This is a genomic window from Bradyrhizobium sp. KB893862 SZCCT0404, from assembly GCF_018130885.1.
GTDB lineage: Bacteria > Pseudomonadota > Alphaproteobacteria > Rhizobiales > Xanthobacteraceae > Bradyrhizobium > Bradyrhizobium stylosanthis.
Map to the genome: position 1 here is coordinate 329887 of NZ_JAFCLT010000009.1, position 55264 is coordinate 385150.

Annotated in this window: 55 protein-coding genes and 1 pseudogene; 35 read left to right on the forward strand and 21 right to left on the reverse strand. The window is 64.9% G+C overall.

Annotated features, from left to right (window positions below):
- Nucleotides 1-51: 51 nt before the first annotated feature.
- A complete protein-coding gene (locus JQ617_RS31360; RefSeq protein WP_212029678.1) occupies nt 52-2148 on the reverse strand; it encodes a 3-hydroxyacyl-CoA dehydrogenase NAD-binding domain-containing protein in 2097 nt (698 codons plus the stop codon).
- Nucleotides 2149-2278: 130 nt separating this feature from the next.
- Here JQ617_RS31360 and JQ617_RS31365 point away from each other — a divergent pair, with 130 nt between their 5' ends.
- The 9 genes from JQ617_RS31365 to JQ617_RS31405 all read left to right on the forward strand — a co-directional run bounded on the left by JQ617_RS31365 (nt 2279) and on the right by JQ617_RS31405 (nt 12186).
- Entirely contained in the window at nt 2279-3145 is an 867-nt protein-coding gene (locus tag JQ617_RS31365; protein ID WP_063686832.1) for an IclR family transcriptional regulator, read from the forward strand.
- A gap of 66 nt (nt 3146-3211) precedes the next feature.
- Nucleotides 3212-4009 (forward strand): ABC transporter ATP-binding protein, encoded by a 798-nt coding sequence (locus JQ617_RS31370; protein ID WP_063686831.1) that lies wholly within the window; start codon nt 3212-3214, stop codon nt 4007-4009.
- Nucleotides 4006-4719, forward strand: a complete 714-nt coding sequence (locus JQ617_RS31375) for an ABC transporter ATP-binding protein (RefSeq protein ID WP_063686830.1) — start codon at nt 4006-4008, stop codon at nt 4717-4719. The genes JQ617_RS31370 and JQ617_RS31375 overlap by 4 nt, the downstream gene beginning before the upstream one ends.
- Before the next feature lie 12 nt (nt 4720-4731).
- On the forward strand, nt 4732-5610 hold the full coding sequence (locus JQ617_RS31380) for a branched-chain amino acid ABC transporter permease (RefSeq protein ID WP_063686828.1): 879 nt from the start codon (nt 4732-4734) through the stop codon (nt 5608-5610).
- A 2-nt stretch (nt 5611-5612) separates the two neighbouring features.
- On the forward strand, nt 5613-6629 hold the full coding sequence (locus JQ617_RS31385) for a branched-chain amino acid ABC transporter permease (protein WP_212029679.1): 1017 nt from the start codon (nt 5613-5615) through the stop codon (nt 6627-6629).
- A gap of 30 nt (nt 6630-6659) precedes the next feature.
- Nucleotides 6660-7895: an ABC transporter substrate-binding protein gene (locus tag JQ617_RS31390; protein WP_145656555.1), complete on the forward strand. Its 1236-nt coding sequence runs from the start codon at nt 6660-6662 to the stop codon at nt 7893-7895.
- Between the two features lie 120 nt (nt 7896-8015).
- Entirely contained in the window at nt 8016-9242 is a 1227-nt protein-coding gene (locus JQ617_RS31395) for an ABC transporter substrate-binding protein (RefSeq protein ID WP_212029680.1), read from the forward strand.
- A 240-nt stretch (nt 9243-9482) separates the two neighbouring features.
- Nucleotides 9483-10712, forward strand: a complete 1230-nt coding sequence (locus JQ617_RS31400; protein ID WP_212029681.1) for an ABC transporter substrate-binding protein — start codon at nt 9483-9485, stop codon at nt 10710-10712.
- A gap of 190 nt (nt 10713-10902) precedes the next feature.
- Complete coding sequence (locus JQ617_RS31405; protein WP_212029682.1) at nt 10903-12186, forward strand: glycerate kinase type-2 family protein; 1284 nt, start codon at nt 10903-10905, stop codon at nt 12184-12186.
- A gap of 241 nt (nt 12187-12427) precedes the next feature.
- On the opposite strand, the gene JQ617_RS31410 is transcribed toward JQ617_RS31405, so the two are convergent.
- Nucleotides 12428-12973 carry a MarR family winged helix-turn-helix transcriptional regulator gene (locus tag JQ617_RS31410; protein ID WP_212029683.1) on the reverse strand — a complete coding sequence of 182 codons (546 nt, stop codon included), beginning with the start codon at nt 12971-12973 and terminating at the stop codon, nt 12428-12430.
- A 177-nt stretch (nt 12974-13150) separates the two neighbouring features.
- Between JQ617_RS31410 and JQ617_RS31415 the strand changes: the two genes are divergently transcribed.
- From JQ617_RS31415 to JQ617_RS31425, 3 genes are read left to right on the forward strand one after another with little or no spacing between them, the layout of a single operon-like run.
- Nucleotides 13151-14191: a branched-chain amino acid ABC transporter permease gene (locus JQ617_RS31415; RefSeq protein WP_186467147.1), complete on the forward strand. Its 1041-nt coding sequence runs from the start codon at nt 13151-13153 to the stop codon at nt 14189-14191.
- A 4-nt stretch (nt 14192-14195) separates the two neighbouring features.
- Nucleotides 14196-15965 (forward strand): branched-chain amino acid ABC transporter ATP-binding protein/permease, encoded by a 1770-nt coding sequence (locus JQ617_RS31420; protein ID WP_212029684.1) that lies wholly within the window; start codon nt 14196-14198, stop codon nt 15963-15965.
- Complete coding sequence (locus tag JQ617_RS31425) at nt 15962-16693, forward strand: ABC transporter ATP-binding protein (protein ID WP_063686812.1); 732 nt, start codon at nt 15962-15964, stop codon at nt 16691-16693. Before JQ617_RS31420 ends, JQ617_RS31425 begins: the two co-directional genes overlap by 4 nt.
- Nucleotides 16694-16741: 48 nt before the next feature.
- Here JQ617_RS31425 and JQ617_RS31430 read toward each other — a convergent pair whose 3' ends face one another.
- Nucleotides 16742-17209: a hypothetical protein gene (locus JQ617_RS31430; protein WP_212029685.1), complete on the reverse strand. Its 468-nt coding sequence runs from the start codon at nt 17207-17209 to the stop codon at nt 16742-16744.
- 24 nt (nt 17210-17233) lie between these two features.
- On the reverse strand, nt 17234-17740 hold the full coding sequence (locus JQ617_RS31435) for a Spy/CpxP family protein refolding chaperone (RefSeq protein WP_063687755.1): 507 nt from the start codon (nt 17738-17740) through the stop codon (nt 17234-17236).
- 131 nt (nt 17741-17871) lie between these two features.
- Between JQ617_RS31435 and JQ617_RS40105 the strand changes: the two are divergent.
- Nucleotides 17872-18028, forward strand: a pseudogene (locus tag JQ617_RS40105) (ABC transporter ATP-binding protein); the annotation flags it as partial.
- 44 nt (nt 18029-18072) lie between these two features.
- Here JQ617_RS40105 and JQ617_RS31445 read toward each other — a convergent pair.
- Nucleotides 18073-19623, reverse strand: coding sequence for a winged helix-turn-helix domain-containing tetratricopeptide repeat protein (locus JQ617_RS31445; protein ID WP_212029687.1), 1551 nt, complete (start codon nt 19621-19623; stop codon nt 18073-18075).
- Between the two features lie 163 nt (nt 19624-19786).
- Between JQ617_RS31445 and JQ617_RS31450 the strand changes: the two genes are divergently transcribed.
- Complete coding sequence (locus tag JQ617_RS31450) at nt 19787-20758, forward strand: Bug family tripartite tricarboxylate transporter substrate binding protein (RefSeq protein WP_212029688.1); 972 nt, start codon at nt 19787-19789, stop codon at nt 20756-20758.
- A 25-nt stretch (nt 20759-20783) separates the two neighbouring features.
- The gene (locus tag JQ617_RS31455; protein ID WP_212029689.1) at nt 20784-21800 is read left to right on the forward strand and encodes a methyltransferase; all 1017 of its coding nucleotides are present in this window, start codon (nt 20784-20786) and stop codon (nt 21798-21800) included.
- Between the two features lie 121 nt (nt 21801-21921).
- On the opposite strand, the gene JQ617_RS31460 is transcribed toward JQ617_RS31455, so the two are convergent.
- Nucleotides 21922-22545, reverse strand: coding sequence for a pyridoxamine 5'-phosphate oxidase family protein (locus JQ617_RS31460; protein WP_212029690.1), 624 nt, complete (start codon nt 22543-22545; stop codon nt 21922-21924).
- A 121-nt stretch (nt 22546-22666) separates the two neighbouring features.
- Here JQ617_RS31460 and JQ617_RS31465 point away from each other — a divergent pair, with 121 nt between their 5' ends.
- Complete coding sequence (locus tag JQ617_RS31465) at nt 22667-23551, forward strand: LysR family transcriptional regulator (RefSeq protein WP_212029691.1); 885 nt, start codon at nt 22667-22669, stop codon at nt 23549-23551.
- Nucleotides 23552-23704: 153 nt separating this feature from the next.
- On the opposite strand, the gene JQ617_RS31470 is transcribed toward JQ617_RS31465, so the two are convergent.
- The gene (locus tag JQ617_RS31470) at nt 23705-24124 is read right to left on the reverse strand and encodes a PaaI family thioesterase (protein WP_212029692.1); all 420 of its coding nucleotides are present in this window, start codon (nt 24122-24124) and stop codon (nt 23705-23707) included.
- Nucleotides 24125-24386: 262 nt separating this feature from the next.
- Nucleotides 24387-25556 (reverse strand): 4-hydroxybenzoate 3-monooxygenase, encoded by a 1170-nt coding sequence (gene pobA, locus JQ617_RS31475; protein ID WP_212029693.1) that lies wholly within the window; start codon nt 25554-25556, stop codon nt 24387-24389.
- 251 nt (nt 25557-25807) lie between these two features.
- Here pobA and JQ617_RS31480 point away from each other — a divergent pair, with 251 nt between their 5' ends.
- The 9 genes from JQ617_RS31480 to JQ617_RS31520 all read left to right on the forward strand — a co-directional run bounded on the left by JQ617_RS31480 (nt 25808) and on the right by JQ617_RS31520 (nt 34738).
- A complete protein-coding gene (locus JQ617_RS31480) occupies nt 25808-26824 on the forward strand; it encodes a TRAP transporter substrate-binding protein (protein WP_212029694.1) in 1017 nt (338 codons plus the stop codon).
- A 227-nt stretch (nt 26825-27051) separates the two neighbouring features.
- On the forward strand, nt 27052-27561 hold the full coding sequence (locus tag JQ617_RS31485) for a TRAP transporter small permease (protein ID WP_145658097.1): 510 nt from the start codon (nt 27052-27054) through the stop codon (nt 27559-27561).
- A 2-nt stretch (nt 27562-27563) separates the two neighbouring features.
- On the forward strand, nt 27564-28883 hold the full coding sequence (locus JQ617_RS31490) for a TRAP transporter large permease (protein ID WP_212029695.1): 1320 nt from the start codon (nt 27564-27566) through the stop codon (nt 28881-28883).
- Between the two features lie 10 nt (nt 28884-28893).
- Nucleotides 28894-29355, forward strand: a complete 462-nt coding sequence (locus JQ617_RS31495; protein ID WP_212029696.1) for a DUF3237 domain-containing protein — start codon at nt 28894-28896, stop codon at nt 29353-29355.
- A gap of 240 nt (nt 29356-29595) precedes the next feature.
- Entirely contained in the window at nt 29596-30405 is an 810-nt protein-coding gene (locus tag JQ617_RS31500) for a crotonase/enoyl-CoA hydratase family protein (RefSeq protein ID WP_212029697.1), read from the forward strand.
- The gene (locus JQ617_RS31505) at nt 30402-32285 is read left to right on the forward strand and encodes a feruloyl-CoA synthase (RefSeq protein WP_212029698.1); all 1884 of its coding nucleotides are present in this window, start codon (nt 30402-30404) and stop codon (nt 32283-32285) included. The genes JQ617_RS31500 and JQ617_RS31505 overlap by 4 nt, the downstream gene beginning before the upstream one ends.
- A gap of 25 nt (nt 32286-32310) precedes the next feature.
- On the forward strand, nt 32311-33072 hold the full coding sequence (locus JQ617_RS31510; RefSeq protein WP_212029699.1) for an SDR family NAD(P)-dependent oxidoreductase: 762 nt from the start codon (nt 32311-32313) through the stop codon (nt 33070-33072).
- Between the two features lie 13 nt (nt 33073-33085).
- Complete coding sequence (locus JQ617_RS31515; RefSeq protein WP_063686792.1) at nt 33086-33505, forward strand: acyl-CoA thioesterase; 420 nt, start codon at nt 33086-33088, stop codon at nt 33503-33505.
- A gap of 81 nt (nt 33506-33586) precedes the next feature.
- Nucleotides 33587-34738, forward strand: a complete 1152-nt coding sequence (locus JQ617_RS31520; protein ID WP_212029700.1) for an ABC transporter substrate-binding protein — start codon at nt 33587-33589, stop codon at nt 34736-34738.
- Between the two features lie 255 nt (nt 34739-34993).
- Here JQ617_RS31520 and JQ617_RS31525 read toward each other — a convergent pair whose 3' ends face one another.
- Together JQ617_RS31525 and JQ617_RS31530 are read right to left on the reverse strand one after the other, a co-directional pair.
- A complete protein-coding gene (locus JQ617_RS31525) occupies nt 34994-35722 on the reverse strand; it encodes a glutathione S-transferase family protein (protein WP_063686788.1) in 729 nt (242 codons plus the stop codon).
- 33 nt (nt 35723-35755) lie between these two features.
- Nucleotides 35756-36031, reverse strand: coding sequence for a hypothetical protein (locus JQ617_RS31530; protein WP_212029701.1), 276 nt, complete (start codon nt 36029-36031; stop codon nt 35756-35758).
- Nucleotides 36032-36143: 112 nt separating this feature from the next.
- Here JQ617_RS31530 and JQ617_RS31535 point away from each other — a divergent pair, with 112 nt between their 5' ends.
- The gene (locus JQ617_RS31535; protein ID WP_063686784.1) at nt 36144-36842 is read left to right on the forward strand and encodes a helix-turn-helix transcriptional regulator; all 699 of its coding nucleotides are present in this window, start codon (nt 36144-36146) and stop codon (nt 36840-36842) included.
- 17 nt (nt 36843-36859) lie between these two features.
- Nucleotides 36860-37183, forward strand: coding sequence for a YkgJ family cysteine cluster protein (locus JQ617_RS31540; protein ID WP_212029702.1), 324 nt, complete (start codon nt 36860-36862; stop codon nt 37181-37183).
- Here JQ617_RS31540 and JQ617_RS31545 read toward each other — a convergent pair.
- Together JQ617_RS31545 and JQ617_RS31550 are read right to left on the reverse strand one after the other, a co-directional pair.
- Nucleotides 37180-37578 carry a hypothetical protein gene (locus JQ617_RS31545; RefSeq protein ID WP_063686780.1) on the reverse strand — a complete coding sequence of 133 codons (399 nt, stop codon included), beginning with the start codon at nt 37576-37578 and terminating at the stop codon, nt 37180-37182. The genes JQ617_RS31540 and JQ617_RS31545 overlap by 4 nt on opposite strands.
- Before the next feature lie 327 nt (nt 37579-37905).
- Nucleotides 37906-38253 carry a DUF3307 domain-containing protein gene (locus JQ617_RS31550; RefSeq protein WP_212029762.1) on the reverse strand — a complete coding sequence of 116 codons (348 nt, stop codon included), beginning with the start codon at nt 38251-38253 and terminating at the stop codon, nt 37906-37908.
- Between the two features lie 404 nt (nt 38254-38657).
- Between JQ617_RS31550 and JQ617_RS31555 the strand changes: the two genes are divergently transcribed.
- The 4 genes from JQ617_RS31555 (at nt 38658) to JQ617_RS31570 (ending at nt 42689) form a co-directional block, all read left to right on the forward strand.
- Complete coding sequence (locus JQ617_RS31555) at nt 38658-40103, forward strand: TAXI family TRAP transporter solute-binding subunit (RefSeq protein WP_212029703.1); 1446 nt, start codon at nt 38658-38660, stop codon at nt 40101-40103.
- Between the two features lie 329 nt (nt 40104-40432).
- Nucleotides 40433-40651 carry a hypothetical protein gene (locus JQ617_RS31560; RefSeq protein ID WP_212029704.1) on the forward strand — a complete coding sequence of 73 codons (219 nt, stop codon included), beginning with the start codon at nt 40433-40435 and terminating at the stop codon, nt 40649-40651.
- A 130-nt stretch (nt 40652-40781) separates the two neighbouring features.
- The gene (locus tag JQ617_RS31565) at nt 40782-41891 is read left to right on the forward strand and encodes a cyclic nucleotide-gated ion channel (RefSeq protein WP_212029705.1); all 1110 of its coding nucleotides are present in this window, start codon (nt 40782-40784) and stop codon (nt 41889-41891) included.
- 12 nt (nt 41892-41903) lie between these two features.
- Nucleotides 41904-42689: an enoyl-CoA hydratase/isomerase family protein gene (locus tag JQ617_RS31570; RefSeq protein ID WP_212029706.1), complete on the forward strand. Its 786-nt coding sequence runs from the start codon at nt 41904-41906 to the stop codon at nt 42687-42689.
- On the opposite strand, the gene JQ617_RS31575 is transcribed toward JQ617_RS31570, so the two are convergent.
- Nucleotides 42690-43124, reverse strand: a complete 435-nt coding sequence (locus JQ617_RS31575) for a DUF6157 family protein (RefSeq protein ID WP_212029707.1) — start codon at nt 43122-43124, stop codon at nt 42690-42692.
- Between the two features lie 17 nt (nt 43125-43141).
- Entirely contained in the window at nt 43142-43786 is a 645-nt protein-coding gene (locus tag JQ617_RS31580) for a glutathione S-transferase family protein (RefSeq protein WP_212029708.1), read from the reverse strand.
- 84 nt (nt 43787-43870) lie between these two features.
- On the opposite strand from JQ617_RS31580, the gene JQ617_RS31585 reads away from it, so the two are divergent.
- Together JQ617_RS31585 and JQ617_RS31590 are read left to right on the forward strand one after the other, a co-directional pair.
- Nucleotides 43871-44851: a helix-turn-helix transcriptional regulator gene (locus tag JQ617_RS31585; RefSeq protein WP_212029709.1), complete on the forward strand. Its 981-nt coding sequence runs from the start codon at nt 43871-43873 to the stop codon at nt 44849-44851.
- A gap of 136 nt (nt 44852-44987) precedes the next feature.
- Nucleotides 44988-45230 (forward strand): hypothetical protein, encoded by a 243-nt coding sequence (locus tag JQ617_RS31590; RefSeq protein ID WP_063686766.1) that lies wholly within the window; start codon nt 44988-44990, stop codon nt 45228-45230.
- A 56-nt stretch (nt 45231-45286) separates the two neighbouring features.
- Here the strand turns inward: JQ617_RS31590 and JQ617_RS31595 are convergent, their stop codons facing one another.
- From JQ617_RS31595 to JQ617_RS31605, 3 genes are all read right to left on the reverse strand, one after another.
- Entirely contained in the window at nt 45287-46234 is a 948-nt protein-coding gene (locus tag JQ617_RS31595; RefSeq protein WP_212029710.1) for a fatty acid desaturase, read from the reverse strand.
- A 15-nt stretch (nt 46235-46249) separates the two neighbouring features.
- Nucleotides 46250-47269, reverse strand: a complete 1020-nt coding sequence (locus JQ617_RS31600; RefSeq protein WP_212029711.1) for an alpha/beta fold hydrolase — start codon at nt 47267-47269, stop codon at nt 46250-46252.
- Nucleotides 47270-47420: 151 nt separating this feature from the next.
- On the reverse strand, nt 47421-48224 hold the full coding sequence (locus JQ617_RS31605; RefSeq protein ID WP_212029712.1) for an MBL fold metallo-hydrolase: 804 nt from the start codon (nt 48222-48224) through the stop codon (nt 47421-47423).
- 196 nt (nt 48225-48420) lie between these two features.
- On the opposite strand from JQ617_RS31605, the gene JQ617_RS31610 reads away from it, so the two are divergent.
- Entirely contained in the window at nt 48421-49617 is a 1197-nt protein-coding gene (locus JQ617_RS31610; RefSeq protein ID WP_212029713.1) for an MFS transporter, read from the forward strand.
- A 21-nt stretch (nt 49618-49638) separates the two neighbouring features.
- Here the strand turns inward: JQ617_RS31610 and JQ617_RS31615 are convergent, their stop codons facing one another.
- Nucleotides 49639-50487 (reverse strand): outer membrane protein, encoded by an 849-nt coding sequence (locus JQ617_RS31615; RefSeq protein ID WP_212029714.1) that lies wholly within the window; start codon nt 50485-50487, stop codon nt 49639-49641.
- 283 nt (nt 50488-50770) lie between these two features.
- Between JQ617_RS31615 and JQ617_RS31620 the strand changes: the two genes are divergently transcribed.
- Nucleotides 50771-51721, forward strand: a complete 951-nt coding sequence (locus JQ617_RS31620; RefSeq protein WP_212029715.1) for an AraC family transcriptional regulator — start codon at nt 50771-50773, stop codon at nt 51719-51721.
- On the opposite strand, the gene JQ617_RS31625 is transcribed toward JQ617_RS31620, so the two are convergent.
- From JQ617_RS31625 to JQ617_RS31635, 3 genes are all read right to left on the reverse strand, one after another.
- Entirely contained in the window at nt 51718-52725 is a 1008-nt protein-coding gene (locus tag JQ617_RS31625; RefSeq protein ID WP_212029716.1) for a zinc-dependent alcohol dehydrogenase family protein, read from the reverse strand. The two genes, JQ617_RS31620 and JQ617_RS31625, sit on opposite strands and share 4 nt — an antisense overlap.
- Nucleotides 52726-52740: 15 nt before the next feature.
- Nucleotides 52741-54354 carry an acyl-CoA synthetase gene (locus JQ617_RS31630; RefSeq protein WP_212029717.1) on the reverse strand — a complete coding sequence of 538 codons (1614 nt, stop codon included), beginning with the start codon at nt 54352-54354 and terminating at the stop codon, nt 52741-52743.
- Between the two features lie 68 nt (nt 54355-54422).
- Nucleotides 54423-55190, reverse strand: a complete 768-nt coding sequence (locus tag JQ617_RS31635) for a FadR/GntR family transcriptional regulator (RefSeq protein WP_212029718.1) — start codon at nt 55188-55190, stop codon at nt 54423-54425.
- Between the last annotated feature and the right edge of the window lie 74 nt (nt 55191-55264).

Consider the following 55264-nt stretch of genomic DNA (forward strand, 5'->3'; position numbering starts at 1 on the left):
GATTCCGGGTTCGATGCTTACGCATCGCCCCGGAATGACGAGTGGAGACCATCAAGCCGCCTTCGACGCAGCCGCGAGCGAGGCGAACGTCTTGCCTTCCGCCGCAAGCTTCTTCAGCAGCGGGGCGGGCTCGAGGCTCGGGTCGTTGGTCTCCTTGGCGTAGAAGGCGAGGCGATCGGCGATGTGCTTGAGACCGACGGTGTCGGCCCAGAACATCGGGCCGCCACGATAGATCGGCCAGCCATAGCCGTAGAGCCAGACCACGTCGATGTCGGACGGACGCGCCGCGATGCCCTCTTCGAGGATCTTCGCTCCCTCGTTGATCATCGGGTACATCATGCGCTCGAGGATCTCCTCGTCGCTGACGACGCGCTTCTTGCGGCCGAGGCGCAACAGCGTCTCGTCGATCAGCTTCTCGACCTCGGGATCAGGCAGCGCCGCGCGGGAGCCGGGCTCGTACTTGTAGTAGCCCTTGCCGGTCTTCTGGCCGAAGCGGCCGGCTTCGCACAGCGCGTCCGCGATCTCCGACTTGATGCCGCGGTCCTTGCGCGAGCGCCAGCCGATGTCGAGGCCCGCGAGGTCGCCCATCGCGAACGGCCCCATCGGCATGCCGAATTTTGTCACGACGGCATCGACCTGCTGCGGCAGCGCGCCTTCGAACAGGAGCTTCTCCGACTGCTTGCCGCGCTGGGCGAGCATGCGGTTGCCGACGAAGCCGTCGCAGACGCCGACCACGGCCGGCACCTTCGCGATTTTGCGCGCAATCGTCACCGCGGTCACCAGCGCATCCGGCGCGGTCTTGTCGGCGCGCACGATCTCGCACAGCTTCATGACGTTGGCCGGCGAGAAGAAGTGCATGCCAAGCACGTCCTGCGGACGCTTGGTCGCCTTCGCGATCTCGTCGATGTTCAGATACGAGGTGTTGGAGGCGAGCACGGCACCCGGCTTGACGTATTGGTCGAGCTTGCCGAACACTTCCTGCTTCACCGCCATGGTCTCGAACACGGCCTCGATGACGAGATCGGCATCGCCGACGTTCTCGATGCCGACGACGCCGTTGATCAGCGCCATGCGCTTCGCCGGTGCATCCGCGGGAATGCCACCACGCGCGGCGGTCGCCTCCCAGTTCTTCTGCATGATGCCCATGCCGCGCTTGAGCTGCTCTTCGCCGGTTTCGATCAGGGTGACGGGAATGCCGGCATTGGCAAAGGACATCGCGATGCCGCCGCCCATGGTGCCGGCGCCGAGAATGGCAACACGGTTGACCGGACGCGACTTGGTGCCTTCAGGGACGCCCGCGATCTTGTTGGCCTCGCGCTCGGCGAAGAAGGCATAGCGCTGCGCCTTGGACTGGTCGCTGGCGACGAGCTTGAGGAAGCCCTCGCGCTCCTTCTTCAGACCTTCGTCGAACGGCAGGTCGATCGCGGCACCGACGGCATCGGCCGCCGCGAACGGGGCTTCCAGGCCGCGCGACTTCTTGGTCATGGCGGCGACCGCGTTGGTGAAGATCGAGCGGTCGGCCTTGGCGGCGGCGATCTTGGAATCGTCGTCGCGCAGGCGGCGCAGCGGGCGCTTCTCGGCGATCAGCTTGCGGACGAAGGCCTCGCCGCCGGAGGCCGGGCCCTCGACGATCTCCTCGATCAGGCCATTCTTGAGCGCTTCCGCGGCGCCGATCGGGTCACCACCGACGATCATCTTGACGGCGAGCTCGGGGCCGACCGCGCGCGGCAGGCGCTGGGTCCCGCCGGCACCGGGCAACAGGCCGAGCTTCACTTCGGGCAGGCCGAGCTTGGCTTCCTTCACCGCGACGCGGTAGTGGCATGCCAGCGCGACCTCGAGGCCACCACCGAGCGCCGTGCCGTGGATCGCGGCCACGATCGGCTTCGGCGAATTTTCCATCTCGGCCAGAACCTCGTTCAGGCCCGGCGGCTTCGGCGGCTTGCCGAATTCGGTGATGTCGGCCCCGGCGATGAAGGTGCGGCCGGCGCAGGTCAGCACGATGCCCTTGATGGCGGGATCAGCGATCGCGGCCTTGATGCATTCCAGGATGCCGCCGCGCACTGCGGCACTCAGCGCATTGACCGGAGGACTATTGACCGTGACGATCCCGACTTCGTCATGACGCTCAAGCTTGACCACTTCGCTCACGGTTTCCCTCCTTGGTGGGGATTTACTTTTGTTCGATTTCGCGGTGCGGAATTTAATTCCGCATCTTGACGGCAGGGTTATTTTGAAGCACGTGGCTTGTCAACGACTCCGCGCAAGAAGCAGATCAGGGATGAAGCGTACAGGAAAGAAGACTGCGACCGATCGGAATTTCGTCGTCGCGCTTTCCCGCGGACTGGACGTATTGCGCGCATTCCACCCCAATGACGGTCTGCTCGGCAATCAGGAGATTGCGGCCCGCACCAATCTGCCGAAGCCGACCGTGTCGCGGCTGACCTATACGCTGACCAAGCTCGGCTATCTGACGCCGGTTCCCCGTTTCGAGAAATACCAGCTCGCGCCCGCCGCGATGTCGCTCGGCTATGCCGCGCTGGCCAATCTCGGTGTTCGGCATTTGTCCGAGCCGTTTCGCGAAGAAGTCATGCGCGCGACCGGCGGCGCCGTCGCCGTCGGCGGCCGCGACCGTCACAGCATGATCTATTTCGGACAGAGCCGCGGCAGCGAGACGGTCGGCGTTCAACTTGACGTCGGCGCGCGCGTGCCGATTGCAACCAGTGCGATGGGCCGGGCCTATTTCTGGGCACTCGACGAGGACAATCGCACCGAATTGTCGCGCATCCTGCGCGAACATTACGGCAGCCGCTGGCCGAAGATGCGCGATGGCCTCGAACGTTCCGGCGAGACTGTCGCGAAGTACGGCTTTGCGATTTCCGTCGGCGATTGGCACGACGACATCGGCGCCGCCGGCGTCGCGCTCAAGCTCAACGATGGAACCGGGCCTTACGCATTCAATTGCGGTGCGCCCGCATTCCGCTTCACGGAAGAGCGTTTGATCAACGACATTGGACCGCGTCTGCTTGCGATGGTAAGGAACATCGAAGCGGCGCTCGGGGGTCTGATGCCGCATTCCAAAAAAGAAGTCAGCAAAAAGCTGAAATCAGGAGGAAAAGTTGCGCGTGTGGCCGAGGGGATCAGATAGCCTTGCTCATCATCGGGAGCGGTTCGCATCGCCCCGCCGCACACTGAACAGTGTGGGCGAGACGAGATGACGCAGGCACAGCTCGCGCAGGGTACATCGCCCCTGCTCGCGGTTCGCGACGTCAGCGTCGTGTTCGGCGGCATCATCGCGCTCAACGGCGTGACCTTTGACATGCACAAGGGCCAGATCCTCGGATTGATCGGCCCCAACGGTGCCGGCAAGACCACGCTCTTCAACTGTCTCTCGCGGCTCTACCAGCCGTCGTCCGGCGACATCCTGATGGAAGGCGCGAGCATCCTGACGCGCCCGCCGCACCGGATCGCCGAGATCGGCATCGGCCGCACCTTCCAGAACGTGGCGCTGTTTCCGAACCTGTCGGTGATGGACAACGTCCGCGTCGGCGCGCATTCGAAGACCTCGAGCGACATCATCAGCGACTCGCTGCGGCTGGCATGGGTCCGGCGCAGCGAGGCCGACATCAACAAGAAGGTGCACGAGATCCTCTCCTATCTCGATCTCGATGACGTCGCCCACACCGTCGTCTCCGGGCTGCCCTTCGGCACGCAGAAGCGCGTCGAGCTGGCGCGTGCGCTCGCCGCCGACCCGAAGATCCTGCTGCTCGACGAGCCCGCCGGCGGCCTCAATCACGAGGAAGTCTATGTGCTCGGCGACCTCATCCGCAAAATCCGCGACGAGCGCCACATGACGGTGCTGCTGGTCGAACATCACATGGGTCTCGTGATGTCGATCGCCGACCACGTCGTCGCGCTGAATTTCGGCAAGAAGCTCGCGGAAGGCACGCCGGCCCAGGTGCAGGCGGACCCCGACGTCATCAAGGCCTATCTCGGGAGCAAGGACCAATGACTGTTCTGCTCAACGTCAAGGACCTGCGCGCCTATTACGGCCAGGTCCAGGCGCTCCACGGGCTGTCCTTCTCGCTCAACGAGGGCTCGCTGACGACGCTGCTGGGCGCCAACGGCGCCGGCAAGACCACGACGCTGCGCGCGATCTGCAACATGGTGCGTTCGACCGGCGGCATCGAGTTCGACGGCAAGCCGCTGAACAACCGCTCGACCGAAAGCATCGTGCGGTTCGGCATCGCCCATGTGCCGCAGGGCCGCGGCACCTTCACCACCATGACGGTTGAAGAAAATCTTCAGCTCGGCGCCATCACCCGCAAGGACAGCGCCGGCATCGTCTCCGACATCGAGCGCATGTATGCGCACTTCCCGGTGCTGAAGCAGCGCCACACGCAGCAGGCCGGCACGCTCTCCGGCGGCGAGCAGCAGATGCTCGCGGTCGCACGCGCCCTGATGCTGCGGCCGCGCCTGATGCTGCTCGACGAGCCCTCCTTCGGCCTCGCGCCGCTGGTGGTGCGCGACCTGTTCGGCATCCTCGGCAAGATCAACCGCGAGGACAAGGTGTCGATCCTGGTGGTCGAGCAGAACGCCCAGCTCGCGCTCGAGCTCGCCGACCAGGCCTATGTGATCGAGACCGGACGCATCGTGATGTCGGGCAATGCCAAGGACATCGCGAACAACGAAGAAATCCGCAAATCCTATCTGGGTTACTGAGGAGCCGGCACGATGGAGCTGTTCACCAACCAAGTGCTGGCCGGCATCGCCACGGGCGCGATCTACGCCTGCATGGCGCTCGCCGTGGTCATGATCTACCAGGCCATCGACCATCTCAACTTCGCGCAGGGCGAGATGGCGATGTTCTCGACCTTCATCTCCTGGCAGCTGATGCAGTGGGGCCTGTCCTATTGGGCGGCGTTCGTGGTCACGCTGGCATTCTCCTTCGTCGCCGGCATCGCGATCGAGCGCATCCTGTTCAAGCCGCTCGCGAAGGCGCCGGTGCTGACCAACGTCGCCGGCTTCATCGCGCTGTTCGCGATCATCAACTCCTCGGCCGGCCTGATCTGGGACTTCACCATCAAGCAGTATCCGACCCCGTTCGGCTCCGCGCCGTTCCTGGGCAGCCAGCTGATCTCGACCCACCAGGCCGGCATGATCGGCGTCACCGTGCTGCTGCTGCTCGGCCTGTACTTCTTCTTCCAGTACACGCGGATCGGCCTTGCGATGCGTGCGGCCGCCTCGGTGCCTGAATCGGCCCGGCTCGTCGGCATCAACACGAGCTGGATGATCGCGCTCGGCTGGGGCATGGCGACCGCGATCGGCTCGATCGCCGGCATGCTGATCGCCCCGGTCGTGTTCCTCGAGCCCAACATGATGGGCGGCGTGCTGATCTACGGCTTTGCCGCGGCGGTGCTCGGCGGCCTCACCAGCCCGTTCGGCGCCGTGGTCGGCGGCTTCCTCGTCGGCATCTTCGAGAACCTCGCCGGCACCTACATTCCCGGCGTCGGCAACGAGCTGAAACTCCCGATCGCGCTCGCGCTGATCATCTCCGTCCTGGTCGTCAAACCCGCTGGCCTGTTCGGCCGGCACATCGTCAAGCGAGTTTGATCATGAGCGCTGCAGAAGAAGTCGTTGCAGAAGGCCAGGCGGTCGAGGCCGTTCCGAAGCGGGCCATGACGCTGGGCACCGGCACCTCGCTGGTGGTGCTGGCGGCACTCCTGATCGTGCCGGTGTTCGTCAAGAACTTCATCATCTTCCAGATGACGATGCTCCTGATCTACGGGCTTGCCGTGCTGGCGCTCAACATCCTGACCGGCGGTTCGGGACAGTTCTCGCTCGGCCAGAGCGCCTTCTACGCCGTCGGCGCCTATACGTCGGCGGTGCTGATGGAGCACGCCAACATCAACTACGCGCTGACCATTCCGGTTTCCGCCGTGGTCTGCTTCGGGTTCGGCTACCTGTTCGGCAAACCGGCCCTGCGGCTGTCGGGCGTCTATCTCGCGCTTGCGACCTTCGCACTCGCCACCGCGATGCCGCAGCTTCTGAAGCTAAATTTCCTGGAACACTGGACCGGCGGCGTGCAGGGCCTCGTCGTCACCAAGCCGGACGCGCCGTTCGGCCTGCCGATGTCGCAGGACATGTGGCTGTACTACTTCACGCTCATCGTGACGCTCGCGATCTACATCTTCTCCGTGAACCTGTTGCGCTCGAGGTCCGGCCGCGCCTTCATGGCGATCCGGGACAACGAGATCGCCGCCTCCTCGATGGGTGTCAACGTCGCGCTCTACAAGACGCTGGCCTTCGGCGTGTCGGCGGCGATCACCGGCGTCGCCGGCTCGCTCGGCGCCATCGCGGTGCAGTTCGTGGCGCCCGACAGCTACACCATCACGCTCGCGATCTCGCTGTTCCTCGGCATGGTGGTCGGCGGCGTCGGCTGGCTGCCCGGCTCGTTCGTCGGCGCGGCCTTCATCATCTTCGTGCCGAACATGGCGGAGAGCATCTCCAAGGGCCTCTCCGGCGCCGTGTTCGGCGTGCTGTTGTTCCTCGTCATCTACCTCGTGCCGCATGGCGCAAGGCAGATCGCGATCATGGGCCAGCAACTCGCAGGCAGGCTCAAGAAGAACTGAAATCCATTCATCGCACAAAGGAGACCCGAATTGACTTTTGGAAGAACACTGCGAGCCGCCGCGCTGGTCACGGCAACGGCGGCCCTCACTTTCAACTCCGGCACGGCATTTGCTCAAAAGAAATACGATACCGGCGCTTCCGATACCGAGATCAAGATCGGCAACATCATGCCGTACAGCGGTCCCGCGTCGGCCTATGGCATCATCGGCAAGACCGAAGAAGCCTATTTCAAGATGATCAACGACAAAGGCGGCATCAACGGCCGCAAGATCACCTTCGTCACCTATGACGACGCCTATTCGCCGCCCAAGGCGGTCGAGCAGGTCCGCAAGCTCGTCGAGAGCGACGAGGTGCTGACCGTGTTCAACCCGCTCGGCACGCCCTCGAACACGGCGATCCAGAAGTACCTCAACGCCAAGAAGATCCCGCAGCTGTTCGTCGCGACCGGCGCCACCAAGTGGAACGATCCGAAGAACTTCCCCTGGACGATGGGCTGGCAGCCCTCCTACCAGAGCGAAGCGCAGATCTACGCGAAATGGCTGATGAAGGAGAAGCCGAACGCCAAGATCGCGATCCTCTACCAGAACGACGATTTCGGCAAAGACTACCTCAAGGGCACCAAGGACGGCCTCGGCGCCAAGGCCTCGTCCATGATCATCATGGAAGAGAGCTATGAGGTCTCCGAGCCGTCGATCGACGGCCACATCGTCAAGATCAAGGCCGCCAATCCCGACGTGCTGCTGATCTACGCGACCCCGAAGTTCGCGGCGCAGACCATCAAGAAGACCGCCGAGCTCACCTGGAAGCCGCTCCAGATCCTGACCAACGTCTCGATCTCGGTCGGCAGCGTGATGAAGCCGGCCGGCTTCGAGGCCTCGCAGGAGGTGCTGTCGGCGGCCTACGCCAAGGACTCCACGGATCCGCAGTGGAACAACGACCCCGGCATGAAGAAGTGGAACGAGTTCGTCGACAAGTACCTGCCCGGCGCCGACAAGACCGACACCGGCATGGTCTACGGCTACGGCGCGGCGTCGACGCTGGCCAAGGTGCTGGAGATGTGCGGCGACGACCTCACCCGCGCCAACCTGATGAAGCAGGCGGCCTCGCTGAAGGACTTTACGCCGGACACGTTGCTGCCGGGCGTCAAGATCAACACCAGCGCCACCGACTTCGCACCGATCGCCCAGCTGCAGATGCAGCGCTTCAAGGGCGAGAAGTGGGAACTCTTCGGCGAGATCATCAGCGGCGACGTTGCCTCCGAGTGACACGCTGACGTCATAGTCCAGGTCATCGACAGGCCCCCGCGAGCGATCGCGGGGGCTTTTTGTTGACGCCGCCCGTCAATCTTGTTCAATGCGGCCGATCAAGCCCGGGGTAGGAGAACAATGGCTGCCGTTCGTTTTCAGGTTGTGGCCGTATCGGCCGCGCTCGCATTGTGCACCGCGATGACGGGTCCGGTGCTGGCGCAAAAGAAATACGACAGCGGCGCTTCCGATACCGAGATCAAGATCGGCAACATCATGCCGTACAGCGGTCCCGCGTCGGCCTATGCCGCGATCGGCAAGACCGAGGAAGCCTATTTCAACAAGGTCAACGCCGAGGGCGGCATCAACGGCCGCAAGATCAAGTTCATCTCCTATGACGACGGCTATTCGGCGCCGAAGACGGTGGAGCAGGCGCGCAGGCTGGTCGAGAGCGACAACGTGCTGCTGATCTTCGGCTCGCTCGGCACCTCCACCAACGGCGCGATCCGCAAATACATGAACGAGAAGAAGGTGCCGCAATTGTTCGTGGCGAGCGGCGCCTCGAAGTGGAACGACCCCAAGCAATATCCCTGGACCATGGGCTGGCAGCCGAGCTACGCGAGCGAGGCGCGGATCTATGCCAAGTACATCATGAAGGAGAAGCCGGACGCGAAGATCGGCGTGCTCTACCAGAACGACGATTTCGGCAAGGACTATCTGAAGGGACTGAAGGAGGGCCTCGGGCCCAAGGCCCCGATGATCGTGATGGAGGATGCCTACGACACCTCGGAGCCCGCGATCGACGAGCACGTCGTGAAGCTGAAGGCTTCGGGCGCCGACGTCTTCATCAGCATCACCACCCCGAAATTCGCGGCACAGGCGATCAAGAAGGCGGCCGAGATCAACTGGCACCCGGTCCACATCATCTCCAACGTCTCCGCCTCCGTCGGCGGCGTGCTGGAGCCGGCGGGCCTCGAGATCTCGCAAGGCATCCTCTCGGCCACCTACACCAAGGACGGCTCCGACCCGCAATGGAATGCCGATGACGGCATGAAGAAGTTCTACAATTTCCTGGCGCAGTACGAGCCCAAGGCCAACAAGCTCGATGCCGGCGTGGTGTTCGGCTATGCCGCCGCCCAGACCATGGTGAAGGTGCTGCAGATGTGCGGCGACGACCTCACCCGCGAGAACGTCATGAAGCAGGCCGCCAGCATCAAGGATTTCGCGCCCGACACGCTGCTGCCCGGCATCAAGATCAACACCGCACCTGATAATTTCGCACCGATCGAGCAGCTCCAGATGATGCGCTTCAAGGGCAAGAAATGGGAGCTGTTCGGCGACGTCATCTCGAGCGAGGTGAGCCACTGAGGCCATTCAACTCAAAATCAATCTGACGGGCCAAAACAACTCAAGACAGCCGCGTCTTCTTGCAGCGCACACGGGCTTGTTGCCCGGCCCTGACTACTAAAGGAGCAGCCCCTGCGACGCCGTCGCGGGGGCTTTCTGTTGAAGGCACCTGCCAAATCGTATTGAATTGCGGCCACGTCACCAAGAACAAGCAACACAAGAAAAGGGACGTACACACACCAAGAAAATAGGGAGATAGGAATGCCCGCTGTCACCGGCAAACTTGCGGCCGCGTCACTGGCGCTCGCGCTCATTGCGGCTTCGGCCTCCACTGCATCGGCCCAGAAGAAATACGATACCGGCGCGACCGATACCGAGATCAAGATCGGCAACATCATGCCCTACAGCGGACCGGCTTCCGCCTACGGCATCATCGGGCGGACCGAAGCCGCCTATTTCAAGAAGATCAACGACGAGGGCGGCATCAACGGCCGCAAGATCAACTACATCAGCTATGACGACGCGTACTCGCCGCCCAAGACGGTGGAGCAGGCGCGCAAGCTGGTCGAGAGCGACGAAGTGCTGTTCATCTTCAACTCGCTCGGCACGCCGCCGAACTCGGCGATCCAGAAATACATGAACTCGAAGAAGGTGCCGCAGCTGTTCGTCGCCACCGGCGCCACCAAGTGGAACGATCCGCAGAACTTCCCGTGGACCATGGGCTGGCAGCCGAACTACCAGAGCGAGACGCAGATCTACGCAAAGTGGCTGCTCAAGAACAAGCCTGACGCCAAGATCGCCGTGCTCTATCAGAACGACGATTACGGCAAGGACTATCTCAAGGGCCTGAAGGACGGCCTGGGATCGAAGGCCGCCTCGATGATCGTGATCGAGGAGAGCTATGAAACCTCCGAGCCGACCATCGACAACCACATCGTCAAGCTGAAGTCGACCGGCGCCGACGTCTTCATGAACATCACGACGCCGAAATTCGCGGCGCAGGCGATCAAGAAGAACGCGGAGATCGGCTGGAAGCCGCTGCACTTCCTCAACAACGTCTCGGCCTCGGTCGGCAGCGTGATGAAGCCCGCCGGCTTCGAGAACGGCCAGGACATCATCTCGGCCGATTACCTCAAGGACGTGTCGGATCCGGAGTGGAATAACGATCCCGGCATGAAGGAATTCCTCGCCTTCATGACCAAGTACTTCCCCGAAGGCGACAAGCTCGACAAGGGCACCATCGTCGGCTACGCGGTGGCGCAGACGCTGGTCCAGGTGCTGAAGCAGTGCGGTGACAATCTCACCCGCGAGAACATCATGAAGCAGGCCGCGAGCCTGAAGGACTTCCGCACCGAGGCACTGCTGCCGGGCATCCAGATCAACACCGGCCCGAACGATTTCGCCCCGATCAGCCAGCTCCGCCTCGAGAAGTTCAAGGGCGAGCGCTGGGAACTGTTCGGCGACGTGATCAGCGCCGACGTCGGCGGCTAGCAAGGCACAAATGCGACGATAACAAGCCCCCTGCGAAATGATCGCAGGGGGCTTTGCTTTCGCCGATTATGATCACGCGATTGCACAATCGAATGATGGTAAAGCCTGCTTACGCTTTGGCGCATGATGCGCTAGGCATGTGACTGGCGGCCTCGCCGCCCCTGCTTCCGTCCGCTCAAGGCTTTTCGTCATGACCGACCGACGTCCCCTGCTCCGCGCGCTCTACGACGCCGCCGTTGCCGCCGCCCATCCGAACACGATCCTGGCGCCTCATTTGCGCCCCGCACCCAAAGGACGCGTGATCTGTCTCGCGGCGGGCAAGGGCGCGGGCGCGATGGCCGCGGCCGCGGAGCGGCATTATCTCGACACGCTCAAGCTCGCGCCGGAGCGCCTCGTCGGCATTGCCACCACGCGTCACGGCTATGGCGTGCCGACGCGCCGCATCCGCGTGGTCGAAGCCGGTCATCCCGTGCCTGACGAGGCCGGCCTCAAGGGCGCGGCCGACACGCTCGCGCTCGCGGGCGAGGCCGGCCCCGACGATCTCCTGCTGGTGCTGCTCACCGGCGGCGGTTCGGCGAACTGGATCGCGCCCGTGGACGGCATCAGCTTTGCGCAGAAGCAGGCGGTCAACAAGGCGCTGCTGCGCTCGGGCGCGCCGATCGGCGAGATGAACGTCGTGCGCAAGCATCTTTCGCGGATCAAGGGCGGCCGTCTTGCGCGCGCCGGCAAAAATGCCGCCGAGATCGTCACGCTCGCAATCTCCGACGTGCCGCATGACGATCCCTCCGCGATTGCCTCCGGCCCCACCGTCCCCGATCCGACCACGCTGGCCGACGCCCGGGCGATCGTCGCGAAGTACAAGCTCGCGATCGACGACGCCGTGCGCCGCGCGCTCGACGATCCCACCAATGAAAGCGCCAAGCCCGGCGATGCCGCCTTCGCGCGCGCCTCGTTCGAGCTGATCGCGCGGCCCAAGCAATCGCTGGACGCGGCGGTGAAGCTCGCGAAGGAGGCGGGCTACGAGACCATCGACCTCGGCGCCGATCTCGAGGGCGAAGCGCGCGAGGTCGCGGCCGAACATGCCAAGCTGGCGTTGCAAGCCCGCGCGCAAGGCAAGCGCATCGCGATCCTCTCCGGCGGCGAGCTCACGGTCACCGTGCGCGGCAATGGCCGCGGCGGCCCCAACCAGGAATACGCGCTGGCGCTGGCCGCGCTGCTCAAGGACACGCCCGACATCTCGGCGCTCGCCGGCGACACCGACGGCGCCGACGGCGGCGCCGGCCACCCGACCGACCCCGCCGGCGCGCTGATCGACGCTGCGACGTTCGCGAAGATGAAGGCGCAGGGGCTGCAGCCGCAGGCTTATCTGGACAACAACGACGCGACGACGTTCTTCGAGGCGACGGGGGATCTGCTGCAGCCGGGCCCGACGCTGACCAACGTGAATGATATTCGCGTCATCCTCGTGGATTGAGCCCCAGACGTCTCCTTCGTCATGGCCGGGCGTGACCCGGCCATCCACGCGCCGCCGCACGCTGGGACGAACGTGGATGCCCGGGACAAGCCCGGGCATGGCGGCGGATAGAGGGCGAACCCGCTGACGATGTCATTCCCCGCGCAGGCGGGGAATCCAGTATGCCGCGGCTTCTCGGCTCCTGCCGCACCGTCTCTGGAATACTGGATCGCGCGGTCGAGCCGGGCGATCACAGTGGGGCTCAAAACTCGTTGGCGATCTTCGAGAGCATCTCGATCAGGGCCTCGCGGTTGGCCTGGCCGAGCAGGTCGTTGAGCCGCGCCTCGTGCTTGGTGGCGACGAGCTTTTTCGCCCGCGCCAGCACGGCCTTGCCCTTGTCGGTCAGGACCAGGATGTGCGAGCGGCGATCGTTGGTGGAACGGATTCGCGCGCAAAGGTCGCGGCTTTCGAGATTGTCGAGCATGGCCACGAAATTCGGCCTGAGGATGCCGAGCGTCGAGGCGATCTCGGTCTGGTTACGGCCGGGATTCTTCTCGACCAGCAGCAGCACCGAGAACTGCGCCGGCGTCAGCTGCAGCGAGGCCATGCAGCGCAGGAAGTTCTCGAACACCTTGAGCTGCGCACGTTTCAGGACATAGCCGAGCTGTTCGGACAGCTCCCCGAGCTGGAGGGCTTCGGCAGACCCCTGACCCTGGGGCTCGCCCGAATCCTTGCGGCCCTTGGCCGCGTCGGCGGGCTTTTCGGAGGACTTCTCAGCGGTCTTTTCCGCGCTCTTGGAAACGGTCATCGCCTCGTGCTCGTAATCCCGCTAAATTCGGGACGGGTCGTTCCCCACCCTTGATGTTATATTTGATAATTGTTATGGACCATATCAAATATCGTCAGCGTATTTCAATGGCTGTGAGGGGACCATCCACCGCAATTGCGGCGGCCGGTCCCTTATCTTGAGGGGGAGCGTCCGGTCTTGAACACCACCATCATGCTGTTCCTGGTGCAGGACGGCATCACCAATGGCGCGATTTACGCGCTGCTCGGGCTGGCGCTGGTGCTGGTGTTCGCCGTCACCCGCGTCATCCTCATCCCCCAGGGCGAATTCGTCACCTACGGCGCGCTGACCTATGCCTCGCTGGCGGCCGGCCAGATGCCGGGCACCGCCAAGCTCGCGCTGGCGCTGGGCATCGGCGCCTTCGCCTTCGACCTGTTCGTGGCGCGCAAGGCGCTGCATGGGCGGCTGGTCGTCCGCAGCTTCGTCACCAACATCGTGCTGCCGGCGATCGTGCTGGCACTGACCATCTACTTCGCCGCGCAGAAGCCGCCGGTCGCGATCAGCATCGCGCTGTCGCTGGTGATCGTCGCGATGATCGGCGTGTATCTCTACCGCATCGCCTTCCAGCCGCTGGCGCACACCTCCGTGCTGGTGCTGCTGATCGCATCCGTCGGCGTCCACCTCGCGCTGCAGGGACTTGGCCTGCTGTTCTTCGGCGCCGAAGGTCAGCGCGGACCTGCCGTGCTGTCCGGCGCGTTCACCGCCGGCGCACTGCGCTTCACCGGCCAGAGCATCACCGTCTACGCCATCACCATCGCCTTCATCGTCGGGCTCTGGCTGTTCTTCGGCCTGACGCTGTACGGCAAGGCGCTGCGCGCCACCGCCGTGAACCGGCTGGGCGCGCGGCTCGCCGGCATCCGCACCACGCTGTCGGGGCAGATCGCCTTCCTGCTGGCCTCGGTCATCGGCGCGCTCTCGGGCATCATGATCGTGCCGATCACGACGCTCTATTACGACTCCGGCTTCCTGATCGGCCTGAAGGGCTTCGTCGCCGCGATCATCGGCGGGCTCGTCAGCTATCCCCTCACCGCCGTCGCGGCGCTGGTCGTCGGCATCGTCGAGGCGTTCTCGTCCTTCTATGCCTCCAACTACAAGGAAGTGATCGTCTTCATGCTGCTGATCCCCGTGCTGCTGCTGCGCTCGCTCGCCGCGCCCGCGGTCGAGGAAGAGAAGGACTGAGCGCATGCAGAGCCGGCTTCCCATCCTCGTCTTCGCGCTGGTCATGGCGGCGATCCCGTTCGTGCCGGGCATGCCGCCGTTCTGGATCGTGCTGCTCGACAATATCGGCCTTGCGGCCCTCGTGGCGATGGGCCTCGTGCTGCTGACCGGCGTCGGCGGCCTGACCTCGTTCGGTCAGGCAGCGTTCGTCGGCTTCGGCGCCTACACCACGGCCGTGCTCACGACGGCCTATGGCCTGTCGCCCTGGCTGACGCTGCCGCTGTCGCTCGTGGTCAGCGGATCGCTGGCGGTGCTGCTCGGGCTGATCACGGTCCGCCTCTCCGGCCATTATCTGCCACTCGGCACGCTCGCCTGGGGCCTCGGCCTGTTCTACCTGTTCAGCAAGCTGGAATTCCTCGGGCGCAACGACGGCATCTCGGCAATCCCGCCGCTGTCGATCGGCACGTTCAAGATGCTCTCGCCCGGCTCGATCTATTACGCGATCTGGGTCGCGGTGATCCTCTCGGCGTTGCTGACCATGAACCTCCTGGACTCCCGCACCGGCCGCGCCATCCGCGCGCTGCGCCGCGGCCATGTCGCGGCCGAGGCCTTCGGGGTGCATACGCCACGGGCAAAATTGCTGGTGTTCATCCATGCCGCCGTGCTCGCCGGACTTTCGGGCTGGCTCTACGCCCATCTGCAGCGCGCGGTGAACCCGACGCCGTTCGGCGCGCAGGCCGGCATCGAATATCTCTTCATCGCCGTGGTCGGCGGCGCCGGCTATGTCTGGGGCGGCGTCCTGGGCGCGGCGATCGTCGTGGTGCTGAAAGAGGTGCTGCAGAGCTATTTGCCGCTGATCCTGCCGGGCTCCGGCCAGGTCGAGACCATCGTGTTCGGCATCATGCTGGTGGCGCTGCTGCAGCTTGCGCCCGGCGGCCTCTGGCCCTGGCTGATGTCGTTCCTGCCCGAGCGGACCAGCGGCAGGAAGCCGGATACCTCGCTGAAGCTCGAACAGCGCAGCCGCGCGCCCGCCGAGGCCGGCGTGCTGCTCCAGGTCGAGAAAGCGCGAAAGCAATTCGGCGGCGTGGTTGCGGTCAACAACGTTTCCTTCGACGTCCAGGCCCGCGAGATCGTCGCCCTGATCGGGCCGAACGGCGCCGGCAAGAGCACCACCTTCAACCTGATCACCGGCGTGCTGTCGGCGACATCAGGCTCGATCTCGGTGCTCGGCAGGAAGGTCGACAAGGCGCCGCCGCAGGAGATCGTCAAGCTCGGCATTTCCCGCACGTTCCAGCACGTCAAGCTGGTCCCCGACATGACCGTGCTGGAGAACGTCGCGATCGGCGCGCATCTGCGCGGCCATTCCGGCCCGATCGCCTCGATGCTGCGTCTCGATCGCGCCGACGAGGCCAAGCTGCTGGCGGAAGCCGCCCGCCAGATCGAACGCGTCGGCCTTGCCGACCAGATGCACCAGCTCGCAGGTTCGCTCTCGCTCGGCCAGCAGCGCATCGTCGAGATCGCGCGCGCGCTGTGCGTCGATCCGATGCTGCTGCTGCTCGACGAGCCGGCCGCGGGCCTGCGCCACATGGAGAAGCAGCGGCTTGCCGCGCTGCTGCGCGAATTGCGCGACGGCGGCATGTCCGTGCTTCTGGTCGAGCACGACATGGGCTTCGTGATGAACCTTGCCGACCGCATCGTGGTGCTCGATTTCGGCACCAAGATCGCCGAGGGCACGCCCGCCACGATCAAGACCAATCCCGAAGTGATCAAGGCCTATCTCGGAGTGGCGGCATGAGCGCGCTGTTGTCCGTCACCGACGCCCATGTCGCCTATGGCAAGGTCGAGGCCGTGCGCTCGGTCTCGCTTGAGGTCGGCCAAAACCAGATCGTCACCATCGTCGGCGCCAACGGCGCCGGCAAGACCACGCTGCTCTCGGCCATCATGGGCATCCTGCCGCTGAAGGGCCGCGTCGCCTTCGCCGGTCAGGATCTCGCCCGACTCGACATCGAGGACCGCGTCGCGATGGGGCTCGGGCTCGTGCCGGAGCACCGCGAATTGTTCGTGACCATGAATGTCGAGGACAATCTCGAGTTAGGGGCCTTCCGCATCGAGCGGAGCAAGGCGAAAGCCTCGATGGAGCGGGTCTACACGCTGTTTCCGCGGCTGAAGGAGCGGCGCAAGCAGCTCGCCGGCACGCTCTCCGGCGGCGAGCAGCAGATGCTGGCGATGGGCCGCGCGCTGATGGGCGAGCCGAAGCTCCTGATGCTGGACGAGCCGAGCCTCGGCCTCGCCCCGATCATCGTCGCCGACATCTTCCGCATCGTCACCGAGCTGCGCGCGGCCGGCGTCTCGGTGCTGCTGGTCGAGCAGAACGCGCAGGCCGCGCTGAAGATCGCGGACCAGGCCTATGTGATGGAGCTCGGCGAGTTCGTGCTCAGCGGCAAGGCGAGCGACATCGCCGCGAACGAGCGCGTGGCGGCGAGCTATCTCGGCTTCCAGCACGAAGGCGCGAGCGTGTTGTAGTCTTGCACGCTCGGACGGCGTGACAGGCACCGTCCGAGCGCGCGCGGCTCAATAGTTCTGGTAGGGGTACTGACCCGGACAGACCCAATTGCCGTAGGTGTCGTAGGTACAATTGCTGTTGTTGTAGGAACCGTAGGCGCCATAGGCAGCAGCGGCTCCTACGGCGGCGGCGCCGTAGCCCCAGCCCGGGCGATAGCCGCCACCATAGCCCGGATAGCCTGCGACCGGCCGGCCCGGACGGCCGGCAATCGGACGACCCGGATACCCCGGTCGTCCCGCGATGGGATGCGAAGGCCGAGGCCCTCCGGCCACGCGATGGCCGCGTCCAGCGTAGCCGCCACCGCGATGGATGCCGCCGGCATGCATCCCGCCGTGGAAGCCGCCGGCGCGCATGCCGCCTCCGCCGCCGCGGACCCCGCCACCGCCGCCGCCACGTCGGGCGAATGCGTCATCCGGAATGAGACTGACCGTGAGCAAAACGAGTGCTGCCAATGCAACCAGGATATATCGAAGCATGATGTGCCTCCATGGAGCGCGCCACTAGTCGTCGTCGTCTTCCGCTTCGCTATGATGCTCGATCGCATCCCGCGCGCCGCGCATGGCGACATAGGAGACGAACGCCATCCTTCTCTTCTGATCTGGAGTCAGTGTTTTGTAGAGAGGATCCCAGGCGTCGGCGAGCTTCTTGAGGTCCGCCCCGCGTTGAACCAGCAGATCGGCCCTGCGTTGCATCAGCTCGACCGGATTCCGCTCATTGAGAGCATCCATCGGGCCGTTGTCGTGCAACTGAGCAATTCGCTCCAGCCTTGCCTGCCGATTCTTCGCTCTCGCGCGAATCGCTTCCTCGACCGCTGGCCAGTATTTCTCCTGTTCGGCTGTCATCTGCAGGGCGGCCTTGACGATGCCGACACGCATATCCGTCAAGCTATTCATGTCAGCGGCGCTGGGTTGCCGCATTCCGACGGTGACAGACGTCTCCGCTGCATAGGCAAGAGGCGACGTCGTCAGAAGAATTGCAATCGCCGCAACGGCTGCTTTCTTCGTCATCGCGATCTCCATTATCTTGCTTTGCCCCACGGCAAAATATCGCGCGTGTCGATCGCGGATTGATCTAGGTCAAGCATGAATCGTTCAATATGAACGTGGTCCTGACCATTGCCGACCATTCTCGCGTGTGAGAGATGGTCGCGCAGGCCGCGCTGAAGATCGCGGACCAGGCCAATGTGATGGAACTCGGCGAGTTCGTGCTCAGCGGCAAGACCAGCGACATCGCGGCAAATGAGCGGGTAGCGGCGAGCTATCTCGGCTTCCAGCGAAGGCACGAGCGTGATCTGATTCCGCTTGCGTTCCTCTTCCGGGGAGGCAAGCGAGCATGCGTTTCATTCCCGGGGAAGTCCCGCCTTGCGCAGGCCCTCGGCGATCCTCTCCCGCTGGATCAGGCACGTTGGATGATCCGTCGGCGAACTCTGGTGAAATCGAGCCACGCTGAAATTCGGATCGAGGGCAAGCCCTGCCCGCACGGACGCCCGCGCCTCCTCGATGCGCCCGAGATGGGCGAGCGCCGCAGCGAGAAAGAAGTGGACGAACGGTGCAATATTCCGATTGGTCTCGACTGATCGCCGGAACCATTGAACCGCGGCTTCGTCCGCTCCGAGATATGACTGCGCGACGCCTGCTGTATTCAACCAGGACGAGGCCTTTTGGTCGCGGGGGGAGAGACGAAACGCTTCCGCGATGTGGGCTTCGGTCTCTTCGGCGCGACCGAGATTGCACTTGCCAAGTCCGATCCAGGCATGGGCGGTGGCCAGGTTCCGATCCAGCGCCAGGGCTCGCTCACATTCGGCGATGCCCTCGACGGCGCGCTTTGTGAAGATCTGGACCACGCCCATCAGGCAATGGGCCCTCGCATGACTGGGCGTACGGGCAATGATTCCGGCCAGCGATGTCTCGACCGCCCGCAGAGGTTCTCGGCGGTCGATCAGCATGGACGTCGCTCGCATGGTATCGACGTCGGCCATGCCCACCATGGCCTCGATGTTCGCGGCATCCAGGCGAAGAGCCTGCTCGAAATACGGGCGCGCCTGCGACAGGCTCGCCGGATCCGTTCCGCGATTGAGGTAGCCCATGCCCTGGAAGTACAAGTCCATCGAATCCGGATGCGGTGCCCGGGCGGCGCGCCGCGCCTCCGCCGTGACGAGCTCCGTTCCGAGTTGGTTGGCGAGACGGGCGCCAATCTCGTCCTGCATGTCGAAGAGGTCGGCAACCTGCTTGTCGAAACGTTCTGCCCATAAATGACTGCCGGTTTCGGCGTCGATGAGCTGGGCGTTGATACGCATCCGTGCCCCCACCCGCTGCACCGAGCCTTCGAGCACATAGCGAACGCCGAGCTCGCGCCCGACCTGCTTCAGATCGACGTGCCGTTCCCTGTAAGCGAAGGCGGTATTGCGGCCGATCACGAAGACGCCCGCCAGCCGAGAGAGATCGGTGGTCAGGCTCTCGGTCACGCCGTCGACGAAATAATCTTGCGCGGGATCGGGGCTCAGATTGGCAAAGGGCAGAACAACGAGCGATGGCTTGCGCGCCGCGGAACCGGTCGTGCCGGCGACAATGACCGCCGTCGGCGCTTCGCGCACCGCCGCGACGAACCGAACACCCTTGCGCGGAAATGTCTTGATGAGGCGCTGCTTGTCTCCGGAATCGCCGATCGCTTTCCGCGCCGCGTTGAGGCACGTGGTCAGGGCGACGTCCGAGATGGCGCGGCCCTGCCAGATGGCGTCGACGAGGTTGTCCTTGGTGACGACGCGATCGCGATTGCAGACCAGATAGGCAATCAGGTCGAACACCTGCGGCGCGATGGAAATGCCCGACGTTCCGCGGCAAAGCTCGCGTCGCTCCGTGTCGAGTGAACAATCGTCAAAGAGATAGCGCAAATCACTTCCCCGCACGTGCGGTCGATCGCTGAAATCCGCCGAACAGAGAATAAGCCGACGCTAAGGAAAAAGTAAGCCGGCGACCAAGCCGGCAGGTCCCCACCATGATAAAACCGAAGGTAGAACCCGCGTGGAAACGCCGGATCGCTCGAGGAGACAGGTGATGATCACACGCCGCGACATATTGACCGCGTCGGCTGGTTTCGCGATCTCCGCCACTTATGGCGCGACGCCGGCGCTTGCGCAGCCAAGAACCTTGCATATCCTGACAACCAGCACGCCGGGGCTGCTCGACGCGATGGCGCGGCTGCTGGCCGACCAGATGGGCGGCTATGCGGCGACCATCGTGGTCGAGAGCCGGCCCGGCGCAGCCGGACGCATCGCAGTGGAGGCGGTAAAGACCGCCGAGCCCGACGGGTCCGTCATGTTGTTCGCACCGCTCGGCTTCATGATGTTGTTTCCGCACATCTACAAGGCGCTGAGATACCAGCCGCGCGATTTCACGCCGGTGTCGACGGTAGGCTCGGCGCCCGCCTTTCTGACCGTGGGGCCGAAAGTGCCCACCGACGTCAGGACGGTTGCAGACTTTGTCGCCTGGTGCCGGGCCAATCCGCAACTCGCCACCTACGGCACGCCGGGCGTCGGAACCACGCTGCATTTTCTCGGCATGATGCTCGGCCGCAGCGCCGGCTTCGAATTTCTTCACGTGCCCTATCAGGGTGTCGGGGCGATTTACGATCTAGCCAAGGGTGTGATCGCGGCAGCCCTGATGCCGATCGGTAGCTCGCTTGGACTGGTCCAATCCGGCGATCTACGCGCGCTGGCAACGACGGGGCCGCGCCGCAGCCAGTTCGCTCCGGCGGTGCCGACGGTGAGGGAAGTCGGATACCCGGCGCTCGAGGATCTCACATGGTTCGGCTTCTTCGTTCCAGCGAAGACGGCGCCCTCGATCGTTGCAAAGCTCAATGCCGCGATCCAGGCGGCCTTGTCCACCAACGAGGTCAGGGCTGGCATGGAAAAGCTCGCCGTCGATCCCCAGACGATCGCCATGGGGGATTTCGTCCAACTGATCGCATCCGAATCCGACCGGTGGAAGGCGATCGTGCAAGAAACGGGGTTCGTTCCAGCCGATTGAATTCGGCACAGACAGAGGGAAACACATGAGCTGGCAAGCATCCGTGCATGATCTCGTGCAATCCCATCGCATCACCGCTGTGATCTATGCGGCCGCGAAGCTCGATCTCGCGGAGGCTATCGGCGATAGCGAGAAATCGGTGGCCGAACTCGCTCGGCTCGTGTCCGCCGACGAGGGAGCGCTGCGCAGACTGCTTGTCGGCCTGACAACGCTCGGCCTCTGCAAGCAGCTTGGAGGGGACCGGTTCGCCATGACCGATCTCGGTCGTCAACTCGACGCGGCAGCAGAGCCATCCTTTAAAGACTGGGTTCTTTTCGAGGGCGAGATGCTCGCGCAATCCTGGAGCGGATTGGTCGAATCGGTTCGCACCGGAAGAACCGCAACGCAGCTTCGCGGTGACGGTGACGACCGCTATGCCGCGACAGGCCAGGCGACGGAATGGACGCGCCGGTTCAACGCTGCAATGGTCAACCTCACGCGGACCATCGTTCCAAGGATCGTTGCAGCCCATGATTTCGCGGCTTCGCGTGTCGTGATGGATGTCGGCGGCGGCACCGGGGAGTTGATCGGCGGCGTGCTCCAGCGCATCCCTCATGTCAAGGGCATCGCCTTCGATCTCGCGCGCTGCGAGGCGGACGCGCACGCACATTTCGACCGGCTTGGCATCACCGACCGTTGCAGGTTCGTCGCCGGCAGTTTCTTCGAGAAGATCCCTGATGGCGCCGACACCATCATGATGAAGAGCATCATTCACAATTGGAATGACGACCGCTGTGCCGTCATTCTGCGCAATTGCCGGGACGCGCTGCCGCCCGGCGGGACGCTGATCGTCATCGAGCGGATCATGCCGGAGCACGCCACGATGGACCCCCAGGACCGTTCCTGCGTGATGAGCGACCTCAACATGCTTCGTGGACCCGGGGGTCGAGAGCGTACCGAAGATGAGTATCGCAGGCTCGTCATCCCGGCAGGCTTCGCGTTCACGGGAACCACCAGCATCGGCCCGTTCAGTCTGATCAAGTTCGAGCGAGCGAGTGGCTGATGCTTTCCGCCATGTTCGCGACGCGCTGACCCACCGATTGTCCCGCCGGCAGGTGCTTCACCGCCGACGGCAAGCCACCCTCTGCCAGAAAGCAGATTGCATCAGACGCGCGGACTCAAAGTCAGCCCGCCGTCTTCTCATTCTTCAACGCCGCGACCTCCGCTTCCAGTTCCGCGATCCGCTGGTCCCGCGCCGCCAGCGCGGCGGCCACATCAGGCGCGTCGAACTTCTGCGGGATGTGCTGCGGGCAATTGGTGTCCCAGGCCGCGATCTTGAACAGGATCACCTGCTCGGGCCGGGCGCGGTAACCCTTCGGCATCAGCGAGGTCGTCAGCGCCTCGTCGTCCTCGACCACGCGCGCCTCGCCCCAGATCTTCACCCGGCGGCGGTGGGCGTAGTCCATGACGAAGATGTAGGCCTTGGGGTTCTCCGACAGGTTTCCTTGCGTGATGTATTGCCTGTTGCCGGCGTAGTCGGTGAAGGCCAGCGTCTGCTTGTCCAACACCTTGAGAAAACCCTTCGGGCCGCCGCGGTGCTGGATGTAGGGCTGGCCGTCGGCCGAGGCCGTCGCAAAGTAGAAGCTGTTGGCGTCGGCCAGGAACGCGGCGAGGTTCTCGTCGACCTCGGTGCGCCATCCCCGCTGCTCGGCCTGGGCATAGCCTTCACGCGATCCCTTTCGGGTCTGGATCGATTTCACCGCCGGCGAGAAGGCGACGTCGCTGGCGTAGGTGTGGGTTGCCGTCATCGGAACATCTCCTGGATTCCGGCGCATTGCTGCGTCTTTCGACCCCTAATCTGGACCTTTCCGCTGCTAAAACAATCGAGCGGCTTGACACTTCATCGTTGCAATATATGCAATAATGGCCATGGATCGCCTGGACGCCATGCACGTCTTCATCACCGTCGCCGATCTGCGCGGCTTTGCGCCGGCAGCGCGAAAGCTGCGCCTGTCACCCTCGGCGGTGACGCGGATGATCGCGGCGCTGGAGGAGCATCTCGGCGCCCGGCTGCTGCAGCGGACCACGCGGCAGGTGGCGCTCACCGACGTCGGCACGCGCTATCTGGAGCGCGCGCGGCGCATCCTCGCCGATGTCGAGGAGGCCGACGGCTCCGCCCGCGAGGAGCGCAACCGGCCGAGCGGGCGGCTGGTCGTGTCGGCGCCGCTCGGCTTCGGCCGCCTGCATGTCGCGCCGGTCATGACGGCGTATTTGAAGCGCTATCCCGAGGTTACCGCCGAGCTCAGGCTGTCGGACAACCTCGTCAATCTCGTGGAAGACGCCGTCGATGCCGCTGTGCGGATCGGCCATCTCGCCGATTCCTCGCTGGTGGCGCGCCAGATCGGCGAGATGCGGCGGATCGTTGTCGCCACGCCCGGTTATCTGAAACGCCATGGCGAGCCGAAGACGCCGGAGGACTTGCTCGCGCATCAGACCATCGCGTTCGGCCCCTCCACGATCTGGCGCTTCGTGCAGGACGGCCGTGACATCGAGGTGACGCCGAACCCGCGCTTCGCCAGCAACAGCGCCGACGCCGCCCTGCAATATGCCGAGGCTGGCGGCGGCGTGACCCGCGTGCTGGCCTATCAGGCCGCCGAGGGGCTGAAGCGCGGGCGCCTGAAGATCGTGCTCGCAAAATACGAGCAGCCGGCGCTGCCGATCCACATCGTCTACCCGACTTCGCGCCTGCTGTCGGCGAAGGTGCGCGCGTTCATCGATCTGGTGGTGGAGACGGCGGAGTGGCGGTTTGGGTAGGTCTCGTGCCCCGGACGCATCGCAGCACGCAGTGATGCGATGCAGAGCCGGGGCCTAGAGGCGACACAGCATCCTGTCGAGACATGGGTCCCGGCTCTGTGCGCCAGCGTTGCACGCTGCAGCGCGTCCGGGACACGGAGAGAGCGCGCGAGGCTACCCCTTCTTCGGCACCACCCGGAACGTTCCGCTGGCCCGCGCGATCACGGCGTCGTCGGCTTTCACCAGGCACTGCGCGAAGCAGATCGTCTTGCCGGTCTTGATCACGTCGCTCTCGATCGAGCACCACTGGCCGATCTCGGCGGAGCCGGCGAAATCGACCGTGAGCGAGACCGTCACGAACGACGTCGTCCAATCCGTCGCCTGCGCGCAGCTATAGCCCATGGCATTGTCGGCGAGCGCCGCGATGAGGCCGCCATGGATCAGGCCCCGGCCATTGGTGTGCGGCTTGGCCAATCGCAAGCCGATGACGACGGCCTTCTCGGTCTTCTTTGCGTAGAGCGGCTCCCAGGGCTCGGTGAGCGGGCTCTTGCGGAACAGCGGCTCGAAGCCGTCGGGGATGTCGGTGCCGGTCATGATGATCTCGCGTTGCCGTGTTGGCAGCATTGAACGCGATGTGGATGACAGTTTCACCGCCTACAAAGTTTTAAACGGGATTTGCGCGGGTGTTTGAAATGGGTGGGGCTGTCGCCGCACGACAACTGTCATGCCCCGCGAAGGCGGGGCATCCAGTACTCCGAGACGGCGCGGCTGGAATCGAGCCGCTGCGGCGTACTGGATCACCCGCCTTCGCGGGTGATGACAGCCTGCCCCACACTACGGCACCAACTTCGTCGCCCTAGAACGGCAAGCCCACGTAATTCTCCGACAGCGACGTCATCGCGGCTTGCGACTGCGTGACGTAGTCGAGCTCGGCGAGCTGGATGCGCGCGCCGATGGTGCCGGTGTCGGGGAATTTGTGCAGCATCGAGGTCATCCACCAGGAGAAGCGCACGGCTTTCCAGACCCGCGCCAGCGCCTTGGCCGAGTAAGCATCGATCCCGGCACTCGACTTCTCATCGTAGAATTCGCGCAGCGCGCTCGACAGATAATGCGCGTCGCTGGCGGCGAGGTTCAGGCCCTTGGCGCCGGTCGGCGGCACGATGTGGGCGGCATCGCCGCACAGGAACAGTTTGCCGAAGCGCATCGGCTCGGCGACGAAGCTGCGCAGCGGCGCGATGCTCTTCTCGATCGAGGGGCCCGTGACGAGGCTGTCGGCGGCCTCCTGGTCGAGCCGGCTTTTCAGCTCGTCCCAGAAGCGGTCGTCCGGCCACTGGTCGACATGGTCGTCGAGCGAACACTGCACATAGTAGCGGCTGCGCTTCATCGAGCGCATGGTGCAGAGCGCAAAGCCTCTCGCGTGGTTGGAATAGATCAGCTCGTGGCTGACCGGCGGCGTCTCGGAGAGAATGCCGAGCCAGCCGAACGGATAGACCCGCTCGAACTCCTCGATGGCCGTGGCCGGAACGCTGGCGCGGCTGACACCGTGAAAGCCGTCGCAGCCGGCGATGAAATCGCAATCGAGCGTATGGGTGACGCCGTCCTTCACATAGGTTACGCGCGGGTGACTGCCGTCGAAGTCCAGCGGCTGCACGTCCTTGGCTTCGTAGACCGACACGAGGCCTGCGGCCTTGCGCGCATTCATCAGGTCGAGCGTGACCTCGGTCTGGCCGTAGATCGTCACCGTCTTGCCGGTGGCGGCCTTCATGTCGATGCGATGGCGGCGGCCGGAAAAGGCAAGCTCGATGCCCTCATGCACCAGGCCTTCGGCATGCGCCCGCGCGCCGGCGCCGATCTGGTCCAGCAGCGCGACGGTTCCTTCCTCGAGCAGGCCGGCGCGGATGCGGCCGAGCACGTAATCCGGGCTCTGCCGCTCCAGGATCACGTTGTCGATGCCATAGGCGTGCAGCAGTTGCCCAAGCAACAATCCGGCCGGACCGGCCCCGATGATTGCGACTTTTGTCCGCAATACTTGCTCCTCCCGATTTTGTAGAGTGCGGCGCGGTCGCGCTTGTCGCGTCGATCCGCAGACGATAATTATATCATATAATCGTTGGGCAAAAGGGGAGGCTGGCCGCCCTGGCGGCGACAAATCCATGCAACACGGCTGACGTAGATGTCGCGCCAGTTCCGGCTTGAACGCGCCGGCCAATTATATAACATGTTAAATAATGAGGCCAGGCCATCGAAGCCGGCTTTGAAAAGAGGGAGAGACGCGTGATGAGAAAGGCCTGTCTGGCTTTGCTGCTGGCAGCAAGCGTGAGCCCTGCGTTGGCGCAGGACAAGACCGTCGACCTGAAGGTGTCGCACTGGGTGCCGGCCTCGCACCCGCTGCAGAAGTCCCTGGAGGACTGGGTCGCCGCGGTGAACAAGGATTCCGGCGGCACCATCACGGGCAAGGTGTTTCCGGCCCAGCAGCTCGGCAAGGCGTTCGATCACTATGATATGGCGCGCGACGGCATCGCCGACGTCACCTACGTCAATCCCGGCTACCAGCCCGGCCGTTTCCCGATCATCGGCGCCGGCGAATTGCCCTTCCTGATCTCGGATGCCAAGGGCGGCTCGATGGGGCTGGACGCCTGGTACCGCAAATATGCCGAGAAGGAGATGAAGGACGTCAAGTACTGCCTCGCCTTCGTCCACTCGCCCTCCTCCTTCCACTCCAAGACCAAGAAGATCGTGACGCCCGAGGACGTGAAGGGCCTGAAGATCCGCCCGGCGCACGCCACCATGGCGAACTTCGTCACCTCGCTCGGCGGCACCAACGTGCAGTCGTCCGCGCCTGAAGTGCGCGACATCATCGAGCGCGGCGTCGCCGACGGCGTCACCTTCCCCTGGGGCTCGCTGGTGCTGTTCGGCATCGACAAGGTGACCAAGTACGACATGGAGGCGCCGCTCTACACCACGACCTTCGTGTTCGTGATCAACAAGGACAAGTACAACGCGATGTCCGACAAGCAGAAGGCCGCGATCGACAAGAACTGCTCGGTCGAGATGGCGGGCGTGGTGGGCGAGCACTGGGGCAAGTTCGAGGACGCCGGCATCGACAAGGTGAAGGCGGAAACCAGTCACGAGGTCTACAAGCTGACGCCCGAGCAGACCGCAGCCTGGAAGAAGGCCGCCGAGCCGCTGGTGAAGACCTGGGGCGATGGCGCCAAGAAGGCCGGCGCCGATCCGGACGCCGCGCTGGCGGACCTCAAGGCGTCGCTGAAGAAGTACAACGCGCTGGCGGAGTAAGGCCGCGACGCGATCGGTCCTTCCTCCTCCTTCTCCCCGTCCTTACGGGGCGAGGGTTGGGGTGAGGGGCTGCTTCCGCAAAGATGGTGACTAATGGACTCGCGGAGAGTCCCCCCTCACCCGCATCGCCTCTTCGATGCGATGCGACCTCTCCCCGCGCGCGGGGAGAGGCGAGCCGCCGCCGGAATCGAGATCGAATGATGACAGCACACGACGCGACACCTCCCATGAAGCGCGGCTGGATGGACCGCTTTATCGATGCCATCGAATGGATCGCGGCCGGCTTCGTCGGCATCGTCGCGCTCGACATCTTCCTGTCGGTGCTGCTGCGCAACACGCTGAACTATTCGATCCCCGACAGCTTCGACATCGGCCGCATGCTGCTCGGCATCCTGATCTTCTGGGGCATCGCGGCGACCTCCTATCGCGGCACCCACATCACGGTCGACCTCGTCTGGGGCAATGTCGGACCGCGCTACCAGCGCTGGATCGACGTGTTCGCGACGCTGGTGCTGCTGTTCGTCGTGACGGTGCAGACCTGGACCCTGTTCGACAAGGTGCGCGGCACCTACAACGACAACGTCCAGACCTTCGACATGCACATGCCGACCTGGCCGTTCTTCGCGATCGCCTGGATCGGCGACGTCTCGGCCGTGCTGCTGATCGCGATCCGGACCTACCGATTGATCTTCCATCCTGAAGAAATGCACGACCCCAAGCTGAAGGCGACGGAGTAGTCATGAGCACCGATGCCGTCGCCGTTATCGGCTTCATTTCCCTCTTCGCCCTGATGCTGCTGCGCGTGCCCGTCGGCATGGCCATGGGCCTCGTCGGCGTGTCCGGTTTCGCCTATCTCGTCAACGGGACGGCCGCGCTGAAGCTGGTCGGCCAGACCTCGATGCGCACGGTCACCGACTACACCTTCGGCGTGATCCCGATGTTCCTGCTGATGGGATCGTTCGTGTCCAATTCCGGCATGAGCCGCGAGCTGTTCCGCGCGGCCAACGGCTTCGTCGGGCATTTGCGCGGCGGGCTCGGCATCGCCACCGTCGGCGCCTGCGGCGGCTTCGCCGCGATCTGCGGCTCGTCGGTCGCGACCGCTGCGACCTTCTCCGCCGTCGCCTATCCCGAGATGCGCCGCTTCGGCTATCCGCAGTCGTTCGCCACCGGCGTGATCGCGGCGGGCGGCACGCTCGGCGCGATGCTGCCGCCCTCCACGGTGCTCGCGGTCTACGGCATCATCACCGAGCAGGACATCGGCAAGCTCTTCATCGCCGGCATCATCCCGGGCCTGCTGGCGATGACCATGTACATGATCACCATCGGCCTGATCGGCTATTTCCGCCCTGATTTTCTGCCCAAGGGCAAGGTGCTGCCGTGGCGCGAGCGCTTTGCGGGCCTGAAAGAGATCTGGGCCCCGGTGCTGCTGTTCGTGTTCGTGATCGGCGGCCTTTACGGCCTGCCCTTCCTGCCGCGCTTCACGCCGACCGAAGCCGGCGGCGTCGGCGCCACCGGCGCCTTCATCATCGGCGTGGTCACGGGACGGCTCGACCGCGAGAAGATTCTGGCCTCGCTGCTGCAGGCGACCCGCACCGCGGCCGCCGTCTTCACCGTGCTGATCGGCGCGCTGATCTTCGGCTACTTTCTCACGGTGACGCAGACGCCGCAGAAGGTGACGGAATTTTTGACCGGCCTCGGCCTCGGGCCCTACGGCGTGCTGGCGCTGATCATGGTGATGTATCTCGTGCTCGGCTGCCTGATGGACGCCATGGCGATGATCATCCTGACCGTGCCGATCATCTTCCCCGTGATCATGCATCTCGGCTTCGACCCGATCTGGTTCGGCGTCATCATCGTCATGACGGTCGAGCTCGGCCTGATCCATCCGCCTGTCGGCATGAACGTCTTTGTCATCAAAAGTGTGGTGAAGGATGTTTCCTTCTCCACGATCTTCAAGGGCGTGATCCCGTTCGTGGCGACGGACCTGGTGCGCTTGGTGATCCTGATCGCCTTCCCGCTGCTGGCGACCTGGCTGCCGACGCGGATGATGGCGCATTAGAGGTGAAGCGATGACCACACCGACGCTCGAAACCAAATACGCCTTCACCATCACTGCGCGCATCGGCGACGTCGTCACCGCCGGCGAGACCGGCATCGGGATCCGCCGCATCATTCCGATCGTCGGCGGCGAGGTGACGGGCGCGATATCGGGCAAGGTGCTGCCGTTCGGCGCCGACTTCCAGACCATCCGCCCCAACGAGCTGATCGACCTCGAAGCGAAGTACGCCTTCGAGACCGACGACGGCGCAATCGTCTATGTCGAGAACAAGGGCATGCGTTTCGGCCCGGTCGAGCTACTGCAGAAGCTCAAGCGCGGCGAGCCGGTCGATCCCAAGCTGATCTACTTCCGCACCGTGCCGAAGTTCGAGACGGGGCATGAGAAGTACCGCTGGCTGATGGAGCACATCTTTGTCGGCTCGGCCGCGCGGCATGCCGACCGCGTGGTGATCGACGTGCATCAGGTGGTGTGAAGCACTACCTCCGCCGTCGTCCCGGCGGAGGCCGGGACCCATACCGCGTGATCGATCGATTGATGGGCGGTCGGAGTACCGAACCATGAGTCTTCGCCGAACTGCTCCCTGGGGTATGGGTCCCGGCCTTCGCCGGGACGACGCCCTCTTTGGAGCCCCCCTCCCGCCCAACTGTCTCGGCATCCACCTTGACTCCCCCAAAATTCGTTATACAACATAACTATTCTGATAAGGACGCAAATGACACAGGGAAACGCCGAGACCGCTGACGCGGGCGCCTCCGGGCTACTCCGGATCGAGAGGGCGGACCGGGTTCTGACCGTGGGTCTGAACCGGCCGGCCAAGCGCAATGCGCTCAATGACGGCATCATCCTGGAAATCGGCGAGTGCTTCGCCAACCTGCCTGAAGACATCGGCGCGGTCGTCATCCACGGCATCGGCGACCATTTTTCCAGCGGCCTCGACCTCTCCGAGCTGACCGATCATGACGCCACCGGCGGCCTGCTGCATTCGCAGATGTGGCATCGCGTGTTCGACCGTATCCAGTACAGCCGCGTGCCCGTGATCGCCGCGCTCAGGGGCGCCGTGATCGGCGGCGGGCTGGAGCTCGCCTGTGCCGCGCATATCCGCGTCGCCGAACCCTCGACCTATTTCGCGCTGCCGGAGGGGCAGCGCGGCATCTTCGTCGGCGGCGGCGGCTCGGTGCGGCTGCCGCGGCTGATCGGCGTTGCGCGGATGATGGACATGATGCTGACGGGGCGCGTCTACAGCGCGACCGAAGGCGCCTCCTACGGCTTCGCGCAATATGTCACGGAGGCCGGCAACGGGCTCGGCAAGGCGCTGGAGCTCGCGACCAAGGTCGCCTCCAACGCGCCGCTGACGAATTTCGCCGTGCTCCAGGCGCTGCCGATGATCGCGGAAGCCAACCCCCAGGCGGGTCTGCTGATGGAATCACTGATGGCGACCGTCGCGCAGAGCGACAAAGAGGCCAAGCGCCGGATCCGCGAATTCCTCGAACACAAGACCGCGAAGGTGAAGCCCAAGTCATGAGCGCGCAGCCGTCCTCTTCCAGCATGGAGCGCGGCGCGAGCACTTTCCCGCTGCGGCCCATTTCGTTCGGCGATCCCGTCGTCAACATCGAGCGCCGCGACGACGGCACGATCTATTTGCGGCCGAAACAGCCGCTCGGCGACTATCCCGTCCGCATCACCGACCGCCTGCATCACTGGGCGACGACGACGCCGGACCGAATCTTCATGGCCGAGCGCGAAGGCGGCCGCGGCTGGCGCAAGATCACCTATGCCGAGCTGCTCACCGCGAGCCGGCACATCGCATCGAGCCTGATCGCGCGCGGCCTGTCGGCAGAGCGGCCGGTCGTGATCCTCTCCGGCAATTCGATCGACCACGCGCTGCTGGCGTTCGGTGCGTTCTATGCCGGCGTTCCGTTCTGCCCGGTGTCGCCGGCCTATTCGCTGGTGTCGAAGGATTACGGCAAGCTCTCCTACCTGATGAAGCTGCTGACGCCGGGGCTCGTCTTCGCCGAGGACGCCGACAAGTTCGCCGACGCGCTCGCGGCCAACGTCTCGCTCGGCACCGAGATCGCCGCGTCCTACGGCAGCGTGCCGGGCCGCGACGTCACCCTGCTCGCCGACCTCATGGCGGCGCCGATCCGCGACGATCTCGACGCGGTGCATGGCAAGATCGGCCCCGACACCATCGCGAAATTCCTGCTGACCTCGGGCTCGACCGGCAATCCCAAGGCGGTCATCAACACCCAGCGCATGATCTGCGCCAACCAGGTCATGCTGCGCGAGACGCTCGCCTTCCTCAAGGACGAGCCGCCCGTCATCATCGACTGGCTGCCGTGGAATCACACCTTCGGCGGCAACCACAATATCGGCCTGACGCTCTACAACGGCGGCTCGATGTATCTGGACGCGGGCAAGCCAGTGCCCGGCGGCATCGAGGAGACCGTGCGCAATCTCCAGGAGATTTCGCCAACGGTCTATTTCAACGTGCCGAAGGGCTATGAATCGCTGCTGCCATATTTGCGCGACGACCAGGGCCTGCGCGCAAAGTTCTTCGACCGGCTGCATGCGATGTTCTTCTCGGGCGCGGCGCTGTCGCCGTTCGTCTGGGACAGCCTCGACGAGCTCGCGGTGAAGGAAAAAGGCTATCGCGTGCCGATGCTGACCGGCCTCGGCGCGACCGAGACCGCGCCGTTCTTCATGTCGGTCAATCCGCGCACCAGCCGGTCCGGCCATGTCGGCCTGCCCGTCTCCGGCAACGACGCCAAGCTCGTTCCGAACAACGGCAAGCTGGAAGTGCGCGCCAAGGGGCCGAACGTGATGCCCGGCTACTGGCGCCAGGCGGACATCACCGCAAAATCCTTCGACGAGGAAGGATTCTACAAGATGGGCGACGCGCTGAAGCCGTCCGACCCCGACGATTTCAACGCCGGCTTCGATTTCGACGGCCGCGTCAGCGAGGACTTCAAGCTCGCCAGCGGCACCTGGGTCAGCGTCGGCCCGCTGCGCGCGCGCCTCACCGCGGCCTGCGCGCCGCTGGTGCGCGACGTCGTCATCGCCGGCATCAACCGCGACGAGGTCTCGGCGCTGGTCGTGCTCGACCTCGACGGCTGCCGCCTCATCAACCCGACGCTGCCGGCGGACGATCTCGTCGTCGCCACGCGCGACCGGCTGGTGCGCGAGGCTTTCCGCGAGCGCCTGACCCGCTTCCTCGGCCAGGCCACGGGCTCCTCGACCCGGATCACGCGCGCGATCCTGATGGATACGCCGCTGTCGATCGACAAGGGCGAGGTCACCGACAAGGGCTCGATCAACCAGCGCGCGGTGCTGGAACATCGCACCGCATTGATCGACGAGCTCTACGCTGCCAATCCGTCGGACCGTGTGATATCGGTCGGCTAAGAAATCATCGCCAAAGGAGAACGCCATGTTGTTGAAGGATCAGGCAGCCATCGTCACCGGCGGCGCATCGGGACTGGGCGCGGCCACTGCACGGAAACTGGCGGCGCAGGGCGCCAAGGTCGCGGTCTGCGACCTCAACGCCAAGCTTGCGGAAACCGTTGCCGCCGAGATCAAGGGCGTGGCCGTGACCTGCGACGTCTCCGACGCGGCCTCGGCTGAAGCCGCGATCGCGCAGGCGACCAAGGCCCATGGCCCGGCGCGCGTGCTGGTCAACTGCGCCGGCATCGGCGTTGCGAAGCGCGTCGTCGGCCGCGACGGCCCGATGGCGCTCGCCGATTTCGACAAGGTGATCAAGGTCAACCTGATCGGCACGTTCAACGTGCTGCGCCTTGCCGCGACCGAGATGTCCAAGCTCGAGCCGCAGGCGACCGGCGAGCGCGGCGTCATCATCAACACGGCATCAGTCGCCGCCTATGACGGCCAGATCGGCCAGTCCGCCTATTCGGCCTCCAAGGGCGGCATCGTCGGCATGACGCTGCCGATCGCGCGCGAGCTCGCCCAGTTCGGCGTCCGCGTGCTGACGATTGCGCCCGGCCTGTTCCTGACGCCGCTGCTGGCGAACCTGCCGCAGGAAGCGCAGGACTCGCTTGCCGCCGCGATCCCCTTCCCGCGCCGGCTGGGCCAGGCCGACGAGTTCGCATCGCTCGCGCTGCACATGGTCGAGAACGCCTATCTGAACGGCGAAGTCGTGCGTCTCGACGGCTCGCTCCGCATGGCGCCGAAATAAGGACGCGCGACACATGTTCGTGAACCGGCGCGAGGTCCAGATCCAGTGGGGCGACTGCGACCCCGCCAACATCGTCTACTACCCGCGCTATTTCGCGATGTTCGACGATTCGACCTCGACGCTGTTCGAGGTCGCCGGCTTCTCCAAGCAGGACCTGGTCCGCAAATACGGACTGGTCGGCATCCCCATGGTCGACACGCGGTCCAAGTTCTACATCCCCTCGACCTATGGCGACTGGATCACCATCGAGACGAAGATCGAAAGCATCAAGCGTTCGAGCTTCGAGGTGAAGCACAACGTCTACAAGGGCGAGGCGTTGGCCATCGAGGGGTTCGAGACCCGCGTCCTGGTCGGCCGCGATCCCGCCAACCCCGACAAGCTGAAATCGGCACCGTTTCCTGCGGAAATGGTCGCCAAATTCACGGGAAGCTAAATCGCCGCATCACCAAAAGAGGGGGCTGAATTACCCCCCGATTTCTGCTTTCAAGGAAACACGTCAAGGGAGGAATAATAGATGAAACGCTTTTACCTGACCGCCGCCATTGCCGCGGCGACGCTCGCCCTGCCGGCGCTGCCCGCGCTGGCCCAGACCAGCGAAATCACCATCGGCATCACCACCACCACGACCGGCCCGGGCGCGGCCCTCGGCATTCCCGAGCGCAACGCGCTGGAATTCGTGCCGAAGGAGATCGGCGGCGTGCCGCTGAAGGTGATCGTGCTCGACGACGGCGGCGATCCCACCACCGCGACCACCAACGCCCGCCGCTTCGTGACGGAATCCAAGGCCGACATCATCATGGGCTCGGCGCTGACGCCGCCGACCATCGCGGTCTCCAACGTCGCCAACGAAGCCGGCATCCCGCATTTCGGCCTCGCCCCCTTCCCGATCACGCCGGAGCGCATGAAGTGGTCGGTGGCGATGCCGCAGCCGATCCCGATCGTCGGCAAGGTGCTGTACGATCACATGAAGTCCAAGGGCGTGAAGACCCTCGGCTATATCGGCTATTCCGACTCCTACGGCGACCTCTGGTTCAACGACCTCAAGGCGCAGGCCGTGCCGATGGGCATGACCATCGTCGACGAGGAGCGTTTCGCCCGTCCCGACACCTCGGTGACCGGTCAGGTGCTCAAGCTCGTCGCCGCCAATCCCGACGCGATCCTGGTCGGCGCCTCCGGCACCGCGGCCGCGCTGCCGCAGACCGAGTTGCGCGAGCGCGGCTATCAGGGCCTGATCTACCAGACCCACGGCGCCGCCAGCATGGACTTCATCCGCATCGCCGGCAAAGCGGCGGAAGGCGTGCTGATGGCTTCCGGCCCCGTCATGGATCCCGAGGACCAGCCGGACGAAGCCGCCACCAAGAAGCCGGGCCTCGCGCTGAACTCGGCCTATGAAGCCAAGTACGGCCCGAACAGCCGCAGCCAGTTCGCCGGTCACTCCTACGACGCCTTCGAGATCCTCAAGCGCATCATCCCGACCGCGCTGAAGACGGCCAAGCCGGGCACGCCGGAATTCCGCGAAGCGATCCGCCAGGCGTTGCTGTCCGAGAAGGAGCTGGCCGCGAGCCAGGGCGTCTACAACTTCACCGAAAAGGACCGCTACGGCCTCGACGAGCGCTCGCGCATCCTGCTCACCGTGAAGAACGGCAAGTACACGCTGGTGAAGTAAGGCGCGACAAAAGCTTTGAGACGACGAGAGCGCCGGCCCGATGGGCCGGCTCTTTTGTTTTTGCTGACAGAGTGCAGCCGGCTCCGGCGTCGCTATGCTCCCTCTCCCGCTTGCGGGAGAGGGTTGGGGAGAGGGTGTCTCCGCGCTGGGACTCGCCGAAGCAGCCCCCCAGAGGAGAAAACCCTCACCCGGCGCTTCGCGCCGACCTCTCCCGCAAGCGGGAGAGGTTGCACCGAGCCCGCGGATGCGACGGCGTTAAGCCGCCTGCCGCAGCGGGGTCCAGGCGAACTCCGGATAGTAATTGTCCATCATGCGATCGACATAGGCCGTGAGGTTCGGAAATCCCTCGGCGCGCTGCCGCAGTCCTGACTCGAAGAACGGCGTCAGGATCCCCGCAAGCGCGCCGAAGGCGGTGGCATCGACGCCGCTCGGCTTGTTGCCCATCAAATAGGCCTTGTCGCCGAGCTGCACCGAGAGCGCGAACAGCGAGCGGACCGCGAGATCGACGTCGTCATCGGGGGCATGGCGGCCGAGGCCGGAGAGCAGATAGTTCTCGGCGACACGGAATTGCGCATCCTCGCGCAGCTTCTCGCGGTTATGCTCCGGCGCGCCGTCGAAGAAATGCGCGGGGCCCTTGGCGAAATTGACCGGATCGACCCAGCGCGCGCCGACCAGCGCCCAATAGACGTGATGCTCGATCATGCGCTCGAACGCCCAGGCCTGCGCCCGCTCAGCCAAGGAGAGGCCGGCGTCGAAATCGAATCCATAGCGGCGCTCGATATGGGCGCGGATGAAGGTGGAATCGGCCACCGCCTCGCCGCCATCGTCGATGAAGGGCAACTGGCCCTTCGGGGATGCGGGCGGCATCGCGCGCTCCTTCCGGTAGGGCAGCCCGGCCATCTTGAGCTGCACCTCCGTCTTGGTGACGAAGGGGCTGATTTCCGGCAGGCCGAAGCCGGTGCCAAAGCCGTAAAGCGTGATCATGCGAGCTCTCCTGAACCTGCGGGTTGACGGAACCTAGTGACGGGCTGCTGCCACCATGGTGGCAGCAGCCGTGATATCTTCTGCGAAACGGGCCCCCCGCCAGGCGCGGCCCATGACGTGACGGACCAGCGCGTCCGCAGCCTGGGTCAGCGAGCGTGCAACCACGCTTGCGAGGGCAAATCGGAGGTCGACGGCCATGAGATCGAGCGAAACGAGGCGACAGAACGCCAGACCTTGCAAGATTTGGGCGGACCACACCTGCGCCCGCAACACCGGAATTGCCGGGCCGAAATGGGTGGGAATGATCATGGACAAATCCTCTTCAGTCGATGTGTTGTCCCGGTATAGAACCCCCCTGCTGCCAACATCCTGTCAGCAGCCGCGCGCCGTTTCCTGAAACGCCCCCGATAAGAGAATTGTCATGAGACGCGCCGACCGGCTGTTTCAGATCATCCAGGTGCTCCGGCGCACGCGTAAGCCGCTGACGGCGGACGCGATCGCGGCCGAGCTCGAGACCTCGAAGCGCACGATCTATCGCGACATCGCGACGCTGATCGGCCAGCGCGTGCCGATCCGCGGCGAGGCCGGCATGGGCTACATCCTGGAAAAGGGTTTCGACCTGCCGCCTTTGATGCTGACGCCCGACGAGATCGAGGCGGCGGTGCTGGGCGCGCAATGGGTTGCGGGCCACGCCGATTCGGCGCTGGCGCGCGCGGCCGAGGACCTGATGGCCAAGATCGCCGACACCGTGCCCGAGCGCCTGCGCCCCTTCGTGCTGGAGCCGGCGAGCCGGGCGCGGCCGAGCTGGAACAGGGAGCCTGACCGCCTCGACATGGTGCGCACGCGCACCCAGATCCACGAAGGCAAGAAGATCATGCTGCGCTATCGCGACGAACAGGGCCGCGCCAGCGAGCGCATGATCTGGCCGATCTCGGTCGGCTATCTCGAAGCGGTGCGCCTGCTCGCGGCCTGGTGCGAGCTGCGCAGCGACTTCCGCAGCTTCCGCACCGACCGCGTGGTCGAAGCGAGCTATCTCGACGAACGATATCCGGAGCGCCGCGACGTGCTGCGCGCAAGATGGCGGCAGAGCCTGGTCTGGGGCCCGCCCAAGGACACGTGAAAGGACACGTGGCGACGATGGACGAGACATCCACCACCGACCTGTCGAGCTGCTGCCAGAGTTGCGGCGCGTGCTGCGGCTATTCGGAGAACTGGCCGCGCTTCTCGATCGAGAGCGACGAGGAGCTTGCGGCGATCCCCGAAGCGCTCGTCAACGCGCGACAGTCCGGCATGCGCTGCGAGGGCGATCGCTGCGCGGCGCTGCAGGGAGAGATCGGAAAGATGACCGCCTGCGGCATCTATGAGGTGCGGCCGGAGGTGTGCCGCACATGCATGCCGGGCGATGCCGAATGCGCGATGGCACGGCGGAAGTTTGGACTGCCGGTGATCGAGGCCGCTTAGGCGGGAACGGCTTCGCCGATCTCGTCGTCGAGCTCGTCATCGAGCGGAGCCAGCACCGAGAGCGGCTTGGTCGACAGCGTGATCGGCTTGCGGCCTCCCGACGCCGACGGCGACGATTTGGTCGAGCTCTCGCGCGACAGCGCGTAGAGCGTCGAGCCCACACGGCCGCCGTTCTCGATCAGGTCGCGCTCGCTGCAGCTCGCCGCGATCGCGACCGCCAGCGAATGCAGATGGCTGCGGCGATAGCAGAACAACGCCAGGCGGGCGCGCGCCTCAGGGGAAACACTCTCAACCAACCTCGGCAGTCCGCTCTCGCTGGCGCGATACATCTCGCCAAGGAGCTCGTCACGAACCGGGCAGAAATCGCTTTCAAAAGCGTCACGGCTTGAAAACATTGCAGTTCTCCCTCGTGTGCGGAAGATGCAGCGCAATTCTCTAACGAAAGGTTAACCACGCTGCCCGGTAGTCACCCGGGGTCCTTGCCCGTGGGCGGCGAATCAGAGGGCGGCAGGTGGGGTTGAAAACGGGGATTGGCAGGTGCCGTTGCGGCCCTCTTTCGCGACGCCGGCCTTTGGCGGGCTCCCCAGGATGAGGTCTGGTTCTGCTGAAAGCTGCCTAGCCGGATGGAGCACAGCGTAATCCGGGAAGGTCACAGTGCGCGCCACGACCCCGGATTGCGCTGCGCTCCATCCGGCTACGAAATCTGCCGCCGCCTGCCAGCCTCAGTTCGCCGCCATGAAGATGGAGAGGCCGAAGCCGGTCAGGTGATGCAGCGCCTGGTCGACGCCGATGAGGGTCCAGAACCAGGGATGCGCGAGGTCGATGCCGAAATTGGCGGAGACGAATCCCTTGGCCCGATCGATCGTGATGTGGATCACGAAATCGATGAACGCCACGAACCAGAATTTCGGCGCGACGATCACGATCAGCGGCAGCGCGACCGCAAGGTGAACCAGGCAATGCACCAGCAGCGGCAGAGCCCAGCCGTGCTTCTGGTCCTTGCCATGCGCCATCCAGGCGGTCTGCAGGACGAAATCCGCGATGATGTGCTTGAAGGTGAGCAGCAGCATCCAGCCAATGAGCGCTTCAACCGGAACCGCCGATGACATGGGTGGAAACGACAAAGCTGACGCCCTCATTGACGTGACAAGAAAGATTGGAGCGTTCAGCGCAACTTCTTCTTGGACCGGTCAAATCGCCGGGACGCCTAATTTATGACATCTCCCGCGACGGAATGCAGCCGGGGGGAACCGGAAAATCGCCAAGTGTGGCTAACTGGTGATAGGATGACCAATCGCCGCGCAGCACCGAGTAAGGTTACCTCCGGCTCGAAATTTGCATTCCAATGCCGGCGCGCTATCATCGTCGGCAGAGAATATCGTTCTTTTTTCAGGCGTTTACGAATTACAGGGCGTTTGCCGCGATCGCACCAGCGAGCGGCCCGCCACCCAAGAATAAGGCCAAGAGTGCTGCCATGAGTGCCGAGGGCCCCAATTCATCGCAGGCCGAGCCGCCGCCGCGGCGGCCCAAGGTGATCAAGACAAACCAGCAACAGGTCCTGCTGTACGTCGTGCTGACCCTGCTGCTGTCGCTTGCCACCGTCTGGGGCGGCCGCGCCATGCTGCACAATTCGGAGACGCTGACCTTCGCCGTCGGCGCTCCCAACAGCGACGAGGCGCTGTTCGCGGCCAAGCTCGCCGCGCTGCTGAAGAGCAACGCCTCGCGCTTCCGGATCAAGATCGTCAACAACGGCGACAATGCCAAGGCGCTCGCACTGTTCGACCGCCGGCAGGCCGACCTCGCCGTGCTGCGCACCGACGCCAAGGTGCCGCTGCGCGCGCGCACGCTCGCGATCCTCGAGCACGATCTCGTGCTGCTGCTCGGTCCCGGCAACAAGAAGATCAAGTCGCTCGCCGAGCTGAAGAAGAAGAAGGTCGCCGTGCTCGCCGAGAGCGATTCCTCGCTGGCTTTCGTCCGCGGCATCCTCGACATTCCCGACGGTCCCGACGCCGCGAAGATCCAGATGGCGCCGCAGGGCGTAATGCTCGACAAGCTGTTTGCGCCGGCCAACGGCTTCGCTGCCGTGATCGCCGTCGTCCACGCCTCGAAAGCGATTCGGGACAAGGGCTATGAGCAGGCCGCCAGGCGCGGCGGCTTCACGCTCAACGCCATCGACGAGGTCAAGGCGCTGGCCCGCAAATTCCCCGGCATTTCCGACGAGACGCTGACGGCAGGAACGCTGGCGGCCTCGCCTCAAATTCCCGACGATGATCTCGAGACGATCGGGCTCGAATGGCTGCTCGTCGCGCAATCCAGGATGTCGTTGACCACGGCGGGAGAGCTGGCGCGCACAATCTACGAGAACAAGTCCGCCCTCGGGCTCGACAGCGGCTTCGCCAGCCGAATCGAGCCGGCTTCCGTCGAGAAGGACGCCTTCGTGATGGCGCATCAGGGCGCGGCCGACTACATCAACGACGACACCAAGTCGTTCATGGATAAGTACAGCGACATGATGTACCTGGGCGCCGCCGCGCTCAGCGTCATCGGCTCGATCTTCGCCGCCATCTACGCCAAGATCACCCGCATCGCGCCGGAGAAGGCCAGCGAGCTCTCCACCGCGATCCTCGACATCGGCGAGCGCATCGAGCACGCCCATTCGCTCGACCAGCTGGAGTGCCTGCAGGACGAGCTGGAGGGCATCCTGCGGGGCGCCGTCATCGGCCTCAGGGACGGCACGATCAGTACCGACGGGCTCGACACCTTCAAGCTCGGCTACGAATTCGTCCGTGACGAGATCGGCATGCGCCGCGATTATTTGAAGCGCCACGCCGGCGAAGCCGAGAAGGCCGCCCGCGACGCCACCGCACCGCAGCACGACGACAGCAATGTCGTGGTGGTGAAAACCGCGCAGAGCGCTTGAGCGCGCCGCCCCTCGCGTGGCCGGGAGCATTTTCCTTGCCGCCATCCTTGAGACGCCCGCCTTTGGCGGGCCCTCAGGATGAGGCCGGAGTGCGTGGCTGCAATTTGCGGACCCCCGGTGTCGCTTAGCCTATCCTGGGGAGACTGCAGGAAGCGGTCGTCTCGAAGGACGAGGCGTGCGCGAAGCTCGCCGCCAGGAGGGCACAAACCATAGCCCTGCGGCGAGGCCGGGGGGCCGGCGGGTGTTTCTCGCCCCGCCAATGGCCGGTCCCGCTGGAACCGGTCCGACCCGCAACCGTTGGCTTCCCGATACAACCGGAGAACGCGCCCATGCGTACACTCCTCGTGATCTTCCTCCTGGGAATGCTGGCAGCAGTGGGCTATTTCGCTTATTCCGCGATGACGGTCGAAGGCGAGCCGATCCCGACGGAAGGCTATGTGGCCCTCGCGCTTGGGGCCGCTTTCTCCGTCGTTGTCGGGATCGGGCTGATGGTCCTGCTGTTCTTCAGCAGCCGCCGCGGCTACGACGAGCCGCCGCATTTCCGATAGCGGCCCAGCCCACCGATTTGACGATGCTGCAGTGCGCGCGGCCGTCGTTGACGGCCCCGGCGCGGGCAGGCACTTTGGCGCCGCGTTCCCAGCCGGGACCGCAACAGCCAAGACCGAGCCGCCTTCCCGCATGTCCACGCCGCTGATCTCCGCTCTGGCCCAGTTCGTGGCCGCCACGGCCGGCCGCAACATGACCAAGGCGGCCTATGTAGCGGTCGGCGTCGGCGTGGTCAGCATGGTGCTGCTGACGGTGAACCCGGCCTATGAGGATACGCATCGCTGGGTCGATGTCCTGCTGTGGGCCTGCCTCGTCTATTTCGTGTTCGAATGGCTGGTCCGGCTGCGCCACATGGCGCGAACGGGGCGCCTTGCGCTCTACGTGACGTCTTCCGCCGGCATCGTCGACGCGATCGGGGCATTGGCCGTGCCGGTCGCGCTGATCCTCGGCGTCGAGCCGAAGACGGCCTGGCTGCTCAGCGTGCTCTGGGTCCTGAAGGTGGTGCCGGGCATTCCGGGCCTGCGGCAGCTTCGCCGCGTGCTGGTACTGGAATCGGGCCCGCTGGTCAGCGTGCTCGTGATCTTCCTGATGGTGGTCTTCCTCGCCTCCGTCGCCGAATATTTCCTGGAGCGGGACGTGCAGCCGCAGACCTTCGGCAGCGTCCCCGCCGCGCTGTGGTGGGCGGTGGTGACGCTGACGACAACAGGCTATGGCGACGTCGTGCCTGTTACTCCGCTGGGGCGGATGGTGGCGGCGCTGGTGATGATCTCCGGCCTCGGCGTATTCGGCCTCTGGACCGGTATTCTGGCGACGGGCTTTGCAGCGGAGACGCGGCGCGACAATTTCCTCAGGACCTGGGAAGCCGTCAGCAAGGTGCCGTTCTTCGCGGCGCTCGGACCCGCCGCCATCGCCGATGTCACTCACATGCTGCGCACCATGGAGCTGCCGGCGCGCACCATGATCATCCGCAAGGGTGCGCAGGGCGACTGCATGTATTTCATTGCCGCCGGCGAGGTCGAGGTCGACCTGCCCGGCAAGAAGGTGCAACTCGGCGAAGGCGCCTTCTTCGGCGAGATGGCGCTGCTCGGCAACAACAAGCGCGGCGCCAACGTCTCGACCACCAAGGTGTCACGCCTGCTGGTGCTCGATCTCGTCGATTTCCGCGTGCTGATGGCGCGGCATCCCGACCTTGCCGAAACCATCGATGCGGAAGCCAGGCGCCGCACGCTCGAAAACAAGTAAAAGGAGACAAGAATGTCGGAGACAGCCGACGCGGCCACCGGCCCCCTGCTCGAAATCACGGGCGCTCGCGCCACCATCCGCCTCAACCGGCCGAAGCATCTCAACCGGCTCCAGGCCGAGGATCTCGGCGAGCTCCTGAGACTGTTCGACGCCGTCGAGGCCGATCCCGCCATCCGCGTGCTGGTGCTGACCGGCACCGGCCGCGCTTTCTCCGCCGGCTACGATCTCAATTCGGTCGCCGAGCGCGCGGTGAGCGCCAACGAGCAGCAGAGCGCGGGCTCGGCCTTCGAGGTGGTCGTCAATCGCCTCGAGGATCTGGGCGTGCCGACGATCTGCCGGCTCAACGGCGGCGTCTATGGCGGCTCGACCGATCTCGCGCTCGCCTGTGATTTCCGCATCGGCATCGACACCGCCGAGATGTTCATGCCGGCGGCGCGGCTCGGGCTGCATTACTACCGGAGCGGCATCAAGCGCTACGTGACGCGGCTCGGCCTCGACAATGCGAAACGGCTGTTCCTGACGGCGCAGAAGATCAGCGCGCCGGAGATGCTGCGGATCGGCTACCTCACCGCCATGGTGCCGGAAGAGACGCTCGACGAGGAGGTCGACAGGCTCGCAACCATCCTCGCCGGCAACGCGCCGCAGGCCATGCGCGGCATGAAGCGCGCGATCAACGAATTCGCACGCGGCGAGCTCGACGAGCAAGCCGCCGACCAGCGCCACCGCGACAGCATGCGCGGCGACGAGATCAAGGAAGGCATCAAGGCGTTCGCGGAGAAACGGGCGCCAAAATTCTGATCACGCCCGCTTCGACCGCATCGCGCGCACCTGCGTGAGCTTGGGATCGCGGACGAGCGCCTCGTAGCGCTTGCTGTCGACGGCGTAGATCGCGATCCGGCCCTCGCCGTCGGCATGAACGCCCCAGCCGAAGCGCTTGCCCAGGCTCGACGCCCTCATGCACGCCTGCCCCCGCGAGAAGAACGCCTCGCGGGCCGCACGCTTCGCGGTTTTCGTCGCCTTCACATCGAGCTCGCGTCCCGGCGCAGAGGTCGCGAAGATCACGTCGTCGGACGTGTATTTGTAGGGTGCCTTGGCGATCATCCCGTATTGCAGGCACGCGACCGTGGGCTTTCCCCCGCGCAGCGGCGGCTCCTCGCCGGTACGCGCGGGACAGTCTTCGGCAACCCGGATGAAGGTGTTGAAGCAATTGGTCGTGTGCATCGGCTTCGTCATCTGCACCCCCGGATCATTCAACCACCCGCAGCCTTGGCATGCTGCGCCGCCATCTCATCGTCGGCAGCATTGATGCGCTGGAACGCCGGGCGCGCGGTCATGCGCTCGGCGTAGCGGACGAAGACGTCCGTTTTCGGCACGATGCCGAACATCATGGTCCAGCTGAAGGCGACGCCCCACAGCACGTCCGCGGCGGTCATGCGCTCGCCGAGCAGGTAGGGGCCCTTCGCCAATTGCGCTTCCAGCGCACCTAGCATCGTATCGTAATCCGCATAGGGCGATTGCGTGATCGGCGCCGGCTCGCGCTGCATGAACTTGTCGATCATGGCCGGCTCGAACGAGGCGCCGTAATAGGCGATCCAGCGCAAATAAGGGCCGCGCAGCGGATCGGTCAGCGCGGGCGTCAGCCCGGCCTGCGGAAACAGGTCGGCGAGGTAAATGGTGATCGCGACCTGCTCGGTCACGAGCTCGCCGCGATGGTGGATCGCCGGCACCTTGCCGAGCGGATTGACGGCGAGATAGGCGGCCTGGCGCTGCTCGCCGGCCTTCATGTTGAGAACGTGGAGATCGTAAGGCGCCCCCAGCTCCTCCAGCAGCACCCGCGTGCCGGTGGCGCGGCTTTGCGGCGAATAATACAGGGTGATGCGGTTCGGATCGGTCATGGCGGGTCTCCATCTGGCCAACTGGCGATGGCGCTTGTAGCGGACCATACCTGACATCCTGTGTCAGGTATGGTTTAAGGGATCATGCGCGCGAGCCGGATGCTGTCGATCCTCACCACCCTCCAGGCCAGGGGGCAAGTCACCGCGCCCGAACTCGCGGAAGCCTGCGAGGTCTCGGTGCGCACGATCTATCGCGACATCGATGCGCTCGCGGCCTCGGGCGTCCCTGTTTATGCCGATCGCGGCGCGGAAGGCGGCTATCGCCTGCTCGACGGCTATCGCGTCCGGCTCAACGGCCTGTCGCAGAGCGAAGCCGGCGCGCTGTTCCTCGCGGGGCTCCCGGGCCCGGCGGCGGCGCTCGGGCTGGATGCGGCGATGATCGCCGCGCAGAACAAGCTGATGGCCGCGCTCCCTGCGAATCTGCGCGAGGATGCCGGCCGCATGCAGGAGCGTTTTCACCTGGACGCACCGGGCTGGTTCGGCGAGGCGGAGGAGCCGGTGCATCTGCGCGCCATCGCCGGCGCGGCCCTGCGCGGGACGCTGATCAAGATCCGCTATCAGAGCTGGCGCTCGGAGAAGCAGCGCCGCGTCGCCCCGCTCGGTCTCGTGCTGAAAGGCGGCAGCTGGTACCTCGCCGGACAAGTCGACGGCAGCGTGCGCACCTATCGCGTCGCGCGCGTGCTCGACTGTACCGCGCTCGATGATCGCTTCGATCGTCCCGCCGCTTTCGATCTCGCCGCCTATTGGCAGGCCGCGACGCTTCGCCTCGAAGCAGAGATGCATCCCAATGTCGCGGTCGTGCGGCTGTCGCCGTTCGGCGTCAAGCTGCTCGGCGCACTGAGCCAGCCTTACGTCAAGGCGCGCACCGAGATCGAAGAGACCGCCGATGCCGACGGCTGGCGCATCGCGCGCGTGCCGACCGGCAAGACATCATGGCACGCCGCGGCCGAATTGCTGCGGCTCGGCCCCGAGGCGGAAGTGCTGGAGCCCGCCGATCTCCGCGAGAAGATGGCCGAGATGACGCAGGCGATGGCCGCGCGCTATGGCGCGGCGCAGAAAGCCTGACGGCGACGCACCTCGCCGCAGCCGACGAAACAATCCTGAAACACGATTCTCGGTCAGCGCCATGAACGCATTCGCGTCTCGTGCCGACGGAGATGCAGGGACACAACAACGGCCTCGCGCCAACTGGAGAATGAAAATGTTTCGTAAGCTTGCTCTTGGTCTGATCGCTGCCGGCTCGCTCGGCGCTGCCGCTCTCGCGCCCACCGCCGCTTCGGCCCACGGCTTCCATCACTGGGGTCATGGCTGGGGCCCGGGCTATGGCTTTGGCGGCATCTACGTCAACACCGGCGTCAGCAACTGCTACCAGGAGCGCGTCGTCCAGACCCGCCACGGCCTGCGCGTCCGCGTCGTGAATGTCTGCGCCTACGGGATCTACTGATACCTCGCTATCACGACAAAGCTCCGGTCGCATCGCGGCCGGAGTTTTGCGTTTGGCTAGCTCCCCTGCCGCTGCCGGCGAAACCAAGCCCAGGTCTCGCGCGTCGTCCTGATATAGCCGCGGCCGCGATAGACGATCTCGCCGTCGACGATCGCGTTCAGCTTCGGCAGCGCGTGAAACGGAATCGACGGATAGGCGTGGTGCTCGACATGGAAGGGCATGTTCCACGCAAACCATTTCACGACGGCGCCGGTATAGGTGGTGCGGGTGTTCTCGAAGGCGCTGCGGGTGCGGTCGCAACCGGTGTGCTCGGCATAGAGATACGGCCGCAGGAAGAATTGCCCGATCGCCAGCGGCACGATCCAGACCCAGAGCAGCAGCGCTGAGGAGAACCACAGCGAGAGCGCGAGCAGCAGCGCGTAGAGCGCGACATAGGCGCGCGCCTCGGCCACGATGGTGCCGCGCTTGCCCTCGGGAATCCAGGGCACGACGACCTTGCCGGTGACGGCATGGCCGAGCATCAGCCGCAGACGCCCGGCGACCTGGAGCAGGCCGCTATAGGCCATCGCGAGCTGGGTATCGGAGGCCGGCTTCACGCCGACGATCAGCTCCGGGTCCTTCTCGGGATCCTGGGTGTAGCGGTGATGGTCCCAGTGGAACAGGCAGTAATATTCGTAGGGCAATCCGATGATGAAGGCCGAGAGATAGCCGACGGCGAGATTGAGGCCGCGGCTTCTGAACGCAGTCTTGTGCGCGGTCTCGTGCACCGCCATGAACAGGAAGGCGACGAGATAACCCTGCACCGCCATCAGCGGCAGCGCCCACAGCATGCCATGACGCGACGTCACCGTCCAGATCAATGCGCCAACCAGGACGATCATGCCGTAGTGACCGAGGCTCTGCACCGCGCCGCGCAAATTCGAGCGCACCGACAATTCGCGCAGCATCGCCGGGCTCAGCGGTTTCAGGCGATGGCCGGGCTCTGAAACGGTCGCGTCAGTCATGATCGGACACCTGCATTACTTGGCAAGAAGCGCCGCGACCTCGGCCCTGAGAAAGGCCTGGTCGCGCGGATTGTTGACGGGGTTGCCGGCACGATGGCCGTGTTGCGACGGGATCGGGTGCAGCACGGCGGATTTTGCGTTGACCAGCCTGGGGAGCTCGTCCTCGTTGTCGCGGACGTCGAAATAACGATCGGTCGCGCCAGGCATCAGCAGCATATGCGCCGTGATCGCCGCGAGAGCGCGGTCGAGATCGCCGCCGAAGGCCGCGCAGGCGCTGATATTGCCACGCTGCCAGATGCCGGCCTGTGCCAGCAGATCGTTGGCATCGCGGCGGGCGAAGGTCGTGTCCCAGTTACGGACGAGATAGTCCTCGAGCGAGGTAAATCCGGCCTCGCGCCAGAGCTCGTCGCGGTAGAAGCCGTGCGACATCGCCCAGCCCGCATAGACGCGCCCCATGGCGCGGTAACCGGCCGTGGGCTTCTCGACGAAGCGCCCGTTGCGAAAGGCGGGATCGCCCGACAGCGCGGCCTTCACGCTTTCGAGAAACACATGATTGTAGGGCGCGCAGCGGGCGCTGCCGCAGACCACCGCGGCACGCGCGACCATGTCGGGGTGCAGCGCCGCCCAGTGATAGGTCTGCATGCCGCCCATCGACCAGCCATAGACCAGCGCCAGCTTGGTGATGCCGAAGCGCTCGGTCAGCAGACGGTGCTGGACCGCGATCGCGTCGTGATAGCTGACGAGCGGGAACGGCCCGTCGCCGGAATTCGAGGGCGAGGAGGACAGGCCGTTGCCGAACAGGTTCGGAATGACGATGAAATGGCGCGTGGGGTCGAGCACGCCGTCGGGGCCGATCAGCCATTCCGTGTCGAAATGCTGCGCGCTGAACGAGGTCGGATAGAGGATGACGTTGTCCTTGGCCGCGCTCAGCGTGCCATAGGTCTTGTAGGCGAGTTTCATCGCGGGGAAGACGGCGCCCGACTGAAGCGTCACGTCGCCCGCCTCGAAGATCTCGTAGTCGCGCTGCCCGGTCATGCGTCCAACTCCCGCTCACGCGGCCGCAAAATGCGTCCGCCGCAACAACGATGCATCGTTCATGCCGGACCGGCAACGCATCGTTGCGCCGCCACCAATAACTGTACTTATAGTACAGTTATTGAGCTGAAGCAACGGGATTCTTTCCGCGTCAGGCGATGGCCGCGATATATCGTTGCACCGACGCTGCGAATGCGGCCTTGGCGCCGCCGGCGACGTTGCGTCCCCACCAGGCACCATAGATGCGATCGAAGGCGAGCGGCTCGACGGCGGCCGCGATCCGCCGCACCGCGGCTGCGTTGAGCGGCATGTAGTTCGGATAGGAGTACATGAAGCTGACGAAGCGGCGGTCCATCGTCACCTGCGCGATGTCGCCGGTGAGCAGCGCGCCCTTTCGTTCCGCACCACCTGCCCAGTGCAGCATGGTGGCGCCGGCGAAATGACCACCGGTGCGCAGCAGCAGCACATCATCGGAGATGCGGTGCTGATCACCGCTCCAGTGCACGATCGACGCATGCGGCCGCGTCACCCACTGGCGGTCGTCCACGTGCAGATAGACCGGCACACCGCCGAACGCCTCGCTCCAGTCGGCCAGCGCGCCATAATAATGCGGATGCGAGATCGCGATCGCCTTGAGGCCACCGAGCGCGCGGACATGCGCGATCGCCTCCGGCGTCGCCAGTGGAATGCAGTCCCACATCACGCATCCCCCGCCGGCAGGGACCAGCAGCGCGCGCTGCGCGATGGCAAAGCTCGGCTCGAGCGCGATGCCGGTGAGGCCGAGATCGTCGCGGCAAACGAGGCGATGGCCTTCGGCCAGCGCCTCACGTGTGAGGAAGGTCTGCCCCTTCCAGTTCACGAACTGCCGTTCATCCTCACAGATCGGACACGCGGCAGGCGGTTTTCCGCTGTCCGGGAATTGCGCGCCGCAGGTTTCGCAGGTCCAGAGGGGCATGGCAGTGATCCGGAAGGGAGGGTGGGACACAGATGAGGTGACATCGCAGCCCTCCAACCGCAAGGACGGAGGAACCAAGGCGATGAGCACAAGTTACTTTCCGGTCCGCTCCGGCACCAGTAGCCGGTCATGTCAGCCCGTCTTGTCAGCCCTGCTTGTGCAAGACCACTTCTGCCGGCAGTCGCTCAGCGTCTCGATGACATCGCGCTCCCCTTCCCGCATCTGGCCCCTCTACGCCGTCAACTTCTTCATGGCCGACATGCAGTCGGGAATCGGGCCGTTCGTCGGCGTGTTCCTGCAGGAACGCGGCTGGGCCACCGGATTGATCGGCACCGCGCTGACGATCGGAAATGTCGCGGGCATGCTGGTGACCACGCCGATCGGCGGCTTCATCGATTCCAGCCGCAACAAGCGGCTGTGGGTCGTCATCCCCGGCATCTGCGTGGTGCTTGCATCCGCGATCATCCTGATCTCGCAGAATTTCTGGGCGGTAACGTTCTCGCAAGTGGCGCAATCGCTGGCGAGCGCCGCCATCGTGCCGGCGGTCACAGGCATCACGCTCGGCATCGCGAAGCAGAAGGGCTTCAACGCGCTGAACGGGCGCAACCAGGCCTTCAACCATGCCGGCAACATGGTTGGTGCGGCGTTGTCGGGCTATCTCGGCTACAAGTTCGGCTACGTCGCCGTGTTCGTGTTGGCGGCCGTGTTCGGCGCCATCGCGATCGCCTGCGTCATGATGATCCCCGCCAATTCCATCGACGATCGTCAAGCCCGCGGCAGCAAGGAGGACGAGAGCAACAATCCACCGGATGCCATGACCGTCTTGCTCAAGCACAAGCCGCTCCTGGTGCTGGCGCTTGCTCTTGCCATCTTCCATCTCGGCAATGCGGCGATCGTACCGCTCTATGGGCTCGCGGCCGTTGCGGAGGGGCAAGCCAATGGACCAAGCTTCGTCGCCACCACCGTCGTCATTGCTCAGGGCGTCATGGTGGTGACCTCGCTGATCGCGATGAAGGCCGCGAGCAAGCGCAATTACTGGCCGGTGATCCTGGTCTCCTTCATGTTCCTGCCCATTCGCGGCGTGCTCGCCTTCTTCGTCACGGGATGGTGGGGCGTCGTGCCCATGCAGGTGCTCGACGGCATCGGCACGGGACTGCAGACGGTCGCCGTGCCCGGCATGGTTGCGCGGTCGCTCGACGGCAGCGGCCGCATCAATCTCGGCCAGGGCGCCGTGATCACGGTGCAGGGCGTCGGCGCGAGCCTCAGTCCCGCGCTCGGCGGCTGGATCGCGCAATGGATCGGCTACGGCCCGACCTTCCTGCTGCTCGGCAGCTTCGGCCTCGCGTCGATCGCGCTGTGGATGGCCTTCGGAGCGACGGTGAAGAAGTATTGAGCTTCACCGCCACCGCCGTTGTCACGGCGCAAATTGCCGGTTCAGACCGATCCTGAAGGTATGAAGCTCGATGTCGCTGGCCGGCATGCTGGTCGCGGGGATCGACAGAGAGAGCTGGCGGCCGAGGTTGAGGTAGAGATACTCCGCCTTGAGCGACCAGCGCGGCGCGAATGACCATTCGCCGCCGCCACCGACCGCATAGCCGATATTGTAACCGCTTGCCGAGGCATGACCGTTCAGTGCGCCGGGAAAACCGGGTATCGGAAAATTGTTGGTCAATCTGAGATGAGTGCTGTCGATGCTTGCCTTGACATGCGCCCAGGCGAGACCACCCGTCGCGTAGAGCAGCCAATTGTTGCTGGCATAGCCCAGGCGGCCGCGCAGCGTGCCGAGATAGTGGATATCCTGCGTCACTGTCACGGTGCCGGTGTAATTGTCGAAATCGCCGACCAGGAAAACGGGACGGAATGCATAAGAGCCTGACGCCCGCCCGCCGATCCCGGCGGCGCTGACGTCGGCTTCGACACCTGCGACCACATTTCCGGCCTGCCAGTTGTAGCCGGCCTGCAATCCGCCCAGCCAGCCGGACTGATCGACACCAAGCGTGAACGGCGCCGACGCGGTCGAGGTCAGGTTGTTCACGCCGGGAAGCAGCGCCGGCAATGCACCAGGATCGACCCGCGCCGAATTGCCGTCGCCGGTGGCGTAACCGGCGTGAATGCCGGCATAGAAGCCAGTCCAGCTGAACACGGGCAGCGGCGCAGGCGGCGCCTTCAGCGCGATGTCGGCGGCGGTTGCCTCGGTGGCGCACAACGCAGTCAGGCCAAGCGCCAGAGCAGCCGGCAGCAGATCGCTCGCACGAGATGTCATCGAATCTTTCCCTTCCAATCGTCCGTCATTGCGCTGGCGACGATAGGCGGGTCGCGATCCCTGTTCGTGGAGAGGCGCGAAGCAGCGCATGGACTGAGATGAAAGTCAGCGACAACGGCGCCGCGTGTTGCGGTCAGGGCACACCGGCTGCGGCACCTGGTCGCGGTCTCGGAGCGTCATCGCGAGTGGCTTATCACGCAATTTCGCGCTTTTGCCATTGCAGTGTACTGGTCTGACGATACAACCTGCCGCAAATCGCCAACAAACTTGCGCTTCCCGATCGATGATCCAGCCTCAACTCTCATTCGATGGCGACCCGAACGGTCCGGCCTACGAACGATGGCGCGAGCAGTTCTGCCGTCAGGTGGCGAACGTTGACTTCGTGCCGGTCGGTGATGGGCGTGTTCACCGGACCATCGCGCCGGCCATTCTGCCCCGCCTCAGACTCTCGGCCTCGTTCGGCACGCCGATGTCTTTCGTGTCGCTGGGGACGAACGACGAATTGGTGATTACGATGTCGCCGAATTCCGCACTCAGCGGGACCATGGGAAAGCGACCGCTCGAGGTCGCCGCCGGCGACGTGACGATCGGCGATCCCTCGATCAAGGGCGCCTACATCACCCAGACGGGGCATGGCAATTTCCAGACCGCGCTGCTGCCGCGCAAGGCGTTGCTGCGCGCCTGCCCGAATGCGGAAGATTTGATTGCGCGGTCGATTCCCGGCGTCAATCCGATCACGTCGATGTTCCTGCGGTATTACGACCTCGCGCATGCGCATGCCGACAAGCTCGCACCCGCGGAGCTAGATGCGGTCTCGCAGCATTTGTTCGACCTCTCGGTGCTGATGATCGGCGCACGCGGCGATGTCGCCGAGGAGGCGCGGATGCGCGGCCTTGCCGCAGCGCGTTTCGAAGCCATCAAGGCCGACATTCTGGCGCAGCTCGACAGCGCCGCATTATCGCTGCCGGAGCTTGCAGCAGCGCATCGCATCAGCCCGCGCACGATCCAGCTGCTGTTCGAGAAGGCCGGCATCACCTATAGCGGCTTCGTGCTCGAGCAACGCCTGCTGCGCGCCGAGCGGCTGCTTCGTAATCCGAGCCTGCGCTCACGCAAGATCATCGAGATCGCGCACCTCGCCGGATTCCACGACGTCTCCTACTTCCATCGCGCGTTCCGCCGCCGCTTCGGAGCGACGCCCGACGATATCAGGAGAATGGCCGGCGAGGCCGGCTAGGGAAACTCGACGACGATCTTGCCGAAATGGCCGCCCTGCTGCATCAGCCTCAGCGCATCGGGCACGGCGTCGAAGCCGAACACGCGGTCGATCACCGGCCTCATCGCATTGCGGCCGATCGCGGCCGTCATGCCCTCGAACATGCGGCGGCTGCCGACGGAGAGGCCGATGACGTGCAGATTCTTGGCGAACAGGCTCGGGATCGCGATCTGCTGCGAGAAGCCTGTGAGCACGCCGATTACCAGGATGGTGCCGCCCACCCGGGCGGCCTCGAGCGATTGCGCGAACGTGTCCTTGCCGCCGACCTCGACGACGTGGTCGACGCCGCCGCCGGTCCACTCGGCTGCCGCCTTGCCCCATTCCGGCACGGAACGATAGTTGATGGTGTGGTCGGCGCCGAGCGCCCTGGCGCGTTCGAGCTTGTCGTCGCTCGACGACGTCACGATCACGCTGGCGCCGGCAAGCTTGGCGAATTGCAGCGCGAAGATCGACACGCCGCCGGTGCCCTGCACCAGCACGGTGTCGCCGGGCTGAACTTTTGCTTCCTCGAACAGCGCGCGCCAGGCGGTGAGCCCGGCGCAGGGCAGCGTCGCAGCTTCAGGGAATGACAAATGCGAGGGAATGCGGCTGACGCCCTCGGCGTCGAGCACCATCACCTGCTGCAGCACGCCGGCTCGTGTGCCGCCGAGCGAATAGCGCCGGCTGGCCGCCGAAACCTTCCCGTCAATCCATGACTGGAAGAACATCGGACAGACGCGGTCGCCGACAGCAACGCGGCTCACGCCCTCGCCGACCGCGATCACCTCGCCGGCGCCGTCCGAGAACGGGATCAGCGGCAATCGGGTGACGCCGCCCTTGCCCTGGATCGTGAGCAGGTCGCGATAGTTGAGCGATGCCGCCTTCATCCGCACCGCGACCTGGCCCGGGCCGGGCGCCGGCTCGGGCAGCTCGACCAGCTCCATCCCCTCGATCGACCAGTCGCGCGCAACCTGCCAGGCTTTCATGGGACGCGCTCCGCCTCAGGTGCCAAAACTCTTCTGGACCGCCTTGTCGAGCGTCTCGCCGCCGACGAAGCGCTGGCGCAGTTCGCGCTTGAGCAGCTTGCCGCTCGGATTCTTCGGCAAGGCATCCACGAAGATCACGCGCTTGGGCACCTTGAAATGCGCCATCTGGCCGGCGCAGTGCTTGATAACGGCGTCCTCGTCGAGCGTCTCGCCGGTCTTGACCACGACGATCGCGGTGACCGCCTCGATCCAGCGCGGATCGGGCAGGCCGACGACGGCAACCTCGGAGACCGCGGGGATGCGGTAGACCATCTCTTCGACCTCGCGGCTCGCAACGTTCTCGCCGCCGGTCTTGATCATGTCCTTGACGCGGTCGACCACGGTGATGTGGCCCTCTGCATCGACGGTGGCGAGATCGCCGGAGTGAAACCAGCCGCCGCTGAACGCCGCCGCGGTCTTGACGGGGTCGTTGTAATAGCCGGAGAGCAGATGCGGCGAGCGGTGCACGATCTCGCCGACTTCGCCGACCCTGACGTCCTCCATCGCGGTGTTGACGACGCGCGTCTCGACATTGAGCACCGGCTTGCCGGCCGAACCGGCCTTGCGAAGCTGATCCTCGGGTCGCAGCACGGTCGCAAGCGGCGCGATCTCGGTCTGGCCGTAGAAATTCCAGAACTTTACATTCGGCAATCGGCGTTGGAGTTCGAGCAGGACTTCCACCGGCATGATCGAGGCGCCGTAATAGCCCTTCTGCAGGGTCGACAGGTCGGTCTTGTCGAAGTTCGGCGAGCGCAGCATCGCGATCCAGATCGTCGGCGGCGCGAAGAAGGACGTGATCTTGTGCGCCTGGATCAGCGCCAGGATATTGTCGGCGGTCGGCTTGCCCGTGATCACGCCAGAGGCCCCGAGGTAAACTTGCGGCCCCAGGAACACATCGAGCTGGGCGCAGTGGTAGAGCGGCAGCGCGTGCAGGAATTTGTCCTCGACGCTCATGCCGCCGTCGATGATGCAGCTGACATACTGCCACATCACGGCTTCATGGGTCAGCATCGCGCCCTTGGGCAGCGATTCCGTGCCGCTGGTGTAGACGATCTGCGCGAGATCGCGGCTATCGACGGAGGCCTCCAGGAACGAGCCGTCTGCATGAAGCAGATCGTCGAACGTGGTGAGGCCCGCGGGCGCGGAGGCCGGATCCTCGCCCGGCAGCCAGATCATCTTCTCGACCGCGCAATCCCTGGAGCCTGCGGCCTTTGCCGGCTCCACGAAGTCGGGCCCGGTCGCGAGCAGCTTGGCGCCGGAGCTCTTGAGGATGAAGTTGATCTCGTCCGGATTGAGCATGAAGTTGATCGGCACCAGCACGGCGCCGATCCGCGCCAGTGCGAAGCGCAGCGCTGCGAAGGCATGCGAGTTGCGCGAGAGTACTGCAACGCGATCGCCCTTCTTCACGACGAGGCCGAGCAGGCCGCGGCCGAGCCGATTGCAGATCGCGTCCATCTCGGCGAAGGTCCAGCTCACGCTGCCGCAGCTCACCGCAAGCTTGGCCGGCTCGCGCCCTGCGGAGCGGCGCAGGAGATCGCCGATCGAATGCTCGCGCGCTTTCGAGATGGTGGCTGCGATGTCCCCGGTCATGTGTCCCTCCGTATGATGTCTTTATTGGTTGGATTTCCGGTCTGAAATCTTGCGTCTTCTTTTGCGCGCTATCTGCGCCGGGCCGCCTGCGCGTGCTCCATGTACATGTGCTCGACCGACCGATCGAGCGAGGCGATCTTCTCGAAGCCGCGCCGCCAGTCCTGCAAGTGCCGGCGGGTCCACAGCACGCCGGCCTCGCGGTCGCGGCGGCGGATCGCATCGATGAGATGGCGGTGCGCGGCGACGAGGCGCGGGCCGCCTTCGGCGACGCCCGTCACGATCATCTCGGTGGTCGGATAGAACAGCTGCGCCGCCGGCTCGCGCGCGAGCTGGAGCACGCGGTTCTGCGAGGCCTTGGCGACAAGCACGTGGAATTCGGCGTCGCATTCGGCAAGCGCGGCGGGATCGCCGACCACGGCTTCGCTGCGTGCGAGATTGTCGGCGAGTTCGGCGACGTTCTCCTCGCTCGCCCGCTCCACCGCGCCCTCGATGCTGGCGACTTCCAATGTCATCGAAGCCTCGTAGAGCTCGCGGAAGGTCACCTCGTGCAGCACCAGGGCGCGGCTGAGGCGGCTCGCGAGCTTGCTGTAGCGCGGCAGGCAGGCGTGCAGGCGGCGGGAGGAATCGCGGCGGATCAGCCCGCCCTCCTCCAGCACGCGGATGCCTTCGCGAATGGTCGAGCGATTGACGCCGAACTGGCGCACCAGATCGTGCTCGGTGCCGATGGGGTCTCCCGGCTTGATGCGGCCATTGACGATCTCGCGTTCGATGGCGTCGGCGACCTTCTGATAGGCCGGCGCGATATCGATCGGGCGGAAGAGCGGCGCAAGGGGCAAATTCTGGCTCCGATGGCGATTGTCCGACAAACTATAGGACCGAACCGGAAAGCGCGTCAAACTGCAGCATTCTC

Coding starts and splice junctions, on each gene's coding strand:
- JQ617_RS31550 (WP_212029762.1), bottom strand. CDS start 38,253: ATGCTGCTGCTCACCTTCAAGCACATCATCGCGGATTTCGTCCTGCAG.
- JQ617_RS31435 (WP_063687755.1), bottom strand. CDS start 17,740: ATGACGAAGAAAGCAGCCGTTGCGGCGATTGCAATTCTTCTGACGACG.
- JQ617_RS31450 (WP_212029688.1), top strand. CDS start 19,787: ATGATCACACGCCGCGACATATTGACCGCGTCGGCTGGTTTCGCGATC.
- JQ617_RS31485 (WP_145658097.1), top strand. CDS start 27,052: ATGAAGCGCGGCTGGATGGACCGCTTTATCGATGCCATCGAATGGATC.
- JQ617_RS31570 (WP_212029706.1), top strand. CDS start 41,904: ATGTCGGAGACAGCCGACGCGGCCACCGGCCCCCTGCTCGAAATCACG.
- JQ617_RS31620 (WP_212029715.1), top strand. CDS start 50,771: ATGATCCAGCCTCAACTCTCATTCGATGGCGACCCGAACGGTCCGGCC.
- JQ617_RS31600 (WP_212029711.1), bottom strand. CDS start 47,269: ATGACCGGGCAGCGCGACTACGAGATCTTCGAGGCGGGCGACGTGACG.
- JQ617_RS31545 (WP_063686780.1), bottom strand. CDS start 37,578: ATGTTTTCAAGCCGTGACGCTTTTGAAAGCGATTTCTGCCCGGTTCGT.
- JQ617_RS31595 (WP_212029710.1), bottom strand. CDS start 46,234: ATGACTGACGCGACCGTTTCAGAGCCCGGCCATCGCCTGAAACCGCTG.
- JQ617_RS31375 (WP_063686830.1), top strand. CDS start 4,006: ATGACTGTTCTGCTCAACGTCAAGGACCTGCGCGCCTATTACGGCCAG.
- JQ617_RS31580 (WP_212029708.1), bottom strand. CDS start 43,786: ATGACCGATCCGAACCGCATCACCCTGTATTATTCGCCGCAAAGCCGC.
- JQ617_RS31465 (WP_212029691.1), top strand. CDS start 22,667: ATGGATCGCCTGGACGCCATGCACGTCTTCATCACCGTCGCCGATCTG.
- JQ617_RS31365 (WP_063686832.1), top strand. CDS start 2,279: ATGAAGCGTACAGGAAAGAAGACTGCGACCGATCGGAATTTCGTCGTC.
- JQ617_RS31625 (WP_212029716.1), bottom strand. CDS start 52,725: ATGAAAGCCTGGCAGGTTGCGCGCGACTGGTCGATCGAGGGGATGGAG.
- JQ617_RS31500 (WP_212029697.1), top strand. CDS start 29,596: ATGACACAGGGAAACGCCGAGACCGCTGACGCGGGCGCCTCCGGGCTA.
- JQ617_RS31410 (WP_212029683.1), bottom strand. CDS start 12,973: ATGACCGTTTCCAAGAGCGCGGAAAAGACCGCTGAGAAGTCCTCCGAA.
- JQ617_RS31590 (WP_063686766.1), top strand. CDS start 44,988: ATGTTTCGTAAGCTTGCTCTTGGTCTGATCGCTGCCGGCTCGCTCGGC.
- JQ617_RS31385 (WP_212029679.1), top strand. CDS start 5,613: ATGAGCGCTGCAGAAGAAGTCGTTGCAGAAGGCCAGGCGGTCGAGGCC.
- JQ617_RS31395 (WP_212029680.1), top strand. CDS start 8,016: ATGGCTGCCGTTCGTTTTCAGGTTGTGGCCGTATCGGCCGCGCTCGCA.
- JQ617_RS31540 (WP_212029702.1), top strand. CDS start 36,860: ATGGACGAGACATCCACCACCGACCTGTCGAGCTGCTGCCAGAGTTGC.
- JQ617_RS31630 (WP_212029717.1), bottom strand. CDS start 54,354: ATGACCGGGGACATCGCAGCCACCATCTCGAAAGCGCGCGAGCATTCG.
- JQ617_RS31520 (WP_212029700.1), top strand. CDS start 33,587: ATGAAACGCTTTTACCTGACCGCCGCCATTGCCGCGGCGACGCTCGCC.
- JQ617_RS31535 (WP_063686784.1), top strand. CDS start 36,144: ATGAGACGCGCCGACCGGCTGTTTCAGATCATCCAGGTGCTCCGGCGC.
- JQ617_RS31380 (WP_063686828.1), top strand. CDS start 4,732: ATGGAGCTGTTCACCAACCAAGTGCTGGCCGGCATCGCCACGGGCGCG.
- JQ617_RS31515 (WP_063686792.1), top strand. CDS start 33,086: ATGTTCGTGAACCGGCGCGAGGTCCAGATCCAGTGGGGCGACTGCGAC.
- JQ617_RS31460 (WP_212029690.1), bottom strand. CDS start 22,545: ATGACGGCAACCCACACCTACGCCAGCGACGTCGCCTTCTCGCCGGCG.
- JQ617_RS31470 (WP_212029692.1), bottom strand. CDS start 24,124: ATGACCGGCACCGACATCCCCGACGGCTTCGAGCCGCTGTTCCGCAAG.
- JQ617_RS31480 (WP_212029694.1), top strand. CDS start 25,808: ATGAGAAAGGCCTGTCTGGCTTTGCTGCTGGCAGCAAGCGTGAGCCCT.
- JQ617_RS31510 (WP_212029699.1), top strand. CDS start 32,311: ATGTTGTTGAAGGATCAGGCAGCCATCGTCACCGGCGGCGCATCGGGA.
- JQ617_RS31490 (WP_212029695.1), top strand. CDS start 27,564: ATGAGCACCGATGCCGTCGCCGTTATCGGCTTCATTTCCCTCTTCGCC.
- JQ617_RS31560 (WP_212029704.1), top strand. CDS start 40,433: ATGCGTACACTCCTCGTGATCTTCCTCCTGGGAATGCTGGCAGCAGTG.
- JQ617_RS31565 (WP_212029705.1), top strand. CDS start 40,782: ATGTCCACGCCGCTGATCTCCGCTCTGGCCCAGTTCGTGGCCGCCACG.
- JQ617_RS31555 (WP_212029703.1), top strand. CDS start 38,658: ATGAGTGCCGAGGGCCCCAATTCATCGCAGGCCGAGCCGCCGCCGCGG.
- JQ617_RS31425 (WP_063686812.1), top strand. CDS start 15,962: ATGAGCGCGCTGTTGTCCGTCACCGACGCCCATGTCGCCTATGGCAAG.
- JQ617_RS31575 (WP_212029707.1), bottom strand. CDS start 43,124: ATGACGAAGCCGATGCACACGACCAATTGCTTCAACACCTTCATCCGG.
- JQ617_RS31455 (WP_212029689.1), top strand. CDS start 20,784: ATGAGCTGGCAAGCATCCGTGCATGATCTCGTGCAATCCCATCGCATC.
- JQ617_RS31605 (WP_212029712.1), bottom strand. CDS start 48,224: ATGCCCCTCTGGACCTGCGAAACCTGCGGCGCGCAATTCCCGGACAGC.
- JQ617_RS31430 (WP_212029685.1), bottom strand. CDS start 17,209: ATGCTTCGATATATCCTGGTTGCATTGGCAGCACTCGTTTTGCTCACG.
- JQ617_RS31420 (WP_212029684.1), top strand. CDS start 14,196: ATGCAGAGCCGGCTTCCCATCCTCGTCTTCGCGCTGGTCATGGCGGCG.
- JQ617_RS31615 (WP_212029714.1), bottom strand. CDS start 50,487: ATGACATCTCGTGCGAGCGATCTGCTGCCGGCTGCTCTGGCGCTTGGC.
- JQ617_RS31530 (WP_212029701.1), bottom strand. CDS start 36,031: ATGATCATTCCCACCCATTTCGGCCCGGCAATTCCGGTGTTGCGGGCG.
- JQ617_RS31505 (WP_212029698.1), top strand. CDS start 30,402: ATGAGCGCGCAGCCGTCCTCTTCCAGCATGGAGCGCGGCGCGAGCACT.
- JQ617_RS31585 (WP_212029709.1), top strand. CDS start 43,871: ATGCGCGCGAGCCGGATGCTGTCGATCCTCACCACCCTCCAGGCCAGG.
- JQ617_RS31495 (WP_212029696.1), top strand. CDS start 28,894: ATGACCACACCGACGCTCGAAACCAAATACGCCTTCACCATCACTGCG.
- JQ617_RS31610 (WP_212029713.1), top strand. CDS start 48,421: ATGACATCGCGCTCCCCTTCCCGCATCTGGCCCCTCTACGCCGTCAAC.
- JQ617_RS31525 (WP_063686788.1), bottom strand. CDS start 35,722: ATGATCACGCTTTACGGCTTTGGCACCGGCTTCGGCCTGCCGGAAATC.
- JQ617_RS31400 (WP_212029681.1), top strand. CDS start 9,483: ATGCCCGCTGTCACCGGCAAACTTGCGGCCGCGTCACTGGCGCTCGCG.
- JQ617_RS31405 (WP_212029682.1), top strand. CDS start 10,903: ATGACCGACCGACGTCCCCTGCTCCGCGCGCTCTACGACGCCGCCGTT.
- JQ617_RS31370 (WP_063686831.1), top strand. CDS start 3,212: ATGACGCAGGCACAGCTCGCGCAGGGTACATCGCCCCTGCTCGCGGTT.